Genomic DNA, 56,873 nt, shown 5'->3' with positions numbered 1-56,873 from the left:
CTGCGTAATACTCAAGCCAGTTATCTATATTTGCAGCTTTCCGCTGTTCAGCCATTGCTGGCGGTAGTGGTGGACTGTGTGCCGTCATGGCGTTAATTCTGTGCAGCATCCCTGCATATAAATATCCGTTTTCATACAGCCGTTCGTGTTCTTCTCCCCGCTTTGCACAATCAAAAGCCGAGAGGCATCCTGAAATTATTTCTGCATAATTTTCTTTTCTGATTGTCATGGGATTACCTGCGGGGAGTTGTTACATCAGAATGGAATATCGTCGTCAAAATCCATTGGCGGTTCGCTGCTTTGGTGCGCTGCCTGCTGCTGTCCCTGCGCGTGTTGCTGGCCCCATTGCTGCTGATTTTGCGGCGTTGAACTCTTCCCTGATTCTTGCTGCTGCGGCTTTCCCTGTTTATTGCCAGCTTCGATAAATCCTAATCTGGCGTTGTTCAACTCTAGAGTGATGGATTGTCCGTTTTGCCCATCGTAAACGTCGACCTTGATGCTTTCCCCGAACACCTCAACGATAGCGCCCTCCATGAGCACCTCCCTGTAAAACTCCGCTTGCTTGCCTTCCTTGGCAAAAATCACAGCCTGGTAGTTGGTGAATTCGTTTTTCTGCGACTTCCTGTCGTAGTAGCGAACCCCGCCACGTATTCCAAAGCCTATGGAATCACCAGCGGCAAACTCCCTTGCCGGTTTCTGTAGCTTGATAGTTATTGTGTGTCCCATTACGCCGCCTTTTTAAGTTCTGAGTTTCGATGCTTGAACACGTCAATGCATTTTGCTTGGTGATCGGATGATTCAGCCAGTGCGTTCCATGTCGCGGTATATATCGATTTCAGTTCTTCAGAGCTTTGGCAATCTGATGCTTGAGCCGTGAAGTCTGCGAGTATTTTGTCAAATCCTCTGTCTACATTTGGCCCTTTAACTTCTCTAACAACTGCATCATTTCTTTGCAGAGGCAGCGCCCAAGCAGGCAGTGTGGGAGGCGTCCAGTAGATTGTTTTCTTGTCTTTAGTGCTGGCTCGGTTCCAACCATTGCGCTTTTCCAGGCTAACTTCTGCGAACCCCTCTTCAAGCTGATATAGATATCGACCAATCCCCCACTGGACAGCGGCGCGTTTCATTGCCCCTGACATACCGCCTTTTACCGCCTCAACCTGCGTGTTCTCGGCTGCGTCCCATTTAGTGATCCACTCTTCTTCAACCTTGATGGATATGCCGCACATAACGCCGCTATCTGGAGCTGGCTGAAACTCATTGCGCCAGAATGCTTTTCCACAAACATCATCGAGGCGCTTCATAATTGCCCGGTTGGTAACATAAGCCAGCACCATAGCCCAAGGCTTGCCGTTGCTTGTCACTCCGCAAGACTGAACTCGCCATTCAATATCAGCGGTAGGGAACGGCTCATCTAATTTATTCAAATCCACGTTGCGCCTCCTGAATTCTTTGTTGCTGCTGACTTGTGCGCTGATCTGCATTGGCTTCTATCTGTGCCATTTCATCCGTGAATCGCGGATCAGCTATCAGTCGCGTCCATGCAACTGATTCGAGTGCTGCGTAAAATCGCTCGTCCTGCGTCATGCCGCCTCCATAAGCTCAATTGATACCGATACATCCATTTGGTAAATACGACGCTTGGCGGCTGCGCAGGATAGGTAATTAGCTGCTGAACGCCTACTACCTGCTTTGCGGCAAGACTTCGCGCAAACCAGCCAGTGGTTATGCCACCACTTAAGCTCCCTCATGGTCATAGCGGATTCCCCTTCGTGCGTAGAAACTCAACTATCTTGTCCAGCAAGCTTTTGCGTGGCGGGGGAGTGAAACTTGCTGATGTGAGGCGGTAGGCCGGTGAGTGCTGAATTTTTGTCAAATAGTTAGTAGAGCATCCCGATGCGGGATACCCTGCAATGGCGTATTGCATAGGGATACCTTTTGATTAGTAGTGAATGTTGAAGTGGTGTTGTTAGTTTGATTTTTGAGTGTTGACTGCGACGGCGACTAAATCAGAGAATGTGCTGCGCCAGATATGTCCGCCCTGAATCCCAAGGGCTTTCGCTAAATCAGCCATGGCTTCTAATTTGTTATCACCGAATCCAGCGGGTGATTCTTGTAAATCCACAAAGTCCTTTTTATGGGCGCACCATGAGTTGCCGTCTTTTACAATTTCCACGCCAACAACTTCGGCAAACTTATCTGCGTCTGTATCGTTGCAGTTCCATTTGCTAGCTAATTCGTTGATGCGAGATGCTTTGGCACCCAAGGCCATTGATTCAACCAGAAGCTCCCACGCGCTTTTTCTGTCATGCGGGTCAACTGCCCATGCACATCGAGCGAGGTCTGAATCTCGAATGTCTGCAATGGCTTCTGGGTCTGGTTTATAAATAAGGTCGCCATTTACGTGTAAGTAATACCAACCGACTATGCTCATGCTCATTTCCTTGTATTTAGCCCACAGCAAAACACCGACAGTTGTCAGGCTTACTCTGGGGATTGGTGGGGGTGGGGAGTTACTCGGTTACTTCTTCAAATTCACCATTTTCATTCAGCGAATACCAAACATCCGGCTTAATTCCGTTCTCGCCAACTTTGCTGGCACGGATATGAATTATCTCGCCGTCGTCATTTCGATAACACAGAACAATAGCCCCGTTTTCTGATGCCTTAGCTTTACCACTCTCGCCGAATGATGCGGCTACAGATTGCGATCCAGAGACTTCTGCCGCTGACCAGTTGCCAGTGTTGGTTGCCGCTGACCAGTTGCCAGTGTTGGTTGCCGCTGACCGGTTGCCAGTGTTGGTTGCCGCTGACCAGTTGCCAGTCATTATCTGCTGTTCAAGCGACTTATCAACTTTGCTCCAGATCCAATCAATGCCGCGCTGAATAAACTGAGGGAGAGTGAGTTCCGCTGTAATAGTTATGCTGGCGCTGGCTATTTTTGTATCGCCATCCTCTTCACGGTCAATAGTGCCAAACGACTCAGTTACCGCGTAACGACTATCAGCTGGTGAGTAATATCCGAAAACATCAAAAGGGGATTCACAAGCGTGGAAGCCAGAACCGCACGCCTCGACCTTTCCCTCATGCGTGAACGTTTTCCCGATTTCGAACTGGTAGCCACGGCATTGAAGATTTTGGTCAAAGCCTTTAAAGGTAATCACTGTTTCTTTGCTCATGCGGTCATCCTCAATTTTTAAGCATTAAAAAAGCCGCATAAGCAGCTCGTTGTTTGTTTCAGTGGTCTTATTGCTGCCACCGGTTAAGTGGCAGGGGTAAGGTCACTGGGGTTCCGAGATGAAATCTAATACTTCCTGCGAATCACCATCACACAGAGCTACATATCCATCCGCATGCATTCGTTGAAGCCATTCAATGCTTATGTTTCGATATTGACTCATCATTCATTCCTCATTTACCCGCCAATTTAGGCCGTTATGTTCTGCGCTAACTTCATGTCTTTAACTCGGTATCTTTTCACCACAGTCTCATCAATACCGCAGCATATGCATAAGCAAACAGCTTCCATGTGGTTATGCTGCTTCTCAGTAGCTGGACACTGAACCGGAACATCTACCCATGAGTTTGAGCTGAGATGGCTTACCACTTTGTGGACATAAATCTCATTTGGAGCGCCGTGGCGTTTTTGCTCAATCAGAGCGTAATCACCAAATTTAAACTGGTGCATTCTCTTACCCCTTAACTATGTGGTGGGCCTACTTAATAACGTGATAGCAATCTTCACGAATGTTACGGAAGCCTGCTGCAAACTTAGCTACCTCTGGCAAACATATATTGTCCGCGCTTGGCTGCTCTGTACTGCGAATGGGTATAGACATCGTTGCTTTACATATCCGAGATGTGCAGCCCTCAGAGAGCTTTGTGAACGCTGCTTCAATGCGGCTTGCCAACACTCGGTTGGCATCCTTCGCCGCGAAGAATTCACCTGTACGCTTAAATTTGCGTGTCTTTGAATTCTCTTTGGCTGGTTTGATTGTGATCGCTACCATGATTACCTCCGGTGATTGGCTTTGGTCTTGGTGTCCAGTGATGAATTTCTGGATTGAGCTAACATCTTTCGGCGGTGGAAATTGCATTTACCTCTTAGGCGGGGGATTTTCCGCTACTCGCCGTAACCGCATAGGCTGCACATCATCACTGTGCACTCACCAAGCCAAAGCCAACTTCTCTTTGGTCTCCCAGACTATCCGGGAGAAATCCGTCAATGTTAAAGAGCACTTCCTGTCGTACTGCGTCGGCGTCCTGCCGTGTTGATGGATTAAAATATACAGACAAAACTGTATTATCGTCAACAGATAAAACTGTATTTATATTTAGATTGAACATACACGCCTGTTTTTTAAGGTGATTTATTTTTAAAATAACTGTGAAAAAGTGATTTAACGGGATTTGGGCAATAAAAAACCCAGCACAGAGGCTGGGTTGGGTAAGAAGTTGGGTAAATTATCTTTTACGGCGGTAAATTCGGTGCTCTACCATCGTCCCAATTATTGTAACTGGAACCAAGTCTGATCTTATTGTTGGGTAATCTGGGTTTAGTGGCACCAATTCAAAAACCGGCTCCCCATCAATTCCAACGGCCTGTGGCCTGTATTTCTTAAAAGTGGCTTCGTAGTCGCCATTCTTGGCAACAACGAATTCACCAGGGCATGGCTCTATCTCTGGATCAACAACAATGACATCACCAGCCTTGAACTCAGGCTGCATTGAGTCGCCCTCAATCTTTAATGCAAAAGTATTCTCTGACCAATCCATGTCGGTCAATACATATTCGAATTCGCCCATCTCACTTAGTATCTGTGCGTTCTGCGCCAGCGCTCCCGCCTGCACGTAGCTTATCAACGGGATCTTCCTTGTTCCCACGTCTGCCATAGTTTTAAACACTCCGCCTTCCATGAGCCAAGCAGGGTCGCACTGTAAGGCCTTTGCAATGCCTACAATGTTGCGAGGCTTTTTTGTTGAGCCATCTTCGATAGCCCCCCATGACTGCTGTCTTATTTTCGCAAGCTCGGCAGCCTGATCCTGACTAAGACCAAGCTCCAATCGTCGAGATTTAACTCTATCTGCAAGGCTCATATCTCACCCTCTCCGTTTGGTGTGATTCTCACAGTAATTCCTGTAATTGACAAACATACAAAACTGTCGTTAAATACAGATAAAACTGTGGAGGCAAAAATGAAAACGGATTCGATTTCAGAACGTATTAAGAAAAAACGCGCCGAGTTAAATCTAACCCAAGTCGAATTGGCAGAGAAAACCGGCATTAAGCAGCAGTCGCTACAACAAATCGAAGCCGGTGTAACAAAGCGTCCTCGGTTCTTGCTTGAGATAGCAAAAGCACTTGGTTGTGATCCCCACTGGCTCATGTACGGCGATTCATCAGACAAAGCAGCTTAAGCACTACCGCTCTTTAACACTACTGACCTCACCCCGGAAAGTCTGGGGCTACCAAAGTGACAAGCTCACAGCTTTGTCACGTAACAACATCTAAACCACAAGGGAAGTATTACGCATGGAACGTGCAAGTACACGCAACAAGGCTCGAATCATTGAGAGCCAACTACTGAACAAGATTGCATTACGAGGCGTCACTGACATTGCTGACGCTGTAGGCGTGGATAAATCACAGATATCACGCTGGAAAGAAAGCTTCATTCCGAAGATATCAATGCTTCTGGCTGTTTTGGAATGGGGGGTAGTCGATGACGAGATGGCAAGGCTGGCTAAGTCAGTGGCGTTGTTGCTCGCAAAACAAAAATCCCCACGGCTAGGTGGGGACTCTGAACAATTCACTATGAACTTTTAACTGGATCAATTCACAGGAGTAATTATGACATTACCAACCGATGCTGTAAAGCCAGCGCCAAGCCTTGCAACGGGTGATCAGCTTACCGCTGAAACATGGGAAGATTTCCTTACCCGCCTTAAATATCACAGTGAAGGAGAGGGCGTTCACGATCATTGCACAGCTGATGCCCTTTTCATCGTCCAGAACAAGCGCCTTGTTAGCGGCATAGACCGTGATTATGCATCTGACCTGATGATCTTTCTTGATGATTACGAATGGTTTTCCCCGCTGGAGTTTTGGGCTGATCTGGATGAGGACTCACGCACCGATTTGAATAAAAAATCCCGCGATGAAACCAGTAAGTATTTCACCGACCTATCAACTTTCGAACAGTGGTTAGTTCTTGAGGATTTGGAAGATCACACCGTCACCGGTTACGCATGGGAATGGGAATACGTTAACAGCCATTTCACCAGAGAAGCAGCCGAAGCGTTCATTAAGCGCAAGTCCCACGACTATAGAGAATTGCGGGTATATGTGGAGTCACAGTATTTTGCGTGGGAATTCAAAGCGATTAAGAATGCGATTATGAATGGTCAGCTTGTTTTCAAAGGTGACCAAGGCATGGAGGCCAAATGAATACAGCGGAGATACTTCAATTTCCCTCTGAATCAGGGGGGCAGGAGCGACGTGTGGTGGATACCGAAAACGGTTATACCCGTATCGCTAACGAACTACTTGAGGCGGTCATAGGCTCTGGGTTAACTCAGAATCAACTCCTGATCACTCTGGCGGTCATTCGCAAGACATACGGCTATAACAAATCGGCTGACTGGGTGGGGAATTCCCAGTTGTCAGAACTAACTGGCCTACCTGAAACGCGGTGCAGCACGGAACGCAATAAGCTCGTCAAAATGAACATCCTGACGATGGCCGGCAGACAGGTGGGAATCAACAAGGAAATATCATCTTGGAAGACGAAGTTTAACGGTATCTGTAAACCCTTTACTGAAACTGTAAACTTTACAGAATCTGTAAAGAAAACCTTTACGGAATCAGTAAATCCGACTTTACAGAATCTGTTAAACACAAAAGACAATAATACAAAAGACAATAAAGACATTAAAAAGATATTACCCGAGACAAAGAAATCCCCTTCCGAAAAGACATCGAAATCCACTCAGCGACCAGCCGGGTTTTCACCATCAGAAGGCCATTTAAAAATGGCGGCTGAGATGGGCGTTAACCTGCAAAGCGAATTTGATGCTTTCTGCGATCACCATGAGGCAAAAGGTTCAACATTCAAAAACTGGGACGCAGCACTTCGCACATGGATTCGCAATTCCGCGAAATACAGTGGACGGACTAAGGCTTATCAAAACAAGCCTGTTACCACCCCGGCCCGCGCTACCGCCGATAATTTTTCAGCCAAGAACTACGGTGTGACTGACGCGCCGGGCTGGATGGAGGAATGATTATGCTTAGTTACGTAGAAGAGATTGCTAAGCTTGAAACCTCTCTGGAAAACATCAAGAAACCAGCGGCGGTTATCGAGGGAACGGTATTCGAATATCGCCAAGCCGTTTGTGATACCCATGGGGAATTTCAGCAACTTGTTCGCTCCATGAAAGCTTTAGGCAGCTTGCAGACAAAAACATCCTGCCCGTCCTGCCTGATGGAAAAGCTTCAGTCACTGAAAGAAAAACAGGCTGGTGAGGATGTCCGAGTTAAACAGGCAAACATCAAGCGACTGATGGCAGACCTACAACTGCCAGACCGGTTCGCTAGTGCCACGCTGGAAAACTATCACCCCCAGAACGACGAGGCGGCTCGCTGTCTGCATGTTTGCAAAGCCTATGCGTCCAAGTGGAGAGAGCGCCTGAAGCAGGGCGGAGGAATGGTTATGACCGGTAAGCCGGGCACTGGTAAGAATCACCTTGCTTTGGCAATTGCAAAGCACGTCATCACCGAACACCAAAGCTCAGCACTGTTCACTACAGCTCTGCGGGTAGCCCGAAAATTTAAGTCATCATGGGGCAAGAACGCTGAAGTTACTGAGCAGGAAGTTATCGAGGCGTACACCAGTCCTGATCTGCTGATCATCGATGAAGTTGGTGTTCAGTTTGGGTCTGAGTCTGAAAAGTTAATCCTGTTTGAAATCATCAATACCCGCTACGAAAAAATGCGGCCAACCATCCTGATAAGCAACCTTCCGAAAGACGAACTCAGCGCCTTTATCGGTGAGCGAGTGATTGATCGGATGAATGATGGTGGCGGTTGTACGCTGGCGTTTACGTGGGATAGCTACCGGTCGAGGGCTGCATGATGGACATAACTAAATCGCAGTCTGACTTTGAAGCTTGGCTTAAATCGGAATTTATCGTTCCCGCCAGTAGTCTCACACTTTCACCTGAAACATTTAAAAATGCAGTTCAAAAGGCATATCAAGCCGGGCGTGAAAGCATCGAGGTGGAGTTGCCGCCTCGAAAATCAGCAGATATAGAGTCAGAAAAATACCCCGACATGACTATGTACGAAGCGATGATGAGAGAGGGTATTTGGAACGATTGTATTTTTGAATGCGGGAAAATCCTCCGCACTGCCGGTATTCGAATCAAGGGTAATGAAAAGTCTTAAAGAGGAAATTATATGCATAGCGTAGACACTACAAAAATGACCGACTGCTATCAATGTAACGGTATTAAAAAGACGGTACACACAGATAGTGACATTGATAATGTTTTTTATGATGGTGATGCAGTTGTTTGTCATTCGTGCGGTGGATTTGGGGTTATCAGAATCAACTTTGATGATAATGCAGATATTGAATGGGATTATCAATGAATCAAGGGAGAGAGTGAATGATATTCGGGAAAAATGAAAAAATTGGTTGTGGTGTTCATCTCAACCCAAACGGTAGTGATTTACGGTGCGGGCAGAAATTAAATAATCGCAACTGGAATGAAGGGGAAGGAGTTATTCAGCTCTGCATTATTTGCGAACTAAAACAGCGTAACAACTCGTTGATGGATGCATTGCAATCTAAACATAAGGTAAAGCCATGAAAGAATTAGATAGTTTCACTGTAGAGAGACTAGAAGAGTTAGCGGTGTTAGACGAAAGTTTACTCATCCTCCCTGCATCACATAAGCAAGTAGCAGCCCTAGCCAGAATCGCGTTAGCTGCAAAGAGGGCTGAAGGTTTACCCGGTAATATATATCCTGATATTTCTGGAGAAATAACAGCATTAGAAAAAATATTGAAGTGGATTTTAAACCTTGAAGTTCCGACTACTGGCGCAACAAATAGGGCAATTTTGCTGGGTAACACGATTGAGCTTTTAAGAGATTGCCAAAAGCCAATAGTAGCCACCCCACAGTTGAACTCTCCGGAGATACCTGAAGGTTGGAAACTAACCCCCATCAATCCAACAGCGGAAATGATGGCAGCGGCAATGGAATGCGATGACGTGGTCTATGACTTGGACGACGATACTATTTTCTGCGTTCAATTCGATAATATTTATGCGGCCATGCTAGCCGCCGCGCCGGGGAAGGCAAATGGATAAACAGAAGTATTTACTTCTAAACGAAAGCATCAGACAAAACGCAATAGCAGCCATCAGAAACATACCGCTCGATTTCAAATCCCCCAAAGAAGTAATCATCCAGGAACCCAAGCGAAGCCTTCCACAGAATAACAAAATGTGGCCGCTGCTTACTGACATTGCCGAACAAGTTTTCTGGCATGGCGAGAAGTACAGCAAAGAGGACTGGAAGGACTTAATCACTGACCTTGTAGCAGAAACCAAGAATCAGGAACGCAGACAGGCACCGGGCATTACAGGTGGCTATGTTCGCTTTGGTCATCGTACAAGCCAGATGAGAAAGAGCGAGATGGTAGAAATTATTGAGGCAGCGTACTGGTTCGGCACTGAGCATAACGTGAAGTTTAGCGATGATGCCAAGCGAGAAGTGGAGTGGGCCAACCGGTTCGGTGACAAGGGGAAGGTGGCAGCATGATTACTCTGATATTAGTCGCAGCTTATTTCTGGATGGCTGGCGTTGTATCTGAATGGGCTCATGACATTTACGGTCGTGAAGAAACCTTCTCTGGATATGCAATGGCTATATGCATGGGACTTACATGGCCCTATTGGATTTTCCTGTATAAATCAGGAAGGCGGCATGAATGAAACGACAGTGTAGCCCTACACAGATAGCACTAGATAACCTGATATTCCGCAAGACCTCTCGAACCAAGCCTAAACCCCCAATCACCGCCAGCGAAATACCCACATATGACCACATATGCGTATTGCTGCGCGCAAAATTCGACAGAGTAAGGAGAACGCGATGAAAGACTATTCAGCAATGAGTAATTTTGAGATTAACAAGGCTGTCGGAGAGTTAACCGGCGAAGCGACGAATACCGAGCCTGTATTCGATATGGTAATCCGCAACGCCAACGGACGCAGATTTGACCCATGTAAAAACCCCACCGACGCATATCCCATAATGCTCGAGCATGGTATTGGCATTGATTATGACGGCATCTCATGGACTGCCAGTGATTGGCGTGAAAATAAACATAGCGACTGGCGCAATCATCCAGAGAGTCCGCTACGGCTGGCAATGATTGTATTCCTGATGATGAAAGAGAGGGGAAGCAGCCATGCCTGAACTCCCCCAATCAATATGTATCTTCTGCTTCCTGATGCTTAACAAGGGTGAAACCTACGCTCATCAGAAATGCATTGATAAAGCAGCGAAGGAGGAAGTCGATGATAACCGGCAAGCCAAAGAATAAACCACCCAAGCAAAAGAAGTGCAAAGTCTGCCCCACCAAGTTCACCCCTCGAAACTCCCTCCAAATAGTCTGCTGTGGTCACTGTGCCTACCTCTACCAAAAGCAGCAATCTGAAAAGAAAGCGGCTGATAAGGCATTGGAGGACAGAAAGGCATGGCGAGAGCGCAAGGCTAAGTTGAAGCCGATTAAGCACTGGGAGGACATGACGCAGCGAGCGATTAACGACTATATCACCAAAGGTCGTGACGTTGACGAACCGTGTATTAGCTGCGGCACATATCAAGCATATGAATGGCATGCAGGGCACTTCAGAACGATAGCCAAGGCATCACAGATTCGTTACGACGAGGACAATATAAATAAACAATGCAGTGCATGTAATACCCATCAATCAGGAAATATCACGCCGTACCGCATCAATCTTGTAAAGAAAATCGGCACTCAGCGCGTTGAGGCGCTCGAAAACAACAACACCCCTCACCGATACACCCGCGAAGAACTCGACGGCATCAGAGCGCTGTACAGAGCGAAATTACGTGAGCTTAAAAAACTTCAGGAGGCAGCGTGAACGCAGATATCAAAACCATTCCAGAGTTACTTATCGCCGCTTATGGCAACCAATCAACTGTGGCGGCCCAGCTAAATACTCAGCGCTCAACGGTAAAGAAGCATGCCAATGACTCAAAGGGTGAGCACCACGCCATTGTTAATGGTCGGCTGATGGTTGGGACAACTGGCAGGAAGAGGTCGGTATGAGTGACGATAAAAAGTTAATTGAGCTGGCTGGATTCGAGCGCAAAACTCAACTAAGGCGTGTGTGGGCCAAAGGTGCCAAGAAAATAACACCTCTCCAGCAGACATGGACTAGATACATGCTCATGAACTGGGGGGCAAAGTATCGTGGAAAGGAGGGGCCAACCAGTAGCGCTGGAAACATTATAGGAAGAATGATGTGGTGCAATGAGTGGAATTCAGAGCAGGGTGAGCGGATAAAGGTAATTTTCACAAACCTACTTAACCAAGGCTATATGGGTAATGATTTAATCCGAAAGGTTAAAGAAATATTTCTGCCAAACAGTTCAGGATCCAGCGCCATCTCTCTCGCCAAAGAACAAGATGACGCTGAATTTGTAGAAAAGATAATTAATAAAACATTATCAACTCGCAGCCCCCTGCGTGAAGTAGTAATTAGACATTATCTTGATTGCAAAGTACCGCAAGTTATCTCTGAGAAGCTAACAGAGCTAACGGGCATGGAGTTGGAATCATCACGCCGGAGAGTTAGGTGGGCAGAAAATGCAGCAGAAGACTTACTTTTTGCTGCGATGCAGATAGAAATGGAGAATGAAAAACTACAGATGGCAGCATAAATAGAAAATATTTTCACGAAATCTCTTGAACGCGACGCCGAACTGTGCAAAAGTAGCTATGCTCGGACGTCAAAGGCGAAGAGCGGTGGTGTAGTTAAGTCACCAAAACAAAGAAGCCTCGGTTAATCGCCGGGGCTTTTTTGTTAGCTATGGCTAGATAGGCCAATCGAAAAGCGGTATCGTCACTGCCTGCCATAGCGAACCATGACGAGAAACTAGACGAGGTTGTATATGGAGATAATGATTGTAGGCGGTCAGTACGACGGTGAATTGGTCACTGTGGGAAGCCATCCGATGCCATACATAAATATGCATCCTAAGCTTGAACCTTTAACCGCGCCGGTGGAAAGGGATGTAAACCCAAAGGCGACAGTCGACGTACTTATCTACAAGCTAGAGAAGGTTTGGTTATCGCCTCAAAAGTGGCAGTACGAATATCACTATCAAGGTCGCTAAGGCGGCCTTTTTGCTTTCTACATTCGCATGGGTACTGGATTGGTTAATCCAATCGTTGTGAAACAGTACCCAGCCGAATGTGCTAATCCGTTATCAATTTTATTATCCGTTATGAAATCATCACGGATAACCATATCGAGCCATTCCTCTGAATGGTTGCCAATCTTGGGCTGCGCTATTGCGTGGCCTTTTTTATTTCCGGAGCCAGAACAATGAAAACTTATATCGCTGGCCCCATGACTGGCTTGCCTAATTTCAATCGCTCTGCATTCAATGCGGTAGCCAAAGAGATATCGGCATCTGGTCACATCCCATTGAACCCAGCAATTCTCCCTGACGGATTATCTCAACCTGACTACATGTGCATTTGCATGGCAATGCTACAACGCGCCGATGCTATTTACATGCTGGATGGTTGGCAATCAAGCGCAGGTGCTCGGGCTGAATATGCTTTAGCTGAAAAGCTTGAGATTGAAATTTTGTTCCAAGACATGAGCATTGCGCAGATGTTGAAGCGTAAAGCCTCGCTTAAATAATTTAGCCCGCCGCCAGCGCCAATAACCCTCAAACAAACTCCGTGTCTGAATGGATCACGGCGGCAGGGCTATTCCCTACACAACAGCATATGAACCCGACATACGCCGGGGTTAATTTCCCCAATGGGGAGGCAGGATATGAAAATGCACAACTCCCCGGATGTATGGACGGTGATAGGACTATGGATTGCAGAACACAGGGGTGAGCTATTAAGCGCCTTGGTTGCTGCGATTATGGCTTTGCTGCGTGGATGGTACGCAGGTGGCGGCCGAACGCAGCGAATGCTCGATGCTGCGATGTGTTCAATCATTGCCTGGTTCCTGAAAGACATCTTTGTATTGCTCAGTATCGACCAAGGCTGGGCAATGGTATCGAGTGTATTTATCGGCTACCTCGGAACTGACTATATCGGTTCGGTGCTTAAGCGCATCGTTGGCAACAAGACAGGGGCGGGCAATGCAAACCAATAAATTTAGTCAGCGCAGTGAAAACAACTTGAAAGGCGTTAACCCGGCATTAGTGAAAGTAGTTCGCCGCGCTCTGGAGTTATCACCTGTTGATTTTGGTGTAACTGAGGGGCTTCGAACTGTTGCCCGACAAAAAGAACTGGTAGCCAATGGTGCCAGCCAAACCATGAATAGCCGACATATTACCGGTCACGCTATCGATGTGTTTGCTTACCCAACCGCAAGCGGATCATGGGAATGGAAATACTACGAGCAAATATCTGCCGCATTCAAACAGGCCGCCAAAGAAGTTGGCGTTCCTATTGAGTGGGGTGGTGATTGGAAGACACTGAAAGATGGGCCTCACTTCCAGCTACCACATAAAGAATATCCCGCATGAATCGTGTAACGGCAATGCTCGCCGCTGTCCTGATAGCCATCTTCACTGGATTGGCCTGGTTAGCTTTTCACTACTACGGGCAATCTGTTGAGAAGGATAAAACCATCACCACGGTAACCGGTGAAAGGAATGAAGCTCAATTCACGCTAGGAAATTACACCACGACAGTTCGTCTGTTCAACGATATCGCCAAGGCCAACGAGCATGAAAAAAACCGCATTAGCAATAATGGTGAGGTGCGAGCTGCTGCGATTAAAAAAGACATTGCGGGGGATGAGTGTGCTGTTCGGCCTGTTCCTGCTACCGCTGCTGACCTCCTGCGGAAGCACGCAAATCAAATACGTTCAGGTGCCACAGGTACCGATACCAGCAAGCTTACTTTCTGACTGCATCCCTCCAGAGATACCCGAGATATTAACTTGGGGTAACAGCCTATTGCTGAATGACACCTTGTTGACAGTGATAGAGCAGTGCAACGCAGATAAGGCAAGCATTCGGAAAATAGAATCAACCCGACAAGGTGATAACCAGATTGTGCAGCCCTAAAGAGGTGATCCACATCTTGCTGACGGGTAAGCCGTAAGTGGTGTAGCAACGCCGAGAGGAGTGGCACAGCCGCGAACAAAGAATAGCTGACATTACAGCAGGCATTTACGAGTGCCTGTGATAATGTTTTGGCATGTGAAGACAAGGTGGAAATGAAAGTGATAAATCAACTTATCAATGCGGCTTTATCTACTCAGTTGAATGGAGTTTCTAAGTTAAATTCAACGGCTACCCCTAAGGCTCAAAGAAAAGCTGTAGCATGTGACATGTGTGGTTCTCTTGGAATTATTGGCCTTGATGGATTTTCTATACCTAGCGGGGCAGGAATGATGTGGCTTCTAGCTAATTCTAAGCCGTGTCCTTACTGCAATTAACAACCTCAAGGTCGCTTAGGCGGCCTTTTTTATTGGCTGCAATCACGCCACCAAACGGAGACAATCATGTCTGAACAAACCGGACTTACCCAAATACAAACCAGTCGATTAGAAATTCTCCGCTTGGTAATGAAAGATACCGCAGCGGCACAGAAAGCTATCGACTTCATCAACGACGACCCGCTTAAGCAAGAGTTATTCAAAGACCAATACGCACTCGCTGCTAATGAATCTGGTCTTGTATCCAGAACAGAGAAAGCAATCAAAGAGTGCCAAGAGGCGCTATCACTATTCGACTAAATTCAATTGAGGTAATCATGAATAACAACTGGCCAGCTTATACGGGCAACAATGAGATTGTTAATGCCATTGATATCACCTCGGTTAAGCAGTTGGATACCGGTTACGGTGAAATCAAACCAACGAACAGCTTCCCGGTAGTGACTGTTACCGACGATTTCATGCAGCAATACCGGCCGGTGGCTACAGGTTACCTAGTGAGTCGTACCGGTGGCCCGATGTTCTACATGAGCAAGTCAGCGTTTGAAGCAGTGTACACCAAAAATGGCACCGGGGCGGCCTGGGCAGACATCACCGGAAAGCCTTCTACGTTTGCACCAGTGATTGGCACAACCGTAACTACAGCAATGGCCGGTAACAAGGTACCGACATCAACCGATCGCGGTGGCGTACTGCAGCAAACAGCTATTGTTGCCATCACTGACTCATCTGGTGGCACATCAGGCGGTAACACTGTAGCAGCAGTTCCGGCCGCTACCGCGGCAACAACTGACGCCACGGCCGCATCACTGACATCTACTAACGCAGCTATCACTGCCATCAAGAACGACTTCGCCACGTTATCGGCTAAGTACAACGCATTGCTGGCTGCTGTGAAGGCTTCAGGTGTTACTGCATAACCAATTACACAGCCTATTCGCTGAGTGGGCTGGATAATGAGTTAACGAGGATAGAGAGATGGCAGCACCAAAGGGTAACCGATTCTGGGAGGCCCGCAGTAGTCATGGGCGCAACCCGAAGTTTGAATCGGCTGATGCTCTCTGGGCGGCCTGTTGTGAATATTTCGAATGGGTGGAAGCTAACCCATTATGGGAGATGAAAGCGTTCGCATATCAGGGCGAGGTTACGCAAGAAAAAATTGCAAAGATGCGAGCTATGACTCTTGCCGGGCTATGCCTATTTCTTGATGTTAGTGATGATACATGGCGGAACTATCGAGCAAATAAAGATTTTTTAGGGGTCGTCACACAAGTGGAATCTGTTATTTATTCTCAGAAGTTTGCTGGGGCAGCCGCTGACTTGCTTAATGCAAATATTATTGCGCGCGATCTGGGTTTGGCGGACAAGAAAGAAGTCAGTCAGACAATCGTTGATAAAACTGACGAAGAACTTGACCGGCGCATCAGGGAGCTGACAAATGGAAAAGCTCTCATCAATGACTCGGGAGCAGAAGCTTGAGTTAATACGGTTAATTGAAGAGAAAAACAGACGATCAGAAGTTTATAGGTATCGAAATTACTACTCAACTCGATACGCATGGCAACGGAAGTTTATAGCCAACACTGCTGAATACTCTCAAGTCGCACTAATTGCAGCTAACCGAGTTGGCAAGACAGATACCGCAACATATATCGATGCTATTCATGCCATGGGCGACTACCCAGACGGCTGGGAAGGTTACAGGTTTGACCATGCCCCGCTTATCTGGGTGCTTGGATACTCCGGTGAGAAGTGTCGAGATTTACTACAAACGCCGCTGATTGGCAGAAAAACAGATAACGGATGGGAAGGCGGCTTAATACCCGGTAATCTTATTGTTGGTGTTGAGCCAATGGCTGGGACTCCCAACGCCATTCGATCGGTTTACATCAAGCACAAGTCAGGCGATTTATCTAAGATTCAGTTCTGGTCATATTCTCAGGGCCAACATGCATTGATGGGGGATAGCGTTGACTGGTTTCACGTCGATGAGGAACCTAAAGATCCTAATATTTACCCACAAGTATTAACCCGTACAGCTACCGGCGATAAGGGGCGTGGTGGGCGAGGAATACTAACGTTTACGCCAGAAAATGGGCGCACAGAACTTGTCATTCAATTCATGGACACACCTTCAAGCGCTCAAGTCTGTATGAATGTAGGTTGGGATGATGCGCCTCATCTTAATGAGAAAGTTAAAGCTGACTTACTTGCGTCATATCCGTCACATCAGCGAGATATGCGTACTAAAGGTATTCCTATGCTTGGACATGGGCGAATTTATGAAATGTCTGATGATTCCATTACCTGTCCTCCATTTGAGTGTCCAGACCACTTTTTTGTAATCAACGGTCAGGACTTTGGCTGGGATCACCCACAGGCACACATACAGCTTTGGGAGGACAGGGATACTGAAACTATCTACATATCTCATGTATGGAAGGCGAGAGGGAAGAAAGCCGATGAGGCTTGGAGAATAGTTAAGCCTTGGGCTCAGAATATTCCAGTAGCTTGGCCTCATGACGGAAATCAGCATGAGAAAGGTGGCGGTCAGCAGCTGAAGGTTCAGTATGCTGATGAAGGTTTCAAGATGCTCCCATCTCATGCAACGTGGCCCGATGGGGATAATAGAGTCGAACCCGGAATTCAGAAAATACGTGATTTAATGCTTGATGGGAAACTAAAAGTATTTAGCACATGTTCTGATTTCTTCGAAGAATTCCGCATGTATCACCGCAATGAAAACGGACAGATAGCAAAGACCAACGATGACGTCCTTGATGCTGTTCGGTATGCATACATGATGCGCCGCTTTGCTAAGCAGATGCGCGATATTAAAAAGCCCAAAGAGAAAAAACTCCCCGCACCGATTAAACCAATTCAACGAAGAGGCAGATGATGGCCGATGATAATAAATTGCTGGCGATCCTGACCTCCTTTGATCGGGATTGGACAGCAAGCGATGAGGCGCGGACTGAAGCGGCTAACGATTTATTCTTTAGTCGTGTGTCGCAATGGGATGACTGGTTATCTAATTACACAACGCTGCAGTATCGCGGACAGTTCGACATTGTGCGCCCTGTGGTTCGTAAGCTGGTTGCAGAGATGCGCCAGAATCCAATTGAAGTGATGTATAAGCCAAAGGATGGAGCCTCACCTGATGCCGCTGACATCCTTATGGGGATGTATCGCACTGATATGCGTCACAACTCAGCGAAGATTGCCGTTAACGTAGCAGTACGTGAGCAGCTTGAGTGTGGTGTCGCAGCGTGGCGGCTGGTTACCGACTACGAAGATCAAGACCCGACCAGTAATAACCAGGTGATCCGCCGCGTTCCGATTCATGAGGCATGTACCCATGTGATATGGGACTGCAACAGCAAGATGATGGACAAGTCCGACGCCCGCCACGTTACGCTAATTAACGCAATGAGCATTGAGGGGTGGGAGGCATTCGCTGAAGAGGAAGGGATTGACCCGGAAAACTACCCAGACTTTCAAAACCCCGACACTGATTGGGTATTCACCTGGACAAACAAAGATGTCGTTTATGTCGGTGAACACTATGAAGTAAAAGAAGAGAAAGAACGGGTGTTCATCTACGAGCAACCTATTACCGGGCAGATGGTCAGCTATTACAAGCGAGATATCAAAGACGTTATTGATGACCTAGCCGAAGCTGGTTATATCAAGGTTGGTGAGAAGAAGATAACGCGTCGCCGAGTATATAAATACCTGGTTACCAACTCAGCATTACTGAAAGGCCCGATTGATATCGCCGGTCAGCATCTTCCTATTGTTCCGGTATTCGGTGAGTGGTCATTCGTTGGCGATAAAGAAGTTTATGAGGGTGTTGTGCGCCTAGCTAAAGACGGTCAGCGCTTACGCAACATGATTATGAGCTTCAATGCTGACATAGTTGCCCGATCCCCACGCAAGAAACCTATCTTCTGGGCTGAGCAAATCGCTGGCTACGAGCACATGTACAACTCAGAAGATGAGTATCCGTATTACCTGATGAACCGCACTGATGAGAACAGCGGTGATTTACCAGCACAGCCTCTTGCTTATATCGATAATCCAGAAGTACCACAGGCTAATGCATACATGCTTGAGGCCGCTACCGCAGCAGTGAAAGAGGTAGCCAGTCTTGGTGTGGATACCGAGGCCGCAGGTAGTCAAGTAGCGTTCGACACAATAAATCAACTCAACGCACGCTCAGACATGGAGACTTATGTCTTCCTTGACAACTTATCTACAGCGATGAGACGTGATGGTGAGATTTACGCCTCAATGGTCAACGACATCTATGACGTTCCTCGTCAGGTGATGATGACCATGCCAGATGGCACTGAGAAGGATGTCGAAGTCCTCAATCAGGTTGTCGATTATCAAACAGGGCAAGTGGTGACGCTTAACGATGTTCGTGGGCGCTACGAAACTTACACCGACACTGGCCCATCATTCCAAAGCATGAAGAGTCAGAACCGGGCAGAAATTCTTGACCTGATGGGCAAGGTTCAGCCAGGTACTCCAGAGTATCAAATGTTGCTGCTTCAATACTTCACTCTGCTGGACGGCAAAGGTGTTGAGATGATGCGCGAGTACGCCAACAAGCAACTCGTCATGATGGGACTCAAGAAACCTGAAACCCCTGAAGAGGAGCAGATGGTTGCAGAGGCTCAGCAGCAACCGAAAGAACCAAGCCCGGAAGACAAGCTGGCACAGGGTGCATTGTTAACTGGTCAGGCAGATTTGCAGAAAGCCATGAATGATGAACAACGCATTCAGGTTGATGCAATGAAAGCTCAAGCAGATATTCAACTCTCTAATGCCAAGATCGCCGAGATAATCGCTTCAGTAGATCTAGATAAGCAGAAGGAGGTTAGAGAGATGTTGAAAGTGTTAGGACAATTCCAGCAACAGCAGGGTGATAACGCCAGAGCTGATGTTGAGTTGCTTCTTAAAGGAGCAAGCCAAACCCACTCCCGCCGCATGGACACAACCAAACTAATGCAGCAAAGCCACAAACCTTCCGGCAGAGCAGCCGAGATTCCTCAATAAGAGAGAGATAAACATGTCCGATACCAACGAAATTCAGGCTTCTGAAGAACAACTCCTGCCCGGCGTTCAAGCGTCGGCATCCGCTGAAGGCTTGCCAATCGATAATGCCATCGATGGCGAAGGGCAAGAAGAGGGCTTCGAGATTGTCCTGAAAGACGATGAGAAACCAAAACAAGACCCGGCAACTAACGCGCAATTTGCAGCTAAACGCCTAGAGCGCAAGCGTCAACGCGAGCTTGAGCAGCAGATGGAAGCCGTTAAGCGCGGCGAGGTGCCGGAGAACCTGCGGGTTACTCCTGATCTACCAAAACAGCCAGACGTTAATGACTTCCTGTCAGATGAAGCGCTGGCGAAGTACGACTATGACCAGTCTCGTGCACTTGCAGCGTTCAGTGCCGCGAACAGTGATTGGCAAGTTAAGGCTATGGATGCCCGCAGTAATGGCGTAGCTGAGCAAGGCCGCAAGATTCAGGAGTACACCCAGCAATCAGCGCAATACGCCGAGGCGGCCCGTAAGCACTACGACACAGCGGAAAAACTCAACCTTCCTGATTATCAGGATAAAGAAGATGCGTTCATGAGCCTAGTCCCACCTCAAGTGGCGGCGGACATCATGATGCTATTTCCTGAGAAATCCGCTGCCATGGCTTATCACCTGGGTGCTAACCCAGAGAAGGTGCGCCAACTTTTGGCAATGAACGGGCAGCAAGCGCTGATTGAACTCACTCGACTATCAGAACGTTTAACTCTCAAGCCACGCGGTAAACAACGCTCCGAAGCCCCAGAGGCTGACACCGGAATAAAAGGTTCGGTCACGGCCGCTAACGTCGATGCATTACAAAAGCAAATCAATAAGGCCGCATCAGCGGGCAATACGGAACTTTACCGCAAGCTAAAATCACAGCTTAAAGGAATCAAATAATGGCTCTTAATGAAGGTCAAGTAATCACGTACATGGTCGATGAAATTATCGAAACCGTGGAAAACCTCACGCCGATGGCACAGCGCGTTGAGAAATATCAACCACCAGGCAATGATATGCAGCGTTCTCAGAACACTGTATGGATGCCTCTTGAACAAGAAGCACCCACTCAGACCGGTTGGGATTTGACAGGGCAGGCGACAGGTATTCTGGAACTGTCTGTTAAGTGTAACCTTGGCGTGCCAGATAACGACTTCTTCTCGCTTCGTGCTGATGATCTGCGTGATGAGCGATCCCTGCGCCGTCGTATTCAGGCATCAGGTAAGAAATTAGCGAATAACGTAGAGACAGCAATTGCCCAGCAAGCTGTTGATATGGGTTCTCTGGTTGTTACCAGTTCTGACGCAATTGGCACCGGCACCACTGGCTGGGACTTTGTTGCAGATGCTGAAGAATTGGTATTCTCTCGAGAGCTGAACCGTAGCGCTGGACTGAGCTACTTCTTCAACCCGAAAGATTACAAAGGTGCAGGCCATGATCTGGCGAGCAAAGACTTCTTTGGTCGCATCCCTGAAGATGCCTATAAATCAGGCACTATTCAGAAACAGGTCGCTGGCTTCAATGATGTTCTTCGTTCACCAAAGCTGCCAACCCTAACCGCTTCCACAGCTACCGGCCTGACAGTTTCCGGTGCTCAGTCATTCAAACCGCTGGCATGGACAGCTGACGCAGATGGTAACCGTGAGAACGTGGATAACCGTACTGCTGTTGTTGTGCTAAGCGCTGGCACTGGTCTGAAACGTGGCGATAAAATTTCATTCACTGGCGTTAAGTTCTTGGCGCAGATGGCAAAAAACGTACTGACTCACGATGCAACGTTTACCGTTGTTGCTGTGAATGGTGCGAACGTGACCATTTCACCTAAGCCTATCGCATTGAGTGATGTGACTCTGACCCCAGAGCAGAAAGCTTATGCAAACGTGAACACCACGCTTGCCAACGCAATGACGGTGAACATTCTGAACACCACCACCACGGCGACTAACGTGTTCTGGGCCGATGACTCTATCCGCCTAGTATCCCAGCCTATTCCAATCAACCATGAGTTGTTCTCCGGCATGAAAACCCAGAGCTTCAGTGTCCCGAGCGTTGGCTTGAATGGGGTTGTTGCTTACCAGGGTGATATCAGCACGTTAACCGGTAAGTGTCGTATTGCTCTGTGGTATGCAGCATGTGCTGTACGACCTGAAGCAATCGGCGTTGGCCTGGCTAATCAGGCATAACAAATAGGGGCTTCGGCCCCTTTCTTATTTGGAGTAGAACATGACACAGATGGTATTTCGCTATGGCGACACTAAAAAATGGAAAGGCATTGGTTATGACTTTGAGATCATCAGTGCTGATGAAGTTGGTGAGTATCTCGATGCTGGATGGGTTGCACACCCGGATGAGTTGTTGAAATCATCCGCTGAGCCTGAGCCTGAGCCTGAGCCTGAGCCTGAGCCTGAGCCTGAGCCTGAGACCCCAAAGAAAACCCGCAAAAAGGCGGCAACTGATGAACCTAACGACTAAAGGTGATCTGGTAAATAACGCGTTGCGAAAAGGAACGATTGCTTCTGATGCAACGCTAACTGATGTAGAGCCACAATCCGTAGCTGATGGGTTGCTTGACTTAGAGATGATGATGGCAGAGTGGTTAATCACGCCTGATCTAGGTATCGATGTTGGGTATATCTTCAGTGATGACGGGGTGGAAGTCGCACCGGAAGATCCCCATGGACTACCTACCTATGCTTTGAATGCAGTCATCCTAAATCTTGCTCTGCGTATCCTTCCTGACTACGCGATCGAAGGCTCACCATCTCTTGTAACAAAGGCACGCTTTGGCAAGGAAACATTAGTCAAATCGATGTTCAAGCAACGCACACCAAAACTACGCTATCGAAACCGCGTTCCTATTGGTTCTGGCAACCGATATCCGAATTGGATAGGCGTCCATTTTTTCCATAACAAGGAAGAAGACAATGCCGACGACACAGCTTCCTCTGGCTAAAGGGCTGGGAAAAGACTTCCGCAACGCTGACTATGTTGACCTGTTGCCCGTTAATATGCTGGCCACTCCGAAAGAAGTATTGAATGCTGCTGGTTATATGCGCTCACTCCCCGGAATAGACAAGCGCTCTGACGTTGCTGGCATATCGCGTGGCGCTCAGTTTAATGCATCTCAAAACGTCTCCTATCGCGTCCTTGGCGGTAAGATTTATCGCGGAGATGTAGCCGTTGGTGATGTTGATGGGGTTGGTCGTGTTGGCATGGCATTCAGTGCGACAAGCCAAGCAGTAGCGGCAAACGGGAAGATGAGGCTTTATCGTTACGATGACACAGTCAAAACGCTAAGTAATTGGCCTGACGCCGGATTTGCACAATATGATATTGGCATAGTTCGTGATATCTGCCGATTGCGAGGCCGATATATATGGGTCAAGGATGGCAGTGGAACGTTTGGCGTTACTGATTTAGAGGACGAGTCACACCCTGACCGCTTCCGCCCTTTCTATTCAGCTGAGTCTCAGCCTGATGGTATTCAGGGCTGTGCTGTGTGGCGTGACTTCGTTGTCATATTCGGTACTGCAACTATCGAGTATTTCTCACTAACGGGCGCGACTGATTCATCATCAGCAATCTATGTGGCCCAGCCCTCTCTTATGGTTCAAAAGGGAATTGCTGGCACTTACTGCAAAACTATCTTTGGTGATTCATTTGCTTTCATAAGTCACCAGGCAACCGGTGCGCCATCTATTTACATGGTTAGCTCTGGACAGGCTGCTCCAATTGCATCCGCATCGATAGAAAAAATACTTCGCGAGTACACAGCAGAAGAATTATCTACGGGCGTAATGGAGTCTCTGCGCTTTGATGCTCATGATTTATTGATTGCTCACTTGCCACGTCATGTACTTTGCTATGACGCATCAGCAAGCCAGAACGGCCCGCAGTGGTGCATTCTAAAAACTGGCTTATCTGATACCACTTACCGTGGGATTGACTTCATATTTGAGGGGAACCAGATAACGGTTGGTGACAAAACAGAATCGGTGACTGGGGCGCTTAAATTCGACATTTCCAGCCAGTACGGAAATCAGTCGGAACATCTTCTCTATACCCCAATGTTTAAAGCTGATAACGCCAGGGTATTCGACTTTGAGTTGGAGGCCGCGACTGGTGTATCTCAATTTGCAGAACGGCTCTTCATCTCTGCAACTGCAGATGGGTCTAACTATGGGCGTGAGCAAATGATTTCTGCTAATGCACCATTCAAGTATGACAAACGTGTCCTGTGGCGGCGCGTGGGGCGTATTCGGAAGAACATCGGCTTTAAAGTTCGCGTTATCACCAGTTCGCCGGTGACATTGAGCGATTGTAGCGTGAGGGTTGAGTAATGGCAGAATCAGACTTAAACACGCCAGTAACCATATCTAATACCCGCATCGATGCTTCTATCCTGCCATCAAATTTCTCTCAGTCATATTTCCTTTATGTCATACAACAAAGCAATGACCTAGGTAATGTAGCTGGAAAGGCAAATGAAGCCGGGCAGGGGGCGTACGATGCGCAGCAGAAAAACGACGAGCAAGATATTGTTTTAGATAATCACGAAACAAGAATAACACTCAACGCGTCAGCCATTAATCAACTGACTATTCGTCTGATTGATGCTGAAGCGGCGATAGTTTCAATGCAGGCCAATGTAGCAACACTGACAACGCGAGTGACAACAGTTGAGGGCACTGTAACTACTCTTGGCGCGAGAGTTACGGCTATCGAGGGCGATTATGTATCGAAATCAGCAGCGACAGACCAAGTTGTACAATCAGCAGGTGGTGCGCTAATAGTTGGTACGATAGCAACCCCGACATCTGACAAAATACAGTCAGCAGACTCAGTTAACACTTTGGTTTCCTACAAAGTGGCGGGGCTTAAAGTTATTGGCCAACGTGAAACTGGATGGACTGCATCCACCGGTACCGCTCTTAAATCTGCATTCAACGCCAATCTATCTCAAACAATCAGCTCCGCATACACGCAAGCAGAAGTGCAAGCGCTAAATACCAACTTAGTGGCAGCACGCCAGCGAATAAAAGCCCTTGAAGATGCTATGCGCACTCACGGACTAATCAACTAATTTAGAGATCCCCTCATGGAATTACGAGCAATCCCCGACTTGTGGCGGCTTCGTGCATTCCTAAATAACCCAGATATCACAGGAAACATTGTCGATCACGACAGTGAATACCTCATTAAGCCAGATGCTTTGTATCTCGGAATATATGAGGGGCTGCTTCTGGTTGGAGTGCATGAGGTTAGAACTTTCTGGCATAGCGTCGTTGAGTGCCACGCAATATATGACCCCGGCTTTCGTGGGAAATACGCCCTTGATGGACACAAGTTATTTTGCCGCTGGCTACTTGAAAACTCCCCTTTCACAAACTCCATAACGATGGTTCCAGATTCAACGAAATATGGACGAGCACTTATTCGGCTGCTTGGGGCTGAGCGTATCGGTCATCTGGACGATGCATACATTAGTAACGGTAAGCCGGTTGGCGTGACGCTATATCAGCTTAAGCGAAGCCAATATGAGGAAATACTAAAATGATGGTATTAACTGAAGCTTGGAAAAATAAGCTACAGCCCATGCATGGGTATTGCAAGGGTGGTGGTGACAACGGCGCAGGTGCACAAGCTGACGCAATAAATAAACAGACTGATTTGCAGCGCCAGCAATGGCAAACAGTAATGAATAACCTAGCCCCATTCACCCCACTGGCCAATCAATACGTTAATCAGCTTCAGGGGTTATCGACGCTCGAAGGTCAAAACTCTGCACTGCAAGGATACTATGGGTCAGATCAATACAAGGGGCTAGCAGATCAGGCGCGTTATCAGCAATTGGCTGGCGCAGAAGCAACTGGCGGACTTGGGTCAACAGCAACAAGCAATGGGTTGGCGACTATTGCTCCGCAACTGGGGCAGAACTGGCTTGGCGGTCAGATGAATAATGCCCAGAACTTAGCAAATATTGGGCTTGGAGCTTTGCAGGGTCAGGCTAATGCTGGGCAATCCTACGCTAATAACATGGGTTCCATTTATCAGCAGCAGGCATCGTTATCAGCTGCAAATGCTAACAAGCCGTCAAGTATGCAGACTGGGCTAACAGGCGCTCTTGGTGGCGCGTCTGCAGGCATGGCTATTGGCGGCCCTTGGGGGGCGGCGATTGGTGGCGGTTTAGGTCTTCTCGGAGGTTTATTCTAATGGCTACATGGGATCAGGGTAATTCTGGCGGCCTGCTTGCAGGTATCGGTACAAATAATTCTAATGCCCCGCAAGGTAGTGACGTTAACGCCGCACTTTCTTTGATTCGCGATAATAACGAATTTACTCGCTCCGGGGGGAACAATATTGGACTCCAGTCTTTGCAGGGGCTGGCTGGTTTAAAGCAGCAGTACCAACAAGACCAACAGCAGCAGCGCCAGAAAGAGTTCCAGCAGGCTTATGCGGGGGCTTATTCATCTGGTGATAGAAACGCCATGCGGCAGCTTGCTACTCAATACCCCGATCAATTTGAAGCTGTACGCAATGGCATGGGGTTCATTGACGAAGATCAGCGCAACACTATTGGTAATCTTGCATCGACAGCCCGATTAGCTGCGCAAAGCCCTCAAGCAATGGGTGAGTGGCTAAAGTCTAGCGCGAGTGATTTAGCGCGAGTGGGAATTAATCCAGGCGATGTTGCAACCATGTACCAGCAGAATCCGCAAGGTTTCGGTGAGTTTGCTGATCACTTGGGTATGTCAGCTCTCGGCCCGGAAAAGTATTTCGACTTACAGGATAAGGCTGCTGGTCGCCAGATTGACCGGGATAAACTAGCCGAAACGGTGCGGAGTAACCAGGCTGGTGAGGGTTTGCAGGCTAGAGGCCAAGATATAACTCTGCGCGGGCAGAATATCACAGCCCAGAATGCAGCATTAGATCGTGAGATTAAACGCTCAGAAATACAGGATAAGGTTCTCGATCGTCAGATTTCACGTGAAACAAATCAGGCAAAATTAGGTGAGCTAAAGCTTAAACAACAAGAAGCCAGAAACAAATCTCTTGAAGCAAAGCAAGGGTTTATTGATACATATAATACTCAGCTTGATGGAATTGGTAACAGCATCACAACAGCTAAAGATTTGCTGTCAGATCCAAATTTTGAAGGTACGTTTGGTTTCTCAGGGAAGATAAACAGAAATATTCCAGGGGCTGCAGAGCAGGGTACATGGAGTAAGGTTCAAGCTGTTCAGGCGCAGGCAAGAATGCAGGGCATGCAAGGTTTGCGCGGCCTTGGCGCAGCTAGTGAGCAAGAAGGAAAGGCAGCAGCTAATGCATTGTTAAGTATTGATGAGAGTACGCCGCCAGCTCAGGCCAAAAAAGCTATAGAGAAGTGGGTTGGGATACTGGATAAGCAGCAGAAAAGACTTGCGACAAGTGGTGCTAAACGCGCATCCATGTATCAGCAAGAGATAGAGCAAAATCTTGGCCCGTCTTCTCCGCAGGAGGAATCAACGGGATCCGTCAACTGGAGTGATTTAAAATGAATGTAACGCTCCCCAACGGTCGAGTTATCCAGGGTGTCCCTGATGGCACAACTAAAGAGCAGGTGATGCAGAAAGCGATATCTTCCGGATTAGCCACCCCAGAAGATTTCATGCAGGCATCACAACCACTCCAGAAAACCAATCAACTACCAACGATAGCACAGCCAGTCGATGCATCTATTCCTATCCAGCCCAATAATGAAACACCTTCATTGGCTGATAACTCATTAGAGGCAGCAAAGGGCGTCGCTCAGGCTGGGGCTAATGTTCTGAATATTCCAATTGATATTGCCAATGCGATAAAAAGCGCCGCGGCTTGGGTTTCAGGTAATAACACATACATGCCAATACCTGCCGCGCAACTGCCTGAGTCAATGAGGCCGAAAGATGAGTATGCCAAGTTAGGCGCTGAAATTGGGCCTTATCTTATTCCGGGTGTTGGTGCGGAGAAAACAGCGGCCGCGCTTGGTTCAGTTGCTGGCTCTGGCAGAGCTGAACGCCTGGCAACTAAAGCCGCTGATATGGTTGCCGAGAATACCGTGGGGGCGCTGGCACAGAGCAGCAGCAATAATGACGCCGGATCACTGGCGGGAGATTTAGCTACAGGATTGACAGGTAGTTTGGTTGGGAGAGGAATAATTAAAGGTGCTGGTGTTGTTGCTGGAAAGGTTGGAGGGATGCAAGGCGTCCGTGATTTTGTTGGTTCAATACGACAACCTGCTAATGAAGTTTCTCCATCTGTAATTGCTCCTGTTGAAAAGGGTATGCAGGACGTAGCTGCAAGTGTTGGTGCAGCCGCTGATCGCAATACTGCGTCAAGAATGGCTGACGCAGCAAAAGAAGTGGCTCCAAGGAAAGAGGTTATAGATGCAGCTAAGGCACTTGGTATAAAGGAAGATGATTTACTTTTATCTCATGTATCTGGCAACCAAGCTTATCGTGAGTTTGAGCAAGCGCTGAAGTCAGTCCCAGGGTCTCAGCTTGCGGCACAGGAAAATGCTGTATTAAACAAGGTTGCAAAGCAGGCGGCTGATTTAACTGACGTAGCCGGAGCACTCCCAGATAAGATGGCAATGAATGATAAATTCTTAACGTCATTTCAGCGAGGTATATCGACAGTACAGAATAAGTCAGACCAGTTATATAACCAGATATCACAAGCAATTCCAAAAAATCAGCCGGTTAGCGCTGATAATATAATTAAGCACTTGGATCAGAAAGCTGATGAACTTGGTGGCGCTGATTTTCTATCAACTATGGAAAAGAAAGTTTATAACGCTGTTTCTCCAGTAGGGAAGGACGTATCTCCACCAACCTATGCACGACTGGATAATATTCGTAAGCAGATAGGGCAAGCTATTGGTAAAAACAGCGGGCCATTTCGCGACGAAGAGACCGGGGCGCTTAAACAGCTCTATGCAAATTTAACTGCTGATCAAGAGCAGGTGGTAAAAAGCGCGGGACTTGGTGAAAAATGGGGGGCAGCGAAAAAACTTATCGGTGTTCGCGCACAGATGGAGGACTCACTGACAGGATTGCTTGGAAAGGACTTGAGAGGTGATATTACTACAAAAGCAAGCTTGGCGGTAAGGGGGCTATCAAAAGGCGATGCTAAGGGATTTAGATCTCTACAGCAAGATATTCCATCACCACGAATTAGACGAGAAGTTATCGCCACCTCCCTACGTGATGCTTTTAGTATGGGAAGCCGAAAGGAAAACGATTTCCATTTACCGGGATTTGTCGACTGGTATCAAGGTGCTAAATCATCAGGAACGCTGCCAATGATTGAACGCGAACTTGGTAGACCAACAGCAGAAAGGATGAGTAATTTATTCACTCTGTCACAGTCCATCCGTAATGCTCAGTCTAGCAGCATCACTACTGGCAGACTTAATTCATTCATCAAACAGTTTGATGCAAAAGATGGTGCGTTAGATAAAATCTATCGACATGGTAAGGGGGCGTTAGCAACAAGCATAATCGGGCAAATCCCAATCGTAGGTCCAACCCTAAGCTACGGTGCTGTTGCAGGAATGGCAGCGAAAGAAGCAGGAAGACCCGCAAGGAGCATTGCCGCAGATAGGCTTCTCTCATCTCCTGAGTTTCGCGCGGTGGTCAGTCAAGCAAAAGGCAAGCTGTTACCTGCAAAGGGACAGCAGATTATCAACAAAAAAATGGAGGAAAAAATATCTAAATCCAAAGCATGGAAAGAGTTTTACCGAACTCTTAGCAAGGAAGAAAAGGAGTCAATAGCAAGAGTTGGTGTCATTGGCTGGCTTTCAGTAGAAGACGGTAAAGATTAATAGTTATTATTAACTGAGTTATCCGCACACTACCCCAACTCAACCCGCTTCGGCGGGTTTTTTATTGCCATAAATCCGAACCACGCAGATTAAACGCTGTGGGGATTATACACGTCTGGAGTAAACCTAATGCCTGACATCATCCCTAATGTTGTCGTCTCAATGCCATCTCAGTTGTTCACCATGCCGCGCAAATTTGCCGCGGTATTCGGCGGTAGAATTTACATTGGATTGATAGACACCGATCCCACTATTCCATCAAACCAGATTCAGGTTTATTTGGAGAATGAGGACGGTAGTTTAGTTCCAATGGCGCAGCCAATACTGATTAATGCTGGCGGTTACCCAGTTTATAACGGACAGGTTTCTAAGTTCGTAACTGTTCAAGGCCATTCAATGGCTGTGTATGATGCGCTTAATGTTCAGCAATTCTATTTCCCTAATGTTTTGAAGTACGACCCAGATCAGTTCCGGCAATACCTTGATTCTCAGGGTGGGGCTGTGACGGTAGATATGTTGGGTAGTTATGAGGATGGGAAGGGTGATGAGCTTGTCGGCGTTAAGCAGCCATTCACCGGAACTATTGGCCGGACGCAGCATGGCGTCAACTCAGAGCGCCGAAGTGTATTAGACTTCCCCGGCACATGGGATGGCGTGGCTGATGATACTGTGGGATTCCAAGCGGCTGTAAACTCATTTGGGCTAATTGGCGGCACTCTTCACATTCCAAATATTGCCAAGGTTTATCTGGCTGGGGCGGTTACTATTCCGGGGGGAGTGAGTATTGAAGGGGATATTAAATCTCCGGGGGCTCCGGGGGAAGGTTATCAGCTTGGCAACATCTTTAAACTTGGGAGCCAGATTAGAATTAACCCGGCAATAACAGTTAGTCTTAAAGGTGGTAATGCTATAAATAGTCTTGTTATTTTGCGCTCCACAATGACTGGACCAGAGGTAAATGCTGCATCATATTCTGGTACAGCTTTCACGCAAATAGGTGCAGATGTAAGGTTTGATAAGAATATAGTTATAGGATTCAATCATTTAATATCATGCATTGGATTTGCTCAAACATTTGTCACAAATTGTGGAATTGATACTATTGGCGGAGTATCCGTGACGAATGCTGGAGATCCTGCACATGTAATGGATAATCATTTCTGGCCTTATGGCACCGCGTCCGCAGCAGGGTTAATTACAACTCCAGATACCAACCACTTTATATACAGAAGTGGAACTGCAGTTAGGATAGAGGGTGGAGCATGGCCAATAGTCGTTGGTAACTTTATTCTTGGTCATGCTGATCAAGTAGCTATAAATGATTCATCAAATCCAAGGGTAATAGGAAACGGATTCTCTGGAATAAATTTGGGTGATGTCTCACCATATGTTATAGGAAATACAGGGCTTAGAATTGAAGGAACAACAAATAACTCAATAATTGATGGCAATGTGTGCGTGCATCTTGAGCATGGAGTGTACTTAACGCCAACATCAACTACTGGAAGAAATACCATAACAAACCAAACTTGCCGTAATGTAAAAACAACGGGTGTGGTTATTCTTAGTGGTAATGCATCGGTTCAAGCTAATGTCGAAGGTAGAATTGATTCATCAGCAGGCGTTAGAGTTATAGGTGCAACTAGTAAGGTATTAATTGATGGTTGCCAGTTATATAATAATCTCAATGCAATTCAGGCAGAAGGGACTGGTCATATTATTGGGAAAAATACATTTATAGGTAATGCTAATAATGTATTAGAGACTTCAGCACCATTTTCCATCCCTGCAACAGTAACAAACATGGCTATCACTCCGGATTTTGATTTCTATTATGTGTCTGGAGCCGTAAGTAACATATCTCATTTTAAAGATACTTTTAATGGGCATATTATAACCCTAACATTCGCCAGCGCCTGTACCCTAGTAAATACTGGCAATCTGAGATTATCATCATCACCACTAAATATTCCCGCCGCATCAACAATTCAATTTTTATGCTTTGGGCAATCTGGAAGTCGAACCTGGAGACAGCTTGCGCCACCGCTATAAAATTAGTCCCGGCTATCCGGGACTCTCTTTACATTTCCATTTTTAAATCATGCTTTATTGCTGGATTGATATTGTATAGCCAACTACATCCCTCTTGCACAAGAGTTAATCTAAGTGTGTAACTACCGCTTTTGGTTGGCGGGTTAACCAGAAAACTTACCTCTTCGCTTTCGCCATTCAGTAACGTTCTTGGAAGCGGAACTCTACCCCCGTCAAACATAAGGGTGCTAGCGTCACTAGAGAACCACTGATACCCAGCATTGGTGGTTCCTTTCCCTTTGAAAGGTGAAAGTGGATGATCTGACTTATTTGTTATTTTAACTGTAGCGATGTATCTCTTTGGCATGATCAATCTGTTTATCATTGTGTCTGAGTAAGCCAGGTTCAGGGATATCAATTCCACTGATGCATTAGCAGATTTCAGGCACATCGGTTCAGACTCTTCCCATTGAGTAGTAGCATTCGTCACGGTTACGCTAGATGCGGAAGATCTATCATATATTACGACAAACGAGTAAATTGACAATAATGCAGATGTGACCAAAATAATAGGTGATAATTTACCGCCTGCATTTGCTTGATATATTATATAAATAGCAATCAATACAGATATGGCTTTGACGAACCCGACAGGCTCCCACACTTGTATTTTCCCTAAGCAACTATAAATGACTGACAAAAACAATAATGAGACTATAAGCCCTGTAGACGCATAGTCATTTATCTCTCTTTTTTTAAATTCTGATATAGAGTTCTTAACAGAGAAAAATAAGAAATATATTATTGTTATAATGAACAATAACAAACCAAGGCCAAGGCGGTAGAGTGGGTGAACTCTTTTTAAGCTGTCGCCAATCGTGAGAACTGTTACCCCATTAAAGCTGCTAATCATATAATTTACAGCATCTACAAATGGAGCACCAAGCATACCCGCACCAGTAGTGTTCATGTACATTGATTTTGGTACGTGAATATACAGATATGCTTGCCATGCTATTGCTATCAGTACAGGCACAATGTGGGGTGAAACTAGTTTAGCGATCGATACAATACTGAATTTATACTTCTTATTTATGCATTCAATGATGAATAAAACGAATGAAATAAAGCCAAATATTACAGGTATTATTATGTACGATTCTTTTGAAAGAACAGCTAAACTTGCAACTATTATATATAACAATTGCTTTTTATTTAAATAAAGAATTATAGAAGTTATTAATAGAGCATCCGCACTACCATCTACAAATCCAAACGCAACAGTATAAAGCGCGGAACCACCGGCAGACCATAATAAAGCACTATATGGGGAGTATCCTTTAACCACCAGAAAATTACTCATTACTAAGGTAGCTATAAGCAGAAGAGAAACGCTAACGATAAAGTAAACAGAGGGAGAAACCCAATCCATGCCGAAAACTTTTGATGCAAAGAATGCGAGCATAGGCACGCCGACTCTTTGAGCGCGGTAGCTTGGCATGTCTAGGTGCTGTAGGGTATCTTTTAATAAAAGCGGGTCATCAGAATGATAATAGTAAAACTGTCCATCAAAGCCTCCAGATATCGGAGGAAGAACTTTATTAGTAAAACCATGTGATTCAATATTACTTGGCGCTGCGAATATTCCCCCTGGGAGAAGGTACTGATCAAAGTCCCCATTAAGCGAACCTCTCATACCCACAATCACAATTGCTGCATAAACGATTACAGTGACAGCCAGTACCATAGCAACTTGTATCTTTGATTTTACAGAAGTCATTCTTATTTCCATTTATCGGCATCCAACATAAATTGCCGGTTCTGTTGATGGCGCGAAGTTTAGCACCTGATCGGCAGTTGATCATCTTTGGTGGGGAGTTGTTGTGATGGAGGCATGAGAGCTTAGTGAATGGGGCAAAAATGGGGCAAAAAATTGCCGCAAGATAGCTCATTATCACCAAGTGTATTGAGTTCGCTTGCGGCAAGGCTTTGTTTTAATCACATCAACTCAGAATATCCCATTAAAACTAACTTCATTTCACCATAACACGATGTTAAGATTTGGCAATCAAGACGCTTAGATGTTTAAACGGCTAAATGACGAAATTGGCTAAGCATAGATAAAATTGTGCTAATGATTTTTTTGCGCTAACCAATGTCGTCATGCCGATTGCAGTGGCAACATGCCATAGCACATCAACACCACAACAGGGATATGCAATGACAGAAAATGTACAACTCGGCGCGCTGCTAGCCGCCTGCCACTGGATTGGCGAGAAGGGCTGGTGCCCAGCGACCGGCGGCAATATGTCCCTGCGACTGGATTCCGCTCAATGTCTGGTTACGGAGTCGGGCAAAGATAAAGGGAGTTTGACTGCGGATGATTTTTTGCTGGTGGAGACGGCCAATAACCATGTTCCCAGCGGGCGCATCCCGTCAGCGGAAACGGGCCTGCATACCCTGCTTTATCGGCTGTACCCTGAAATCAATGCGGTATTACATACTCACTCGGTGAATGCTACGGTGTTATCGCGCGTCGAGCGTAGCAATGAGTTGGTATTGCACGGCTACGAGATGCAGAAATCCCTCTCAGGGCAACGCAGTCATCTGGATAGCGTGGTGATCCCCATTTTCGATAATGATCAGGATATCCCGGCTTTGGCACAGCGAGTTGCCGCGCTGGCTGATAATCATCCATTACGTTATGGCTTTTTGGTCCGTGGGCATGGTTTGTATTGTTGGGGAAATAGTGTGTCTGAAGCCCGTCGTCATTTGGAAGGGCTGGAGTTTTTGTTCCAGTGTGAACTGCAACGCCGTCTGTTGGATGCCAATTTTAAAGTGGGGGCAAAATGATTCAGGCAATAGTGACCGATATTGAAGGCACCACTACCGACATCCGCTTTGTTCACCAAGTGTTGTTTCCCTATGCTCGTGAGCGGCTGACGCCTTTTTTACGTCAACATCAGCAGGATGAAGAGGTTGCGAACGCACTGCTCAGCTTGCGGCGTGAAATTGAACAACCGGATGCAGATATTGAAACTCTGATTACCACATTGCACAGTTTTATGGATGAAGACCGCAAATCTACTGCACTAAAAGCCATTCAGGGCATTATTTGGCGCAGCGGCTATCTGCAAGGTGATTTTCGTGGCCATCTGTACCCCGATGTTGCGCCGCAACTGGCTGATTGGCAGCAGCAAGGGCTGAAGTTGTATGTCTATTCATCCGGTTCGGTTGATGCTCAGAAATTATTGTTTGGTTACAGTGATGCAGGTGATTTACAGCCATTATTCAGTGGTTATTTTGATACCCATGTTGGGGCAAAGCGCGAAGTGAGCGCTTACCAAAATATTGCTAATCAGCTGGCTATTGCCCCGCAAGCATTGCTGTTTTTATCTGATATCCGCCAGGAATTGGATGCCGCACAGCTTGCCGGTTGGCAGACTTGTCAGTTGATTCGAGATCTTCCCGATAGCGAAAGCCGTCATCTCCAAGTCAGCCGTTTTGATGAAATAGACATAGAGGGTTTTACAGCATGAGCGGATTAACCATTTTTAGTGATGAGCAGCCAGAACAGCCGCTGTGGCAAAGCCGCGATGCTGAGGAAATTCAACAGCAATTGACCGCTATTGGCGTACGATTTGAGCGCTGGCAGGCGGATCGCGAACTGGGCGAGAACCCACAACCGGACGCTGTGATTGCAGCTTATCAGCATGAAATTGACCGGCTGGTAGCGGAAAAGGGCTATCAGAGCTGGGATGTGATCAGTATGCGTCCTGATAATGAGCAGCGTGAAGTATTGCGCGAGAAATTCTTATCAGAACATACCCACGGTGAAGATGAAGTGCGTTTCTTCGTCGAAGGAACCGGGTTATTTTGCTTGCATCTCAATGATAAGATTTACCAAATTCTTTGTGAAAAGAATGATTTACTGTCAGTTCCAGCGGATACACCACATTGGTTTGATATGGGTTCTAAACCGAATTTTACCGCTATTCGGGTATTTGATAATCCAGAGGGTTGGGTGGCGCGTTTTACCGGCGATAAGATAGCCGATGCCTACCCGCGCTTAGACTAATCCCCTTCGTCCTTAAAGCCGCAGGGGTGTTAGCTACGCTCGCTTACCCGAATCACTTACTTGAGTAAGCTCATCGGGGTGCGTTCGCTTGCTGCCTACCTGCGACTCCAATGACTTTGGGGATAATATTTCAGATACGGCTAATTCTTCGGCTGGAAGAATCCTGCGGCGACTTGTTCTGGCGTGATAACACCGCTATCTAGCACCCAGCCACTGATTAATGCGGCTGGGGTAACATCAAACGCCGGGTTATACACCGGCGCATTCGCAGGTGCCCATTGGCAATGGCCGAAACCGCCTGATACCCCTTTGACTTCGCTGGCATCCCGTTGCTCTATGGGGATGGCCGCGCCATTTGGGCAGTCAGGATCATGAGTGGTATGCGGGGCCGCTACGTAGAATGGAATGCGGTGATAATGCGCCAATACGGCCAAACTGTAGGTACCAATCTTATTCGCGACATCACCATTCGCCGCAATACGATCAGCGCCCACCCAGACAGCATCGACTCTGCCCTGAGCCATCAGGCTGGCAGCCATCGAATCACAAATTAATTGATAGGGAATCCCTAATTCGCCTAGTTCCCAAGCGGTTAAGCGACCACCTTGCAACAATGGGCGGGTTTCATCTACCCACACCTGCTTGATCTTACCTTGCTGATGCGCTTTCAGTAGCACACCGATAGCTGTACCAATGCCCGCAGTGGCGAGCCCGCCGGTGTTGCAATGGGTGAGTAAGTTGCTGTCAGGCTTAACCAATTGCACCCCATGCTGGGCAATCCGCTCACATAACTCGCGGTCTTCCTCTACCAGACGCAATGCTTCGTGAGTCATGGCTGCAACCCAATTAGCCTGCAATAACGCCTGCTGCATCCGTGCCAAATTATTCATTAAATTCACAGCGGTTGGGCGTGATTCCCGCAGCGCAATCAGTGCTTGTTCCAGTGGGGCTTGCGGCAAACCGCGCTGTGCCAACAAAGCCAACAGCAGGCTGGCTGATAAGCCAATCAATGGTGCGCCGCGTACGCGCAGCGCTTGAATATGCTCAATCAGCAATTCTACCGTATCAGCAGATAGCCATTCCCGGCGCTGTGGCAAGGCTTGTTGGTCAAGTATCCACAGTTTTCCATCAACAATCTTTAAGCTGGTCGTTTGTAAATCAAGCGTGTTAAGCGTCTGCATTGTCAGTTAAATCCATGTTGCGTTATTGCATCTGGTTTCTTATTCTGCCAACATATCTTACGGATGTGTAGACGTCTATATGGTTTTACGCCTAAATACGGATTTTTTTGCTCGAACAGGTAATAATTTCACGGCTAAGCAAATGGTTGGCGGTGAGTGAATCAGAATCAGATAAAGAATAATGAGGTTGAAGATGTCGCGCTACCATACATTTACTGCTGCGGATGCCGTTGAATATGCTCGCCAATTTGGTCAGGTAGCTGACCCACAATCTTTAGTGACTGCCGACGAAATTGGCGATGGGAATCTCAACCTGGTGTTTAAAATCCGTGATGCTGCCGGGATTAGCCGGGTGATTGTTAAACAAGCGCTGCCTTATGTGCGTTGTGTGGGAGAGTCCTGGCCGCTGACCTTAGATCGCGCCAGAATTGAAGCAGAAACGCTGTTAACACATAGTCAATTTTGTCCACAACATACGGTGAGTATTTTGCATCACGATGCCGAGCTGGCGGTGATGGTTCAGGAGGACTTATCTGATCACGAAATCTGGCGCAGTGAATTAGTTAAGGGAAAATACTATCCGCAAGCGGCGGGGCAATTAGCTGAGTATTTAGCGCAAACCTTATTCCATACTTCCGATTTTTATCAGTCGGCTCAAGCTAAAAAGGCTGCAGTCAGTCGCTATATCAATCCAGAATTATGCCAAATCACTGAAGATCTGTTCTTTACTGATCCCTACATTGATCATGAGCGTAATAATTTCGATCCGGATTTATTACCAGACGTGCTGGCATTACGTCAGGATGATGCGCTCAAGTTGGCTGTCGCTTCGCTAAAGCACCGTTTTTTGAGCAAAGCCGAAGCATTGCTGCACGGTGATATTCACAGCGGTTCCATTTTTGTTGCCGAGGGGCGGCTGAAAGCCATCGATGCCGAGTTTGGTTTCTATGGCCCGATAGGTTTTGATGTGGGCACTGCGCTGGGTAATTTACTGCTCAACTACTGTGGTTTGCCGGGATTAGCTGGCCCAAGGGACGCGGCAGCGGGTCGTGAACAGCGGTTGAAAGATATTCATCTTTTGTGGGAGACCTTCGCCCACCGTTTTCTGGCATTAAGCGAGGAAAAAACACAAGACTCAGCGCTGGCAATGGTGGGCTACGCCCAGCTATTTCTACAGCAGGTTTGGCAAGATGCAGTGGGATATTGTGGCAGTGAATTGATCCGACGCACCATTGGGTTGGCCCATGTGGCTGATCTGGATAGTATCGCTGATAATGAGATGCGCCGGGCATGCCAGCAGCATGCTTTGAGTTTGGGGCGAACTTTGATTTTGGCGGCATCAAGCATAGATAGTATTGATAATTTGATTGCACGCATTAGGCAAAATGGATAGCAATCATTATTTATAGCTAATATGAATGAAGATACAATAACCCCGTTAAATAATGCGGGGTTTTTTATTATGTGAATGACTATTGGATATAGTCTTTATAAAAACAAAAAAACACACCTTTAATATTTAAATAAATAATTTATTATTCAATTGGTTTGAAATGGTATTAATTTTTTTTGCTATCATGATTGTTTTTATCTATAACTTATAGTTTTCATGCTTTTAATTGCAATGAGTTTGCTTTTGACAGTTTGTTTTTATTTAGGCTATATATTTCATTTGCTTGCGTTATTACTCTGCTATCTATAATAAATTAAAATCCTCTAATAAGTTATTTGAATAAGATGTAATTATTATTTAATGTTGATTGTGATATATCTACCATAAATAACTATTTGTTATAAATATGAAGTAAACATTAGTCTGAAACGACAGAGAACCCTCTTTAGGATATTTATAACCATTACAGTTAACTCATACTGTTTAATTTTATTTTTTATAAAAACACAACTAAAAACAAACCCTAATGGGCCAGCATTAAATAACTGAGATTTTATTTAAACTGGCATTCTCATCATGCTAAGCAGGCGTATTTTATGCGATATCTTTATTATCCAGAAAAATCACGGCATCAGACTGATTTTAGCTTTACAGTAATAATATTAATCCTTTTTTTTTGCTCACAGGTAGTTGCTGCTCCTCAGGTAATAAATGTACCGAATGCTGGTGCGATTAGTAACGAGATACGGCAAACCACACAAGAACCATTACTTGCGCCACAGAAGGCTGAGGTTAAACTTCCGCTTTTGATTTCCCCTCTTTCGTCCGGAGGCTCTACAGCGACGGAAACAATCTATTTACGTGAGGTTAGATTCGAGGGGGATACCCAGTTATTACAGTCTGGTGACGGAAATAATAAAGCGCTACGTGCAGCTATTACTCCCTGGTTAGGGCAGCGATTAACCTTTAACGATTTGCAAGCCATGGCTTTGGCGGTCACTCGTTTTTATCGACAGCAAGGATTTGTTGCCGCTCAGGCAATATTACCTCCTCAAACTATTAGTCAAGATGTTGTCGTTGTTCGTATTATTTCTGGTCGATTAGATAGACCAGAAATTAATAATAAGAGCCGGTTAAATACTGACTTTACTACTGCCGTGATTGAAAGTAATAGTTGCAGCAAAGAGGTTGGGATCTTTGGTGATAAAGATTGTTCTGCTTCTCCGGCTGAATTATCTCATCTTGAAAGAACGGCTCTTATTCTTAATGAAATACCAGGAATTGATGCTGCTTTGACATTAAAACCAGGAACCCAATCGGGAATGACGAGAATTTATGCTGATATTAACCCAGGCCAGGCTGCGATGGAATATATCGGTGTAGATAATCAAGGTAATGATTACTCTGGACATAATCGGTTATTAATCGGAGGGGCCATCAATAATCTCACGGGATGGGGCGATCAATTACGAACCGATTTGATTTTATCCAGCTCAGCAGATGTATTCAATGGTATGTTGGACTACAACTTTCCCATTAATACCTATGGCACTCGTGCAGCGCTAAATTATAGCTATCTGGATTATACCCTGAAGGGGCCTTTCGAAATATTGGATGCACGAGGTCATTCTAACCGTTGGGGTATTAATCTACGCCATCCGTGGATACGCAATTCGGCGGTGCGGATTGATGCAAATGCGGGCTACTATCAGAACAGAATGCGCGATTCACTGATTTTGTTACCAGAACAAAAACGCAATCTGGATGCCGGTGAGTTTGGTTTTGATGGCACTTTCTCCGCAGTACCGCGCGGGCTAAGTCATTTTAATTTACTGGGTACAGCCGGTCATCTTTCATTGGATGACGAATTTAGTCGAAGCATGAACTCATTGACTGGCATTGGCGGTACTTTTGCTCGTTTTAATTATCACGCGGGTCATGATCAGGGTTTGGGTTCTTATTTCTCTTTTTTCAACCAATTTACCGGCCAAATGGCCAATAAGAATCTTGATAGCTCACAAAAACTGCTGTTGGGAGGCCCATTGGCGGTTCGGGCTTACGGTATTGGTGAAGGTGCAGTAGATAAAGGCACACTTTTTACCACCGAATTACGGATTCACTGGCAACCTCTACCTCCGGTCTGGGCTGGCACCGGCAATCAAATCACGGTTGCAGCATTTTTTGACCAAGGGTGGGGATCTTATTTTCGTCAGCCTATCGAGGGGGCAACGGGAAATAATATCAACCTGTCTGGTTTTGGTGCCTATATCACACTCTCTCGCCCGGCAGATTATTTCTTGAATCTGACTTGGGCACATCGAACTGGCCAAGCCGCCACTGCTCAACCGGATAACAACCAACTTTGGCTTAGCGCTTACAAGTTGTTTTAGCGCTTATTGGCATATTTGTCAGATTTAATGGACGTGAATAATGAACAGTAAATTATACAAACTTATTTTCTGCCGTCGGTTGGGATGCTTAATTGCTGTCGGAGAATTGACCCGAGTTTATGGTCGATCATTTTCGTCTTTCGGCAAAAAAATTATTAATGATAGCCATACGAAGGTTGGAAAATTAAGTTGCCTGGCTATTCTGACGGGATTAGCACTCGGTACATTACCCCTTTTGGTATTTGCCCACCCTTCATTGCCAGTCAATGGAAATATTGTGGTCGGTCAAGGGAGGATGGATGTTAATAACACCACTCTTACTGTGACTCAGCAAAGTGATAAGTTGGCGATCAATTGGGGTAGTTTTGATATCGCGCAGGGAAACAGCGTTATTTATAACCAGCCAGGGCAGCAGAGCATTGCACTAAATAGAGTGCTTGGTCGTGATGTATCCCAAATATATGGCAACCTGAAAGCAAATGGTCAGGTTTTTTTACTTAATCCAAATGGCATTCTGTTTGGTAAAAATGCACAAGTTGATGTCGGTGGTTTAGTCGCCAGCACTAAATCAATGTCTGATCATGATTTTATTAGTGGATGCTATACGCTGACTAGCCAAAAACAGGAAGGCAAGTTGGTTAATCAGGCAAATTTGCGCACCACCGAAGGTGGCTATATCGCATTGATTGGCCAGCAGGTTGATAATCAGGCGTCCGGTGCAATCAATACACCGCAAGGGAAAGTGGCATTAGCGAGTGGGAGTCGCGTTACTCTTAGTCTGGATCACGGGAACTTACTTGGAGTACAAGTTCAGGGTGAGCAGATCAACACGTTGTTGCAAAACGGTGGGTTAATTCAGGCTGATGGTGGCGTTATTCAACTGACCACCCATGGTAAAGAGATGCTAATGAATACGGTGATTGATAATACCGGTATTTTGCAGGCGCGTGGTTTATCTGAAAAGAACGGTGTTATTTACCTCAATGGTGGCAATGAGGGGGTGGTGAGCCAGCAGGGAACCATCAATGTGAGTAGTCAGAAGGGGAATGGCGGAAATGTTATTCTAATCGGTGAGAATATTCATTTGGTTGCTGCGAGCAAAATTGATGCGCGTGGCGCTACGGGTAGCGGCAAAGTACTGGTTGGCGGCGACTGGCAGGGCAAAAATAAACTGATAAAAAATGCTCGTTCGGTCGTGATGGATAGCGGTGCGAATATTGATGTTTCCTCCACACATCAAGGGGCAGGCGGCACCACAGTCTTATGGTCTGAACATTACACTGGTTTTTATGGTGATATTCATGCCCGTGGCGGGCTACAGTCAGGTGATGGCGGGCAAGTAGAAACATCCAGTAAGCGTAATTTGCAGTCTTTTGGGCAGGTTGATGTCAGCGCGATGCTGGGTAACAGTGGTAGTTGGTTACTCGATCCGGCAGAGGTAAATATTGTTGGTAGTGGGGCTGAAAATGGGGTGTCGGTTCAGGTTGGTGATATCCCTGTTGGATATGCGAAGAATGCACAAATTTTCGCGCCAATGGCCAATATTACGCAAATCTTAAATACCAGTATCAATGCACAACTTGATAAAGGCACCAATGTCACGATTACCACCAGTAATGGCAGTTTAACGAGTTGTCGCTGGTGTAATATTACGCTGCAAGCTGATATCAATAAAACCGCTGGTGGCGATGCAATGCTGACGTTACAGGCTGACGGAAATATTGTTATTAGTAGTCATAATATTACGGCTACGGCAGGAAAACTGAATCTTAACTTATTGGCAGGAAATTCTATATTAGATTCGAAAATAACATTAAATAATAGTGATGTGATATTAAATGGTGGGGACTTATTGGTAAAACACGCCAATATAAATAATACAGCGCGCATCAGTATTATGGGGGGGCGATATCAGGTTGGCAATCTGACACTGGAAGGTAATACCAGTGTGGCATCCCAGGTTGGTGTCAATATTAGTAATTCCGCTAATATTATAGTGGCAGGTAAAACACGTATAACCGGTGAAAGTAGTAATGCTAATCGGCAAGGGTGGCGTGGTATTGATATATCCGGTGGCTCTGTTCTGACTGGAGCGGGTGATATGTTATTTACTATGATATCTAATTCTAAAAGTTCGTGGATGGGGACATTCACGAATGCAACCGTTATTAGCGATAAAAATATCACCTTCCAGGCCAATACCAATGGTAGTGCATCAGGAGGGATCGATTTTACTAATGGGAATGTTGTTGCTAAGTCTGGTAGTGTTTTATTGGATGTAAATGGGGGGGTTATCACTCAGACTAATTATGGATTGCGAGTTCAAAATTCACAGATTAGTGGAGATAATATCAATGTTGGAGTAAATGTAACAGGGGCTAATGGTTTTCTACTAAAGGATAGTAATATTACAGCAGTCGCAGGTAATATTAGTACAAATGCGACGACGAATAATAAAGGGATTTTTATTTCAGGTAATACTAATCTCAATGCCAGTAGCAATATAAAATTGCAAGGTATTACCACTAACTCAACGGTTGCAGGTGCTGATGCAATAAGAATAAAAGGTAACACAAGTAGTATTCAGGTCAATATGACGGCCGGTGGCAATGTATCTATGACGGCAGTAAATAGCGGAACAGCAGTTGGCAGTACTGTCGCAGTAGATTACGCTAATATAAAATCCCATAACGGTGATTTTAATTTAAATATTAGCGGGGTCAAAGGTAGTCATTTTAGTAATGCCAGTATTAGTGCTGATAATATTATATTGAATGGTAATGTCAGCGATAATGATGTGGTAGTGATGACTAACACTTTTCTTACGGCTAAAGGTGATATTAACGCCAATTTAAGCTCGCCAAACCATAAGGCATTATATTTTAAAGGCAATGGTGGGATAAATGCTGGGCAGAATATATCTGTAGCTGTTAATACCTCAGGTGAGAGTGTTGAAGCGGTGACAATCACTGGAACTACATCTAATAGAATGAATGTTAAGGTAGGAAAAGATATATCAATAATAGCCAATAATCATGGGAGCATGACAGGGGCTGGTATTGGTATTGATCATGTCAATCTTGAGTCAAAAAATGGAAAATTAACAGTAAATAACAATGGATCAAAAAGTCTCGGTCTCGCCAATGCAAACATTACAGCAAATGAAGTTAATTTGATATCTAACACTAGTCGCGCTGATGGATTAATAATCCGGGAAGTAAATATTACGGCATTAGCGGGGAATATTAATGCCCGTGCTACCTCGAGTAATAGAGGTATTGTTATCAAGCAAAATACAACATTAAATGCTCAAAAGGATCTTATGTTAGCGGCTACAAGCAGTACCGCGAGCGAAGCCATTATAGTGCAAGGATTATCAGATGAGTCACGTAGCACTTTAATTGCACAAGGGAATGTCAGCTTAAAAGGTAACAATACTCAGGGGGCTAACCCGCGCTCATCAGTTAATCTGGCAAATGTTAGTTTGACCTCAGTTGGAAGGAATATTGATATTAATAGCTCGTCAACCGGTAATGGAGATGTTTATTTTAATAATGTTGACCTTAATACCGCAGTAGGTAATGTTGCGGTTTATGGTGAAGCACTATCAGCGTTATCCACTGCCACAAATTCTGTATTAAGTCTGGGGGGGAATAACAGCATCAAAGCGCTAAATGGCTTACTTATTGGCAAAGCGATTAATACTACCCAAGGTGCAGGTACCCTATTTAGAGCCAATGGCAGCTTATCTGTTGACGGAAATATTGCGATCCAGGGTGAGACCGATGGTAGCGGTGCAACACGCAATGGTATGGCGTTTTATGGTGCCAATACACTTAATATTGCTAAAGGTAGTCAATTATCTCTTCTCGGTGAAAATACAGGTTCACAAATTACTGCTGACGGAAATGGCATTAGCTATCTAAGCCCTAAAGATTTAACTATTAATAATAATGGTTCTCTAAAAATGGAAGGGCATTCAACCAGCGGAACCGGCATTAACTTCCCTGTCAGTAATAATACAGTTGTATTAAATGGCGAAGGTGAGACGCTAATTCAAGGTAGCAGCGTTGTTGGTAGCGGGGTGGCTATTTCCGGTGTAATCAATAATGGAAGCGGCCCTGTCACGATTGAAGGAACCAGTACCTATGGTTCTGGGGTTCACTTATTCAGTGCCGAGCATCAAATTAATCGTATTAATGTGGCTGGAAGTTCAATTCAAGCTGAAGGCTTACATATTAGTGGTAATGCCACCATTACCGATACTGCTCTAACCGGAAAATCAATTAATGGTAGTGGCATGAAAGTCGATTCATTACCTGGTTCTGGTGTTATCTCCCATACAGTACTTGATAATGCGACACTGAATGGTCGCAGTGCTCATGGCATAGGGATTGAGACCAGCAGTGATATAAACGGTATTCATCAGAGTATGATTAATGGTACTACTGATGGATTTGGTTATGGTATTGATATTGCTGAAAATTTACATGTTACGGGCACCAGTGAAACGGATTTACTCACTTTGCAAGGGGTTGCGACGACAGGAAGTGGTATTGGGATAAAACTCAATGGTAATAATGATTTAAGCAACACCAGTTTAAATGGTTCAGCTATTGATGGTATTGCTTTAGATATTTCCGGCTCATTGACCAACAGTGGCAATACCCAACTAAACGGCATCGCTTTAGGTGACGGCGTGGGGGTGCAGATTAACGGAACACTCAGTAAGGGTACTGTCAATGGAACTTCAGACCGCGGGGTCGGTGTGCAGATCAGCGGCTCACTAGATGATAGCCGTATTAATGGTATTTCGGCCAGTGGCAATGGGGTAAGAGCCGACGCTGAAACTGTTCTTAACAACACAATGCTTAAAGGTGCTAGCCCTGATGGCAAGGGCATCGAAATCACTAGCAATTTGTCAGGTAATTATGGCAGCTCAGTACACGGCGAGACTACCAACGGCATAGGAGTGGATATTCATCAAAATGCCACGCTCATTGGCAGCGGGGCTGACGATCTGTTGGGGGTTACCGGTGATGTCATCGGCGGTATAGGCACCGGTGTACAACTCAATGGCAATAACACACTGGATAACACCACATTGGCCGGTAATGCTACCGATGGTACAGGTATTGATATCGGCGGCTCACTGATCAGTAAAGGTCATAGTACGGTTGACGGCAAAGCCACGGATGGCGGTTATGGCGTGCAACTGAATGGGGCCATTGCAGGTGGTACGGTCAACGGGACTTCAGATATTGGCTCCGGCATCAAGGTCGATGGCGACAGTGAACTTGATAATGCCACGCTGAATGGCAACAGCCCGGAGGGTAAGGGCATCGAAATCGCCGCTAATCTGACCGGAAATCATGGTAGCGCGGTGCACGGTGAGACCGCCGAGGGTAGCGGGGTGGATATTGGCCCGAATGCCATGCTCACTGGCGGCGGAGCTGACGACCTGCTGGGGGTCACCGGCAACGCCATCGGCGATGTCGGCACTGGTGTGCAACTCAACGGCAATAACACGTTGGATAACACCACATTAGCCGGTAATACCACCGATGGTGCAGGTATTGATATCGACGGCCCGTTGACCAATAAAGGCAATAGCACGATTGACGGTAAAGCCACGGACGGCGGTTACGGCGTGCAACTGAACGGGGCCATTTCGGGTGGTACGGTCAACGGGACTTCAGATACCGCCTCAGGTATCAAGGTTGATGGTGACAGTGAACTTGATAATGCGACGCTGAACGGTAACAGCCCGAATGGCAAGGCTATTGAAATCGTTGCTAATCTAACCGGCAATCATGGTAGCGCGGTGCACGGCGAGACCGCCGAGGGTATCGGGGTGGATATTGGACAGAATGCTACGCTCACTGGCGGTGGAACTGACGATCTGCTGGCGGTTACCGGCAATGCCAGCGGCGATATCGGCACCGGTGTGCAGCTCGACGGTAATAACACACTGGATAACACCACATTGGCTGGTAATGCCACCGATGGCCATGGCGTAGAGATAACCGGCCCAGTGTCCAACACCGGTAATACGACGATTAATGGTAATGCCACTGGTGATGGTCATGGTGTTCATATTGATGGCTCAATGAGTGGTGGTTTGGTGAATGGTCATTCAGCTAATAACCACGGCATTTTTCTCAATAATAAGGCTGTGATAACTGAGATGGCGCTTGGGGGAAATACTGGTTCAGATAAGCCACCTATGTTTATAGCTTTGCCGGAAAATATTGGTAGCAATATCACTATTAATGGCAAACCAGTTGATAAGCATAGTTCTGATGGCAGAACTAAACCTGACCCAGCATCAGCACAAACACCAATATCAACTCCAGCCCTAACACCAATATCAACTCCAGCCCTAACACAAATATCAACCCCAACCCCGACTTCAACCCTGCTCTCTGAGAGAAAAACAATATCAAAGCAGATAGCACCGCCTCAGGAGGAAAGTAAATTTGGCTCCTTACTCATAAAGCGAAACCAGATCCTCAGCTCGCTTGACGAACAAATCTTGCCGCCGCCTGTCGTGACTGAATCAGAGCGTGATATCGCGGCCAATATCAGTATCGCAGTTTGTATCCCTAAGGGGGTAGCCACTGAGCGCGGGTCTTGCGATACGCATATTTTAGGAAAGTGGAAGCCCCTGACCAAGATCTCAGGTCAGGAGTAGCAGGCTTGTTAACTCGCTAAATTTACTCGGAAAGTCGTGATATCGAAGTGACAAGGAGAGCTAACCATGGTGGATAAAACGGTTGAGTTATCACAAGAGGTAGAGGATTCGACAGCTTTTTCATTGCCTTATTTCGAATTTTTAGTGTGTGTACGGCGTTATGAGGATGCGGGGCGATTACTGATATTAATGCTGGAGCAACTGGACACTCAATATGGTCGCTGGGATGTTTTTTCGCTTAAGCAGCAATCGATACAACAACAGGAACATTATTGTAATCGGCTCGCGGCAGCTATTGGCAACTTATTCTCTGATCCTGGATTTGTGTTATCTGAAAAAGGATTCTTACAACTTATTAATTTCCATCGTTGGATTGCATTAATTTTCGCAGCGTCCCCATTTGGTCATGCCGATCACGTCATTACTAATCTTAATCAGGTCGGTGAGGGATGTGCTCATCCTCTTCGCTTTGAGCAAAATAATTTTCTTAAATTCTGTGTCATGTATTTACCTGAATCGGGTATTCCTCTACAGCCCGATATATTATGGCAATTTAATCCCAATGCAGCGGCAGCCTTATTTCTGGCTTTATTGTCCCCGCGAATTTTACCCAGCGTCGTGGGGCACGCAAAGCGTGAGCTTTTATTGAGATGGTTACCGGAACGATTATTGACACTCGATAGCCTTGAACATCTACCAGAACGTATCTTGCATGATGTTTATATGCATTGCAGTTATGCTGATATTGCTGAAAAACATGCCATCAAACGCAGTATTAATTCGCACTTACGCAATACACTATTACACAATGGCCTGGCTGATAATCACTTATCACCGCCATCACGGGATAAGCCCTTGATGTTGGTTATTCTTGAATGGTTTAACAGCGGGCATTCTATCTACCGCACTCATTCCAGTACCTTACGGGCGGCGCGCGAGCAGTTTTCTACTCATGGTGTCACCATTATTGATGCAACCGACGCAATAACCCAGGCTGTGTTTGATGACTTTACTGAGGTTAATCGAGCGGGGGCGGTCGAGGCCATTGTGGCATTAACGCAACAGTTGCTTCCCGATGTTATCTATTTCCCCAGTGTTGGGATGTTCCCGCTCACCATTGCACTAACTAATCTGCGCCTGGCCCCTTTGCAAGTAATGGCCTTGGGGCACCCTGCGACCACTCATTCTGATTATATTGATGCAGTTTTAGTGGAGGAGGATTATCTAGGTGATATTGCGTGTTTCTCAGAAAAAGTTGTCTCATTACCTAAAGATTGCCTGCCCTACGTGCCGCCCGCCAATATTAGTCAGCCGGAACCTATATTACATTTTGCTGAGCGGCCAGCTGTACATATTGCCGTTTGTGCTTCTGCTATGAAAATTAACCCTCGCTTTTTAGCCACTTGTGCTGAAATTGCTCTGCAAACATCAACACCGGTGGTATTTCATTTTCTGGTGGGGTTCTGTTGGGGAATTACCCATCGGGTGATGGAAAAAGCCGTTAATGATATTCTTCCTCAAGCCCGAGTTTATGAGCATTTGGGGTATCTGGATTACTTACAGGTTATTAATCAGTGTGACCTCTTTATCAATCCATTTCCCTTTGGTAATACCAATGGGATTGTTGATACCGTGCGCCAGGGGTTACCCGGTGTGTGCCTAAGTGGAACCGAAGTTCATGAGCATATCGATGAGGGGTTATTTCGTCGTTTGGGCTTAGATGAAGAGTTAATTGCGCATGATTTGGCCGAATATATTGCGGTAACAGTCCGGCTGATTTCGGATAAAGAGTGGCGTCAAAGTTTACGCCAACGCTTGTTACAGATTCAGCCTGATAATGTGTTATTTGCCGGAAAGCCTGAGCAGTTTGGACTGATTGTTCGTGACTTGCTGGCAGATAAAAAAGCCTCCGGTAAAGGAGGCTTTGGATAGAGAGTTAGACACTCACATCAATGAGATTATACCGTTATGCCGCTTCAATTTGCCGTGGTTTCGCTGGCTGTTTTGCCACTGGTTTGGTCGCCAGTGCATCCGCTTCGAATTCATCGACATTAATAGAGCGCAGGCGGCTATGCTCTGCTTTGGTCAGTATTGCGGCTTCCTCGGCATCGATTTTCCCTTCAGCCAGCGCGCGTTTAGCGAGCTTATCGAGTCGGGTAAATGGCAAGCTCTTGCCCGCTTCTTTACTCAGGCGCTTATGAATCGGCTCTGCTGCAATCACATCCTGCAATGCCGCTTCCAGTAAACCAACCGGGTTAAATTCGCTCGGTGTCAGATATTGACCACGACCAATACGGCTGCGGGTGGCTGACGGTATTTGCAACAGTTGCGCCAACTGGTGGTCCAGGCGGTCTGATGGGGCCTGATGAGCGCGTCCAAATGGGAAGACAACAAACCGCATTAACCCGGCAATAAAGCCATTCGGGAAGTTACGCAGTAAATCATCCAGCGCTTGTTCTGCCTGATTCAGCGCGTCTTGTACCCCCCAATGTACCAGTGGCAGATCTTCTTTTTGACGGCCCTCATCTTCAAAGCGTTTCAACGTGGCTGAGGCCAGATACATTTGGCTCAGAATATCCCCCAAACGGGCAGAAATTCGTTCACGACGTTTCAGACTACCCCCTAGCACACCCATCGAGACATCAGACAACAAGGCCAGGTTGGCGCTCAAGCGGTTCAGATGCTGGTAATATCGACGAGTGCTGTCTTTGGTCGGCGTGGCACTGGTGCGGCCATTGGTCAGCCCCAGCCAGAAACTGCGGACTTTGTTGCTACCGACATGGCCCAAGTGGCCAAATAGCGCTTTATCAAAAGCGGCAACATCATTCGATTGCGCCGCCGCCATTTCATCCAGTACAAACGGATGGCAGCGGATCGCACCCTGACCGAAGATAATCATACTGCGGGTCAGGATATTCGCGCCTTCCACGGTGATACCAATGGGGGCACCTTGATAACCACGGGCGACAAAGTTGGCCGGGCCAAGGCAGATACCTTTACCCCCGGCGATATCCATCGCATCCATGACCGCGCGTTGACCACGATGTGTACAGTGATACTTAACAATGGCAGATAACACCGCCGGCTTCTCACCCAGCATAATGCCGCTGGTAATCAGGGTGGCTGCGGCATCCATCACATAGGCGTTACCGGCAATGCGTGCCAACGGCTCTTCAATCCCTTCCATTTTACCGATTGAGATTTTGAACTGGCGGCGAATATAAGCATAAGCGCCGATACCCATCGCCACGCTTTTCAAGCTACCAGTGGCATTGGAGGGCAAGGTAATACCACGCCCTACAGACAGGCATTCCACCAGCATCCGCCAGCCCTGACCGGCCATTTTTGGCCCGCCAATAATGTAATCGATCGGTACAAAGATATCGTTACCGCGGGTTGGGCCATTTTGGAACGGTACGTTCAGCGGGAAGTGACGATGGCCGATCTCCACCCCCGGGGTGTTGGTTGGGATAAGCGCACAGGTAATCCCTAAATCAACCGTCTCGCCCAGCAGATGTTCAGGGTCAGACAGTTTGAATGCCAGTCCAAGCACTGTGGCGATGGGGGCGAGGGTAATATAGCGCTTGTTCCAGGTCAGGCGCATGCCCAGCACCTGTTTGCCTTGCCATTCACCCATACAGACTGTGCCGGTATCCGGAATGGCACCGGCATCTGAACCGGCTTCCGGACTGGTTAGGGCGAAACAAGGAATCTCGTCACCGCGCGCTAAGCCCGGCAAATAATGATTTTTTTGCTCTTCAGTTCCGTAGTGCTGCAGTAATTCTCCGGGGCCGAGGGAGTTGGGTACGCCGACGGTGATAGCCAATATGCCAGACACACCGGAGAGTTTCTGCAGTACCCGCGCCTGAGCATAGGCTGAGAACTCAAGGCCGCCGTACTCTTTCTTAATGATCATCGCGAAGAAGCGATTCTCTTTCAGATAGGCCCACAGCTCTGGCGGCAGGTCAGCCAGCTCATGGGTAATTTGGAAATCATTAGCCATACGACAGGCTTCTTCAACCGGCCCATCAATAAATGCTTGTTCTTCTGCAGTTAATTGCGGTTTTGGATAGTTGTGCAATTTTTTCCAGTCTGGTTGGCCCTGGAATAAATCGCCTTCCCACCAGGTGGTTCCCGCATCAATTGCTTCTTTTTCAGTACGCGACATGGCCGGCATAACTTTACGGAACATGCGCAGTGCTGGTGCTGAAAACAGGGATTGGCGCAGTGGTGTGAGTGTCAGAGGCAGCAGAACAATCACCAGTGGCAGTAATGCCCAGTATGACCATAACTGTGCCGCACCCATCGCTGCGGTATAAACCACAAGAATCAAACTACTGAGGTACAGGTTCACCCGGTGATAGAACAGCACACCAATAAGAACCAGCAAGGCAACAATGCTTAGAACCATCATAATGAAGCTCCTGAGATGTAGGAGGTCTGACCTGTTGAGTGATACATTTGTTGTAGTTCATCTCATTATTTTTATCAATACCATTACATGTTATTTACAACTCATCTCACAAATTGGCAGCACTAAGCGCTAAAACTGTTTTGGCCAATTCAAAACCGTACTGGCTAATTCATCACAGTGCTTCTCGCAGTTTATGCTATCCGGTACACTGATGGAGGAAGAATAATGATGCCATAGGACTATAAAGAGGCTCCCATGTACCACGATTTAATCCGCAGTGAACTGAATGAAGCAGCAGACACACTGGCAAACTTTTTGAAAGATGATGACAACATCAATGCTATTCAGCGCGCAGCTGTATTACTGGCTGATTCTTTTAAAGCGGGTGGAAAAGTATTGTCATGCGGTAATGGCGGTTCCCATTGTGATGCGATGCATTTCGCAGAAGAATTGACTGGCCGCTACCGCGAAAACCGCCCAGGTTATCCGGCAATTGCTATTTCAGATGTCAGCCATATCTCTTGTGTCAGTAATGATTTTGGTTATGACTATGTTTTCTCACGCTATGTTGAAGCTGTCGGTCGTGAAGGGGATGTATTGTTAGGTATTTCCACTTCAGGCAATTCAGGTAATATTATTAAAGCCATTGAAGCCGCGCGTGCCAAAGGCATGAAAGTCATCACTCTGACAGGTAAAGATGGTGGCAAAATGGCGGGTTCTGCGGATATCGAAATTCGGGTTCCTCATTTCGGCTATGCAGATCGTATTCAGGAAATTCATATTAAAGTGATTCACATCTTGATTCAGTTGATTGAAAAAGAGATGGTTAAAGATTGATGTGCTGGGGTGATCAACGATAGTCGTTATCTCGTTGGTCACCTTAAGATTGAGTGAAGGGTTCGGCTATTGCAGCCATATTTAGGTGCTCGGAGGAATATATGTGCGAACTGCTCGGGATGAGCGCAAATGTTCCGACGGATATTTGCTTTAGCTTTACTGGCCTGGTGCAACGAGGCGGGGGAACCGGCCCACATAAAGATGGTTGGGGAATTACCTTTTATGAAGGTAATGGCTGCCGCACGTTTAAAGATCCTCAACCTAGCTTTAATTCACCTATTGCCCGATTGGTACAAGATTATCCGATTAAATCCTGTGCGGTGGTTTCTCATATCCGTCAGGCAAATCGCGGTGAAGTCGCATTAGAAAATACCCATCCTTTTACCCGAGAAATGTGGGGCCGAAACTGGACTTATGCTCATAACGGTCAGCTTAAAGGCTATCGGCAATTGGATACCGGAACGTTCCGGCCTATAGGTCAAACAGACAGTGAATATGCTTTCTGCTGGCTATTGAATCAACTGGCAAAACGCTACCCGCGCACACCGAGTAATTGGCCCGCCGTATTTCGTTATATTGGTACTCTATGTGAGCAATTGCGCGCCAAAGGGGTGTTTAATATGCTGCTATCGGATGGGCGTTTTGTGATGGCGTTCTGTTCGACCAATTTATATTGGATAACGCGCCGTGCACCTTTCGGTAAAGCGACTTTGCTGGATCAAGATGTTGAAATCGATTTTCAACGCCAGACCACACCTAAAGATGTGGTCACGGTAATTGCCACTCAGCCTCTAACCGGTAATGAAACCTGGCACAAAATTGCACCAGGTGAGTTTGCATTATTCTGTTTTGGTGAGCGTATTTGATTTTGTCAGCGCATCTGATTTTGTCATCGCATACTGCGATGTTGGTGTACTGGAGGTTGGCGGGCGGCTAAGCACATACTGCCCGTTGATGACAGAAACTGATGGCGGCATCCGGTTCTTGGCAAAATACTCGTAGCCCGGCTGCAATTGACGCCAGAAGTTATAATCCGAAGAGTTACGGTGGCGCTGCATATTTTGTTCAGTCATGCGGAACGGATAGATACTGATGTCCACTTTTTCCTGACCAAAAATAAATGCCGTTTGCACGTAGTTAAATATCTCGTCCATATAGGCATCAGTCATTGCATAACAGCCGATTGATTTGCAAGCGCCGTGGATCATCAGATATTTCCCTGAATAACCTTGCGACTTATCATAATCATTTGGGAAGCCAATATTGATAGCCCGATAAAACTTACTGTCGGGTTTTAAATGGCGCATATCAATAGTGTAAAAACCTTCCGGGCTTTTGAAATCCCCTTCTCGGCGTTTGGGGCCAAGCCCGCCCGAGAATTCACAGATACGATAGCTTTGTACCAAACGATACTCACCTTGTAACCTGGCATATAATTCCAGAGTACGTTCTTCTTTGAAGATTTGAATATAGACCGATGACCCTAGTAATTGCTGTTTTAGCTCTTTGGATACCGCCACAGGCTCACTGGCTGAGCTGGTGAAGGAGACCGCAGGCAAACAAATTATCATCGCAAACATTATCGTCACGAATGACGGTGCGATTTTGCCCATTCTTATTCCTACTTATATTTATAGATGCCACTGACTTTTCTGATTTATAGGCGCAGATTATCAGTCAGAAATTTTTTAGCAATATATGTTTTGTATAAAATAAATACAAAGTCGTTAAAGATGAATTGACGATACGATTTTACCGAATATATACAAAATTTAGCAGTAAATTATTTGTGTTTGCTTGACTCAAATCACGGCATTTGTCAGACAGTGCTGGGTGGAAATGCTAACATTGCCCACGGCTCTAGACTTGCTCAATTAATGACTACTTTCGTTATTATGGCTTCGATACATTCAATATCGATATTTGCAATAATTTCTGAGACTCATTCAGTTAGTATTTATGTTTGTCTAATTGACTCGGTATTAAAGCGCCGTTTAACTGAACCATGAAAGCAACTTCTCTTTGTGTCGCTGTACTCGGAGCCAGGTACGGCATTTGATATAACTAATAAAGTAGTTCAACTCTATGATTAAAATAAAGAAAGGACTAGACCTCCCCATCGCTGGAGCACCTGCGCAGGTAATAGAAGAGGGGCCAGCCATTCATCAAGTGGCTTTGCTCGGTGAAGAGTATGTGGGCATGCGCCCATCAATGTTGGTTCAAGAAGGTGATTGGGTTAAGAAAGGCCAGGCGCTATTTGAAGACAAAAAAAATCCCGGCGTGATGTTCACCGCTCCTGCTAGTGGCAAAGTCAGCGCCATCAATCGTGGCGAGCGGCGGGTTCTGCAGTCGGTGGTGATTGAAATTGACGGAGATGAGCAAATTCCGTTTGAGTCTTATGATGAAACCTCGCTCAAGCAACTGAGTTATGAGCAAGTGCAACGTCATTTATTGGCATCCGGTTTATGGACTGCATTGCGAACCCGCCCTTTCAGTAAAACCCCCGTGCCAGGTAGCCGCCCGCGAGCTATTTTTGTCAGCGCCATGGATACCCAACCGCTGGCTGCCGACCCGAAAGTGATTATTGCTACCGAGCCTGATGCCTTCAATCAAGGTTTAACGGTATTGTCCCGTCTAACCGAGGGGAAAGTACATGTTTGCCATGCACCGGGGCAGGTGGCCGCCAGCCATCCGAATGCGCAGGTCACTTACAATGAGTTCTCTGGCCCGCATCCTGCTGGTTTGGTAGGAACTCATATCCATTTCCTTGAACCGGTCAGCCTGAACAAGACGGTATGGCATGTGGGCTATCAGGATGTCATTGCCATCGGCAAATTATTGACTCGTGGTGAGCTGTGGACAGATCGTATCGTTGCACTGGCTGGGCCGCAGGTGGAACAGCCAGTTTTGCTGCGAACTCGCCTTGGGGCCAGTTTATCTGAACTGACTGCCGGTCGACTGAAAGAGGGGGATAACCGCATTATCTCCGGTTCCGTGCTCAGTGGCACAGCTTTCTCTGCTACTCATGGTTATCTGGGGCGCTTCCATCAACAAGTGTCCGTCATCCGCGAAGGGCGAGAAAAAGAGCTATTCGGTTGGGTGATGCCTGGGCGTGATAAATATTCGATTACTCGCACCACATTGGGCCATTTCTTCAAGCACAAGTTGTTTGCTTTCTCCACTGATATGCAGGGTGGGGAGCGCGCGATGGTGCCGATTGGTAATTATGAGCGCGTTATGCCACTGGATATTTTGGCCACTCATTTGCTGCGTGATCTGTTATCTGGCGATACTGACAGCGCCGCTGCGCTCGGATGCCTGGAATTGGATGAAGAAGATTTGGCTCTGTGTACATTTGTCTGCCCCGGTAAGTATGAATATGGGCCGGTATTACGCGACATACTGACCAAGATTGAGCAGGAAGGATAACCGATGGGCCTGAAAAGTTTTCTTGAGAAAATAGAGCACCACTTTGAAGCTGGTGGAAAGTTTGAGAAGTATTACCCGCTGTATGAAGCTGCGGCCACCATTTTTTATACTCAAGGTAAAGTGACACAGGGTGCCTCTCACGTCCGCGATGCTATTGATCTAAAACGGATGATGATTCTGGTGTGGCTGGCGGTATTTCCGGCGATGTTCTGGGGAATGTATAACGTTGGCGGACAGGCGATCCCGGCGTTAAACCAACTCTACAGCGGCGCGGAACTACAACAGATCATTGCCAGTGACTGGCATTACCGACTGGCTCAACTACTGGGTGCATCATTAGCACCAGATGCCGGTTGGGTGAGTAAAATGGTGCTAGGCGCTGTTTATTTTCTGCCGATTTATGCCGTTGTATTTATTGTGGGTGGTTTTTGGGAAGTGGTATTTTCCATTATCCGTAAACATGAAATCAATGAAGGCTTCTTTGTTACCTCGATTCTGTTTTCGCTGATAGTCCCCCCGACCTTACCATTATGGCAGGCGGCGCTGGGGATCTCTTTTGGGGTAGTGATCGGTAAAGAGATCTTCGGCGGTACTGGGCGCAACTTCCTTAACCCGGCACTGGCGGGGCGTGCTTTCTTGTTCTTTGCTTATCCGGCACAAATATCGGGTGATCTGGTTTGGACTGCGGCAGATGGTTTCTCGGGGGCAACACCTTTATCACAATGGAGTGTTAACGGTAGCCACAGTTTGGT

The 56,873-nt window shown here is 46.5% G+C and carries 62 protein-coding genes (2 of these 62 running past the window's edge); 48 read left to right on the top strand and 14 right to left on the bottom strand.

Annotation, left to right across the window (positions count from 1 at the left end; genetic code table 11):
* The 9 genes from FTB31_RS15885 to FTB31_RS15845 form a co-directional block, all read right to left on the bottom strand.
* A protein-coding gene (locus FTB31_RS15885; RefSeq protein WP_227731568.1) for a hypothetical protein crosses the window boundary here: on the bottom strand, positions 1 to 229 show its 5' portion. The gene continues 68 nt to the left of window position 1, outside the view; 229 of the gene's 297 nt are visible here — the first part of the coding sequence; its start codon is at positions 227 to 229; its stop codon lies beyond the left edge, outside the window.
* Positions 230 to 255: 26 nt separating this feature from the next.
* Positions 256 to 726: a single stranded DNA-binding domain-containing protein gene (locus tag FTB31_RS15880; RefSeq protein WP_050077668.1), complete on the bottom strand. Its 471-nt coding sequence runs from the start codon at positions 724 to 726 to the stop codon at positions 256 to 258.
* On the bottom strand, positions 726 to 1,430 hold the full coding sequence (locus FTB31_RS15875) for a Rad52/Rad22 family DNA repair protein (RefSeq protein ID WP_227731567.1): 705 nt from the start codon (positions 1,428 to 1,430) through the stop codon (positions 726 to 728). The genes FTB31_RS15880 and FTB31_RS15875 overlap by 1 nt, the downstream gene beginning before the upstream one ends.
* On the bottom strand, positions 1,417 to 1,584 hold the full coding sequence (locus tag FTB31_RS15870; RefSeq protein WP_186371821.1) for a hypothetical protein: 168 nt from the start codon (positions 1,582 to 1,584) through the stop codon (positions 1,417 to 1,419). The genes FTB31_RS15875 and FTB31_RS15870 overlap by 14 nt, the downstream gene beginning before the upstream one ends.
* A gap of 382 nt (positions 1,585 to 1,966) precedes the next feature.
* Positions 1,967 to 2,431 (bottom strand): hypothetical protein, encoded by a 465-nt coding sequence (locus FTB31_RS15865; protein WP_227731566.1) that lies wholly within the window; start codon positions 2,429 to 2,431, stop codon positions 1,967 to 1,969.
* Between the two features lie 79 nt (positions 2,432 to 2,510).
* Entirely contained in the window at positions 2,511 to 3,176 is a 666-nt protein-coding gene (locus FTB31_RS15860; protein WP_227731565.1) for a DUF7666 domain-containing protein, read from the bottom strand.
* Positions 3,177 to 3,424: 248 nt separating this feature from the next.
* Complete coding sequence (locus FTB31_RS15855; protein WP_050287282.1) at positions 3,425 to 3,685, bottom strand: hypothetical protein; 261 nt, start codon at positions 3,683 to 3,685, stop codon at positions 3,425 to 3,427.
* Between the two features lie 28 nt (positions 3,686 to 3,713).
* Complete coding sequence (locus tag FTB31_RS15850; protein WP_227731564.1) at positions 3,714 to 4,007, bottom strand: transcriptional antitermination N peptide; 294 nt, start codon at positions 4,005 to 4,007, stop codon at positions 3,714 to 3,716.
* Between the two features lie 454 nt (positions 4,008 to 4,461).
* Positions 4,462 to 5,094 (bottom strand): LexA family protein, encoded by a 633-nt coding sequence (locus tag FTB31_RS15845; RefSeq protein WP_049525567.1) that lies wholly within the window; start codon positions 5,092 to 5,094, stop codon positions 4,462 to 4,464.
* A gap of 99 nt (positions 5,095 to 5,193) precedes the next feature.
* Between FTB31_RS15845 and FTB31_RS15840 the strand changes: the two genes are divergently transcribed.
* From FTB31_RS15840 to lysC, 21 genes are all read left to right on the top strand, one after another.
* Positions 5,194 to 5,415 carry a helix-turn-helix domain-containing protein gene (locus tag FTB31_RS15840; protein ID WP_049525568.1) on the top strand — a complete coding sequence of 74 codons (222 nt, stop codon included), beginning with the start codon at positions 5,194 to 5,196 and terminating at the stop codon, positions 5,413 to 5,415.
* Between the two features lie 115 nt (positions 5,416 to 5,530).
* The gene (locus tag FTB31_RS15835) at positions 5,531 to 5,824 is read left to right on the top strand and encodes a CII family transcriptional regulator (RefSeq protein WP_227731563.1); all 294 of its coding nucleotides are present in this window, start codon (positions 5,531 to 5,533) and stop codon (positions 5,822 to 5,824) included.
* Positions 5,825 to 5,848: 24 nt separating this feature from the next.
* Positions 5,849 to 6,445 carry a hypothetical protein gene (locus tag FTB31_RS15830; RefSeq protein WP_227731562.1) on the top strand — a complete coding sequence of 199 codons (597 nt, stop codon included), beginning with the start codon at positions 5,849 to 5,851 and terminating at the stop codon, positions 6,443 to 6,445.
* A complete protein-coding gene (locus tag FTB31_RS15825) occupies positions 6,442 to 7,281 on the top strand; it encodes a replication protein (protein WP_227731561.1) in 840 nt (279 codons plus the stop codon). Before FTB31_RS15830 ends, FTB31_RS15825 begins: the two co-directional genes overlap by 4 nt.
* Positions 7,278 to 8,132, top strand: a complete 855-nt coding sequence (locus FTB31_RS15820; RefSeq protein ID WP_050158267.1) for an ATP-binding protein — start codon at positions 7,278 to 7,280, stop codon at positions 8,130 to 8,132. The genes FTB31_RS15825 and FTB31_RS15820 overlap by 4 nt, the downstream gene beginning before the upstream one ends.
* Positions 8,132 to 8,443 carry a hypothetical protein gene (locus FTB31_RS15815; RefSeq protein WP_227731560.1) on the top strand — a complete coding sequence of 104 codons (312 nt, stop codon included), beginning with the start codon at positions 8,132 to 8,134 and terminating at the stop codon, positions 8,441 to 8,443. The genes FTB31_RS15820 and FTB31_RS15815 overlap by 1 nt, the downstream gene beginning before the upstream one ends.
* A gap of 12 nt (positions 8,444 to 8,455) precedes the next feature.
* Positions 8,456 to 8,650 (top strand): hypothetical protein, encoded by a 195-nt coding sequence (locus FTB31_RS15810; RefSeq protein WP_145531831.1) that lies wholly within the window; start codon positions 8,456 to 8,458, stop codon positions 8,648 to 8,650.
* A gap of 17 nt (positions 8,651 to 8,667) precedes the next feature.
* On the top strand, positions 8,668 to 8,871 hold the full coding sequence (locus tag FTB31_RS15805) for a hypothetical protein (protein ID WP_050077687.1): 204 nt from the start codon (positions 8,668 to 8,670) through the stop codon (positions 8,869 to 8,871).
* Positions 8,868 to 9,374: a hypothetical protein gene (locus FTB31_RS15800; protein WP_227731559.1), complete on the top strand. Its 507-nt coding sequence runs from the start codon at positions 8,868 to 8,870 to the stop codon at positions 9,372 to 9,374. Before FTB31_RS15805 ends, FTB31_RS15800 begins: the two co-directional genes overlap by 4 nt.
* Positions 9,367 to 9,828, top strand: a complete 462-nt coding sequence (locus FTB31_RS15795) for a recombination protein NinB (protein WP_227731558.1) — start codon at positions 9,367 to 9,369, stop codon at positions 9,826 to 9,828. The genes FTB31_RS15800 and FTB31_RS15795 overlap by 8 nt, the downstream gene beginning before the upstream one ends.
* Positions 9,829 to 9,888: 60 nt before the next feature.
* Positions 9,889 to 10,014 carry a hypothetical protein gene (locus FTB31_RS21500; protein ID WP_265102187.1) on the top strand — a complete coding sequence of 42 codons (126 nt, stop codon included), beginning with the start codon at positions 9,889 to 9,891 and terminating at the stop codon, positions 10,012 to 10,014.
* Positions 10,015 to 10,161: 147 nt separating this feature from the next.
* Positions 10,162 to 10,488: a phage protein NinX family protein gene (locus tag FTB31_RS15790; RefSeq protein ID WP_227731557.1), complete on the top strand. Its 327-nt coding sequence runs from the start codon at positions 10,162 to 10,164 to the stop codon at positions 10,486 to 10,488.
* Entirely contained in the window at positions 10,481 to 10,615 is a 135-nt protein-coding gene (locus FTB31_RS21495) for a hypothetical protein (RefSeq protein WP_265102186.1), read from the top strand. The genes FTB31_RS15790 and FTB31_RS21495 overlap by 8 nt, the downstream gene beginning before the upstream one ends.
* Entirely contained in the window at positions 10,590 to 11,183 is a 594-nt protein-coding gene (locus tag FTB31_RS15785) for a recombination protein NinG (RefSeq protein WP_227731556.1), read from the top strand. Before FTB31_RS21495 ends, FTB31_RS15785 begins: the two co-directional genes overlap by 26 nt.
* Positions 11,180 to 11,371, top strand: coding sequence for a phage NinH family protein (locus tag FTB31_RS15780; RefSeq protein ID WP_227731555.1), 192 nt, complete (start codon positions 11,180 to 11,182; stop codon positions 11,369 to 11,371). Before FTB31_RS15785 ends, FTB31_RS15780 begins: the two co-directional genes overlap by 4 nt.
* Complete coding sequence (locus FTB31_RS15775; protein ID WP_227731554.1) at positions 11,368 to 11,985, top strand: hypothetical protein; 618 nt, start codon at positions 11,368 to 11,370, stop codon at positions 11,983 to 11,985. The genes FTB31_RS15780 and FTB31_RS15775 overlap by 4 nt, the downstream gene beginning before the upstream one ends.
* Positions 11,986 to 12,653: 668 nt before the next feature.
* Positions 12,654 to 12,977, top strand: coding sequence for a DUF4406 domain-containing protein (locus FTB31_RS15770; protein WP_227731553.1), 324 nt, complete (start codon positions 12,654 to 12,656; stop codon positions 12,975 to 12,977).
* Between the two features lie 138 nt (positions 12,978 to 13,115).
* Positions 13,116 to 13,448: a phage holin, lambda family gene (locus FTB31_RS15765; RefSeq protein WP_057643656.1), complete on the top strand. Its 333-nt coding sequence runs from the start codon at positions 13,116 to 13,118 to the stop codon at positions 13,446 to 13,448.
* Positions 13,435 to 13,824, top strand: coding sequence for a M15 family metallopeptidase (locus FTB31_RS15760; protein ID WP_227731552.1), 390 nt, complete (start codon positions 13,435 to 13,437; stop codon positions 13,822 to 13,824). Before FTB31_RS15765 ends, FTB31_RS15760 begins: the two co-directional genes overlap by 14 nt.
* The gene (locus tag FTB31_RS15755) at positions 13,821 to 14,210 is read left to right on the top strand and encodes an exotoxin (protein ID WP_227731551.1); all 390 of its coding nucleotides are present in this window, start codon (positions 13,821 to 13,823) and stop codon (positions 14,208 to 14,210) included. Before FTB31_RS15760 ends, FTB31_RS15755 begins: the two co-directional genes overlap by 4 nt.
* A complete protein-coding gene (lysC, locus tag FTB31_RS21645; protein WP_227731550.1) occupies positions 14,098 to 14,370 on the top strand; it encodes an Rz1-like lysis system protein LysC in 273 nt (90 codons plus the stop codon). The genes FTB31_RS15755 and lysC overlap by 113 nt, the downstream gene beginning before the upstream one ends.
* Here the strand turns inward: lysC and FTB31_RS15745 are convergent.
* On the bottom strand, positions 14,332 to 14,475 hold the full coding sequence (locus FTB31_RS15745; protein ID WP_227731589.1) for a hypothetical protein: 144 nt from the start codon (positions 14,473 to 14,475) through the stop codon (positions 14,332 to 14,334). The genes lysC and FTB31_RS15745 overlap by 39 nt on opposite strands.
* 335 nt (positions 14,476 to 14,810) lie before the next feature.
* Between FTB31_RS15745 and FTB31_RS15740 the strand changes: the two genes are divergently transcribed.
* From FTB31_RS15740 to FTB31_RS15665, 16 genes are all read left to right on the top strand, one after another.
* The gene (locus FTB31_RS15740; protein ID WP_227731549.1) at positions 14,811 to 15,044 is read left to right on the top strand and encodes a DUF2560 family protein; all 234 of its coding nucleotides are present in this window, start codon (positions 14,811 to 14,813) and stop codon (positions 15,042 to 15,044) included.
* 17 nt (positions 15,045 to 15,061) lie between these two features.
* The gene (locus tag FTB31_RS15735; RefSeq protein WP_049606326.1) at positions 15,062 to 15,664 is read left to right on the top strand and encodes a hypothetical protein; all 603 of its coding nucleotides are present in this window, start codon (positions 15,062 to 15,064) and stop codon (positions 15,662 to 15,664) included.
* Between the two features lie 58 nt (positions 15,665 to 15,722).
* A complete protein-coding gene (locus tag FTB31_RS15730) occupies positions 15,723 to 16,223 on the top strand; it encodes a DNA-packaging protein (RefSeq protein ID WP_227731548.1) in 501 nt (166 codons plus the stop codon).
* Positions 16,183 to 17,643: a phage terminase large subunit family protein gene (locus FTB31_RS15725; protein ID WP_123767276.1), complete on the top strand. Its 1,461-nt coding sequence runs from the start codon at positions 16,183 to 16,185 to the stop codon at positions 17,641 to 17,643. Before FTB31_RS15730 ends, FTB31_RS15725 begins: the two co-directional genes overlap by 41 nt.
* Positions 17,643 to 19,808 (top strand): portal protein, encoded by a 2,166-nt coding sequence (locus FTB31_RS15720; protein WP_227731547.1) that lies wholly within the window; start codon positions 17,643 to 17,645, stop codon positions 19,806 to 19,808. The genes FTB31_RS15725 and FTB31_RS15720 overlap by 1 nt, the downstream gene beginning before the upstream one ends.
* 13 nt (positions 19,809 to 19,821) lie before the next feature.
* Positions 19,822 to 20,730, top strand: a complete 909-nt coding sequence (locus tag FTB31_RS15715) for a scaffolding protein (protein WP_227731546.1) — start codon at positions 19,822 to 19,824, stop codon at positions 20,728 to 20,730.
* On the top strand, positions 20,730 to 22,013 hold the full coding sequence (locus FTB31_RS15710) for a P22 phage major capsid protein family protein (protein WP_138775524.1): 1,284 nt from the start codon (positions 20,730 to 20,732) through the stop codon (positions 22,011 to 22,013). The genes FTB31_RS15715 and FTB31_RS15710 overlap by 1 nt, the downstream gene beginning before the upstream one ends.
* Positions 22,014 to 22,053: 40 nt before the next feature.
* The gene (locus tag FTB31_RS15705) at positions 22,054 to 22,302 is read left to right on the top strand and encodes a hypothetical protein (RefSeq protein ID WP_227731545.1); all 249 of its coding nucleotides are present in this window, start codon (positions 22,054 to 22,056) and stop codon (positions 22,300 to 22,302) included.
* A complete protein-coding gene (locus FTB31_RS15700) occupies positions 22,286 to 22,783 on the top strand; it encodes a packaged DNA stabilization gp4 family protein (protein ID WP_227731544.1) in 498 nt (165 codons plus the stop codon). The genes FTB31_RS15705 and FTB31_RS15700 overlap by 17 nt, the downstream gene beginning before the upstream one ends.
* Entirely contained in the window at positions 22,755 to 24,170 is a 1,416-nt protein-coding gene (locus tag FTB31_RS15695; protein WP_227731543.1) for a packaged DNA stabilization protein, read from the top strand. The genes FTB31_RS15700 and FTB31_RS15695 overlap by 29 nt, the downstream gene beginning before the upstream one ends.
* On the top strand, positions 24,170 to 24,913 hold the full coding sequence (locus FTB31_RS15690; protein WP_227731542.1) for a phage tail protein: 744 nt from the start codon (positions 24,170 to 24,172) through the stop codon (positions 24,911 to 24,913). The genes FTB31_RS15695 and FTB31_RS15690 overlap by 1 nt, the downstream gene beginning before the upstream one ends.
* 15 nt (positions 24,914 to 24,928) lie before the next feature.
* Complete coding sequence (locus tag FTB31_RS15685; protein ID WP_227731541.1) at positions 24,929 to 25,387, top strand: DUF2824 family protein; 459 nt, start codon at positions 24,929 to 24,931, stop codon at positions 25,385 to 25,387.
* The gene (locus FTB31_RS15680) at positions 25,384 to 26,043 is read left to right on the top strand and encodes a DNA transfer protein (RefSeq protein ID WP_227731540.1); all 660 of its coding nucleotides are present in this window, start codon (positions 25,384 to 25,386) and stop codon (positions 26,041 to 26,043) included. Before FTB31_RS15685 ends, FTB31_RS15680 begins: the two co-directional genes overlap by 4 nt.
* Entirely contained in the window at positions 26,043 to 27,368 is a 1,326-nt protein-coding gene (locus FTB31_RS15675) for a phage DNA ejection protein (RefSeq protein WP_227731539.1), read from the top strand. Before FTB31_RS15680 ends, FTB31_RS15675 begins: the two co-directional genes overlap by 1 nt.
* Positions 27,365 to 29,674, top strand: a complete 2,310-nt coding sequence (locus FTB31_RS15670; protein ID WP_227731538.1) for a lytic transglycosylase domain-containing protein — start codon at positions 27,365 to 27,367, stop codon at positions 29,672 to 29,674. Before FTB31_RS15675 ends, FTB31_RS15670 begins: the two co-directional genes overlap by 4 nt.
* A gap of 129 nt (positions 29,675 to 29,803) precedes the next feature.
* Positions 29,804 to 31,726 (top strand): phage tailspike protein, encoded by a 1,923-nt coding sequence (locus FTB31_RS15665; RefSeq protein WP_227731537.1) that lies wholly within the window; start codon positions 29,804 to 29,806, stop codon positions 31,724 to 31,726.
* A 28-nt stretch (positions 31,727 to 31,754) separates the two neighbouring features.
* On the opposite strand, the gene FTB31_RS15660 is transcribed toward FTB31_RS15665, so the two are convergent.
* The gene (locus tag FTB31_RS15660; RefSeq protein ID WP_227731536.1) at positions 31,755 to 33,485 is read right to left on the bottom strand and encodes a hypothetical protein; all 1,731 of its coding nucleotides are present in this window, start codon (positions 33,483 to 33,485) and stop codon (positions 31,755 to 31,757) included.
* Between the two features lie 440 nt (positions 33,486 to 33,925).
* Here FTB31_RS15660 and FTB31_RS15655 point away from each other — a divergent pair, with 440 nt between their 5' ends.
* Genes FTB31_RS15655 through FTB31_RS15645 form a run of 3 tightly spaced genes read left to right on the top strand, consistent with a single transcriptional unit; the run spans position 33,926 to position 35,783 of the window.
* Complete coding sequence (locus tag FTB31_RS15655) at positions 33,926 to 34,558, top strand: methylthioribulose 1-phosphate dehydratase (protein WP_175628041.1); 633 nt, start codon at positions 33,926 to 33,928, stop codon at positions 34,556 to 34,558.
* Positions 34,555 to 35,244, top strand: a complete 690-nt coding sequence (gene mtnC, locus FTB31_RS15650; protein WP_077174575.1) for an acireductone synthase — start codon at positions 34,555 to 34,557, stop codon at positions 35,242 to 35,244. The genes FTB31_RS15655 and mtnC overlap by 4 nt, the downstream gene beginning before the upstream one ends.
* Entirely contained in the window at positions 35,241 to 35,783 is a 543-nt protein-coding gene (locus FTB31_RS15645) for a 1,2-dihydroxy-3-keto-5-methylthiopentene dioxygenase (protein ID WP_019082498.1), read from the top strand. Before mtnC ends, FTB31_RS15645 begins: the two co-directional genes overlap by 4 nt.
* Before the next feature lie 140 nt (positions 35,784 to 35,923).
* Here the strand turns inward: FTB31_RS15645 and mtnA are convergent, their stop codons facing one another.
* Positions 35,924 to 36,964: an S-methyl-5-thioribose-1-phosphate isomerase gene (gene mtnA / locus FTB31_RS15640; protein ID WP_077293625.1), complete on the bottom strand. Its 1,041-nt coding sequence runs from the start codon at positions 36,962 to 36,964 to the stop codon at positions 35,924 to 35,926.
* A gap of 193 nt (positions 36,965 to 37,157) precedes the next feature.
* Here mtnA and mtnK point away from each other — a divergent pair, with 193 nt between their 5' ends.
* The 4 genes from mtnK to FTB31_RS15620 all read left to right on the top strand — a co-directional run bounded on the left by mtnK (position 37,158) and on the right by FTB31_RS15620 (position 49,373).
* Positions 37,158 to 38,357, top strand: a complete 1,200-nt coding sequence (gene mtnK, locus FTB31_RS15635) for an S-methyl-5-thioribose kinase (RefSeq protein WP_227731535.1) — start codon at positions 37,158 to 37,160, stop codon at positions 38,355 to 38,357.
* Between the two features lie 596 nt (positions 38,358 to 38,953).
* Complete coding sequence (locus FTB31_RS15630) at positions 38,954 to 40,747, top strand: ShlB/FhaC/HecB family hemolysin secretion/activation protein (RefSeq protein WP_227731534.1); 1,794 nt, start codon at positions 38,954 to 38,956, stop codon at positions 40,745 to 40,747.
* A 40-nt stretch (positions 40,748 to 40,787) separates the two neighbouring features.
* Positions 40,788 to 47,441, top strand: a complete 6,654-nt coding sequence (locus FTB31_RS15625; RefSeq protein WP_227731533.1) for a two-partner secretion domain-containing protein — start codon at positions 40,788 to 40,790, stop codon at positions 47,439 to 47,441.
* A 66-nt stretch (positions 47,442 to 47,507) separates the two neighbouring features.
* Positions 47,508 to 49,373 (top strand): glycosyltransferase, encoded by a 1,866-nt coding sequence (locus FTB31_RS15620; RefSeq protein ID WP_227724113.1) that lies wholly within the window; start codon positions 47,508 to 47,510, stop codon positions 49,371 to 49,373.
* A gap of 34 nt (positions 49,374 to 49,407) precedes the next feature.
* On the opposite strand, the gene fadE is transcribed toward FTB31_RS15620, so the two are convergent.
* Positions 49,408 to 51,855: an acyl-CoA dehydrogenase FadE gene (fadE, locus tag FTB31_RS15615; RefSeq protein WP_227731532.1), complete on the bottom strand. Its 2,448-nt coding sequence runs from the start codon at positions 51,853 to 51,855 to the stop codon at positions 49,408 to 49,410.
* 255 nt (positions 51,856 to 52,110) lie between these two features.
* Between fadE and lpcA the strand changes: the two genes are divergently transcribed.
* Positions 52,111 to 52,692 carry a D-sedoheptulose 7-phosphate isomerase gene (gene lpcA / locus FTB31_RS15610; RefSeq protein WP_050077279.1) on the top strand — a complete coding sequence of 194 codons (582 nt, stop codon included), beginning with the start codon at positions 52,111 to 52,113 and terminating at the stop codon, positions 52,690 to 52,692.
* A 101-nt stretch (positions 52,693 to 52,793) separates the two neighbouring features.
* Positions 52,794 to 53,558: a class II glutamine amidotransferase gene (locus FTB31_RS15605; protein WP_032910639.1), complete on the top strand. Its 765-nt coding sequence runs from the start codon at positions 52,794 to 52,796 to the stop codon at positions 53,556 to 53,558.
* On the opposite strand, the gene dpaA is transcribed toward FTB31_RS15605, so the two are convergent.
* A complete protein-coding gene (gene dpaA / locus FTB31_RS15600; RefSeq protein ID WP_050077280.1) occupies positions 53,532 to 54,305 on the bottom strand; it encodes a peptidoglycan meso-diaminopimelic acid protein amidase in 774 nt (257 codons plus the stop codon). The genes FTB31_RS15605 and dpaA overlap by 27 nt on opposite strands.
* A gap of 472 nt (positions 54,306 to 54,777) precedes the next feature.
* Here dpaA and FTB31_RS15595 point away from each other — a divergent pair, with 472 nt between their 5' ends.
* A complete protein-coding gene (locus tag FTB31_RS15595) occupies positions 54,778 to 56,121 on the top strand; it encodes a Na(+)-translocating NADH-quinone reductase subunit A (RefSeq protein WP_077174569.1) in 1,344 nt (447 codons plus the stop codon).
* Positions 56,122 to 56,124: 3 nt separating this feature from the next.
* Positions 56,125 to 56,873 carry the 5' portion of an NADH:ubiquinone reductase (Na(+)-transporting) subunit B gene (locus FTB31_RS15590; RefSeq protein WP_050077282.1) on the top strand. 493 nt of this gene lie beyond the right edge of the window, so the window shows 749 of its 1,242 coding nt (coding positions 1-749); it begins with the start codon at positions 56,125 to 56,127; its stop codon lies off the right edge, out of view.

Source organism: Yersinia proxima, from assembly GCF_902170785.1.
Taxonomy (GTDB): Bacteria; Pseudomonadota; Gammaproteobacteria; order Enterobacterales; family Enterobacteriaceae; genus Yersinia; species Yersinia proxima.
This window is presented reverse-complemented; position numbering and strand designations above follow the sequence as displayed.

Coding starts and splice junctions, on each gene's coding strand:
- FTB31_RS15880 (WP_050077668.1), bottom strand. CDS start 726: ATGGGACACACAATAACTATCAAGCTACAGAAACCGGCAAGGGAGTTT.
- FTB31_RS15870 (WP_186371821.1), bottom strand. CDS start 1,584: ATGACGCAGGACGAGCGATTTTACGCAGCACTCGAATCAGTTGCATGG.
- FTB31_RS15865 (WP_227731566.1), bottom strand. CDS start 2,431: ATGAGCATAGTCGGTTGGTATTACTTACACGTAAATGGCGACCTTATT.
- FTB31_RS15860 (WP_227731565.1), bottom strand. CDS start 3,176: ATGAGCAAAGAAACAGTGATTACCTTTAAAGGCTTTGACCAAAATCTT.
- FTB31_RS15855 (WP_050287282.1), bottom strand. CDS start 3,685: ATGCACCAGTTTAAATTTGGTGATTACGCTCTGATTGAGCAAAAACGC.
- FTB31_RS15850 (WP_227731564.1), bottom strand. CDS start 4,007: ATGGTAGCGATCACAATCAAACCAGCCAAAGAGAATTCAAAGACACGC.
- FTB31_RS15845 (WP_049525567.1), bottom strand. CDS start 5,094: ATGAGCCTTGCAGATAGAGTTAAATCTCGACGATTGGAGCTTGGTCTT.
- FTB31_RS15840 (WP_049525568.1), top strand. CDS start 5,194: ATGAAAACGGATTCGATTTCAGAACGTATTAAGAAAAAACGCGCCGAG.
- FTB31_RS15835 (WP_227731563.1), top strand. CDS start 5,531: ATGGAACGTGCAAGTACACGCAACAAGGCTCGAATCATTGAGAGCCAA.
- FTB31_RS15830 (WP_227731562.1), top strand. CDS start 5,849: ATGACATTACCAACCGATGCTGTAAAGCCAGCGCCAAGCCTTGCAACG.
- FTB31_RS15825 (WP_227731561.1), top strand. CDS start 6,442: ATGAATACAGCGGAGATACTTCAATTTCCCTCTGAATCAGGGGGGCAG.
- FTB31_RS15820 (WP_050158267.1), top strand. CDS start 7,278: ATGATTATGCTTAGTTACGTAGAAGAGATTGCTAAGCTTGAAACCTCT.
- FTB31_RS15815 (WP_227731560.1), top strand. CDS start 8,132: ATGGACATAACTAAATCGCAGTCTGACTTTGAAGCTTGGCTTAAATCG.
- FTB31_RS15810 (WP_145531831.1), top strand. CDS start 8,456: ATGCATAGCGTAGACACTACAAAAATGACCGACTGCTATCAATGTAAC.
- FTB31_RS15805 (WP_050077687.1), top strand. CDS start 8,668: ATGATATTCGGGAAAAATGAAAAAATTGGTTGTGGTGTTCATCTCAAC.
- FTB31_RS15800 (WP_227731559.1), top strand. CDS start 8,868: ATGAAAGAATTAGATAGTTTCACTGTAGAGAGACTAGAAGAGTTAGCG.
- FTB31_RS15795 (WP_227731558.1), top strand. CDS start 9,367: ATGGATAAACAGAAGTATTTACTTCTAAACGAAAGCATCAGACAAAAC.
- FTB31_RS21500 (WP_265102187.1), top strand. CDS start 9,889: ATGACATTTACGGTCGTGAAGAAACCTTCTCTGGATATGCAATGGCTA.
- FTB31_RS15790 (WP_227731557.1), top strand. CDS start 10,162: ATGAAAGACTATTCAGCAATGAGTAATTTTGAGATTAACAAGGCTGTC.
- FTB31_RS21495 (WP_265102186.1), top strand. CDS start 10,481: ATGCCTGAACTCCCCCAATCAATATGTATCTTCTGCTTCCTGATGCTT.
- FTB31_RS15785 (WP_227731556.1), top strand. CDS start 10,590: ATGATAACCGGCAAGCCAAAGAATAAACCACCCAAGCAAAAGAAGTGC.
- FTB31_RS15775 (WP_227731554.1), top strand. CDS start 11,368: ATGAGTGACGATAAAAAGTTAATTGAGCTGGCTGGATTCGAGCGCAAA.
- FTB31_RS15770 (WP_227731553.1), top strand. CDS start 12,654: ATGAAAACTTATATCGCTGGCCCCATGACTGGCTTGCCTAATTTCAAT.
- FTB31_RS15765 (WP_057643656.1), top strand. CDS start 13,116: ATGAAAATGCACAACTCCCCGGATGTATGGACGGTGATAGGACTATGG.
- FTB31_RS15760 (WP_227731552.1), top strand. CDS start 13,435: ATGCAAACCAATAAATTTAGTCAGCGCAGTGAAAACAACTTGAAAGGC.
- FTB31_RS15755 (WP_227731551.1), top strand. CDS start 13,821: ATGAATCGTGTAACGGCAATGCTCGCCGCTGTCCTGATAGCCATCTTC.
- lysC (WP_227731550.1), top strand. CDS start 14,098: ATGAGTGTGCTGTTCGGCCTGTTCCTGCTACCGCTGCTGACCTCCTGC.
- FTB31_RS15745 (WP_227731589.1), bottom strand. CDS start 14,475: ATGCCTGCTGTAATGTCAGCTATTCTTTGTTCGCGGCTGTGCCACTCC.
- FTB31_RS15740 (WP_227731549.1), top strand. CDS start 14,811: ATGTCTGAACAAACCGGACTTACCCAAATACAAACCAGTCGATTAGAA.
- FTB31_RS15735 (WP_049606326.1), top strand. CDS start 15,062: ATGAATAACAACTGGCCAGCTTATACGGGCAACAATGAGATTGTTAAT.
- FTB31_RS15730 (WP_227731548.1), top strand. CDS start 15,723: ATGGCAGCACCAAAGGGTAACCGATTCTGGGAGGCCCGCAGTAGTCAT.
- FTB31_RS15725 (WP_123767276.1), top strand. CDS start 16,183: ATGGAAAAGCTCTCATCAATGACTCGGGAGCAGAAGCTTGAGTTAATA.
- FTB31_RS15720 (WP_227731547.1), top strand. CDS start 17,643: ATGGCCGATGATAATAAATTGCTGGCGATCCTGACCTCCTTTGATCGG.
- FTB31_RS15715 (WP_227731546.1), top strand. CDS start 19,822: ATGTCCGATACCAACGAAATTCAGGCTTCTGAAGAACAACTCCTGCCC.
- FTB31_RS15710 (WP_138775524.1), top strand. CDS start 20,730: ATGGCTCTTAATGAAGGTCAAGTAATCACGTACATGGTCGATGAAATT.
- FTB31_RS15705 (WP_227731545.1), top strand. CDS start 22,054: ATGACACAGATGGTATTTCGCTATGGCGACACTAAAAAATGGAAAGGC.
- FTB31_RS15700 (WP_227731544.1), top strand. CDS start 22,286: ATGAACCTAACGACTAAAGGTGATCTGGTAAATAACGCGTTGCGAAAA.
- FTB31_RS15695 (WP_227731543.1), top strand. CDS start 22,755: ATGCCGACGACACAGCTTCCTCTGGCTAAAGGGCTGGGAAAAGACTTC.
- FTB31_RS15690 (WP_227731542.1), top strand. CDS start 24,170: ATGGCAGAATCAGACTTAAACACGCCAGTAACCATATCTAATACCCGC.
- FTB31_RS15685 (WP_227731541.1), top strand. CDS start 24,929: ATGGAATTACGAGCAATCCCCGACTTGTGGCGGCTTCGTGCATTCCTA.
- FTB31_RS15680 (WP_227731540.1), top strand. CDS start 25,384: ATGATGGTATTAACTGAAGCTTGGAAAAATAAGCTACAGCCCATGCAT.
- FTB31_RS15675 (WP_227731539.1), top strand. CDS start 26,043: ATGGCTACATGGGATCAGGGTAATTCTGGCGGCCTGCTTGCAGGTATC.
- FTB31_RS15670 (WP_227731538.1), top strand. CDS start 27,365: ATGAATGTAACGCTCCCCAACGGTCGAGTTATCCAGGGTGTCCCTGAT.
- FTB31_RS15665 (WP_227731537.1), top strand. CDS start 29,804: ATGCCTGACATCATCCCTAATGTTGTCGTCTCAATGCCATCTCAGTTG.
- FTB31_RS15660 (WP_227731536.1), bottom strand. CDS start 33,485: ATGACTTCTGTAAAATCAAAGATACAAGTTGCTATGGTACTGGCTGTC.
- FTB31_RS15655 (WP_175628041.1), top strand. CDS start 33,926: ATGACAGAAAATGTACAACTCGGCGCGCTGCTAGCCGCCTGCCACTGG.
- mtnC (WP_077174575.1), top strand. CDS start 34,555: ATGATTCAGGCAATAGTGACCGATATTGAAGGCACCACTACCGACATC.
- FTB31_RS15645 (WP_019082498.1), top strand. CDS start 35,241: ATGAGCGGATTAACCATTTTTAGTGATGAGCAGCCAGAACAGCCGCTG.
- mtnA (WP_077293625.1), bottom strand. CDS start 36,964: ATGCAGACGCTTAACACGCTTGATTTACAAACGACCAGCTTAAAGATT.
- mtnK (WP_227731535.1), top strand. CDS start 37,158: ATGTCGCGCTACCATACATTTACTGCTGCGGATGCCGTTGAATATGCT.
- FTB31_RS15630 (WP_227731534.1), top strand. CDS start 38,954: ATGCGATATCTTTATTATCCAGAAAAATCACGGCATCAGACTGATTTT.
- FTB31_RS15625 (WP_227731533.1), top strand. CDS start 40,788: ATGAACAGTAAATTATACAAACTTATTTTCTGCCGTCGGTTGGGATGC.
- FTB31_RS15620 (WP_227724113.1), top strand. CDS start 47,508: ATGGTGGATAAAACGGTTGAGTTATCACAAGAGGTAGAGGATTCGACA.
- fadE (WP_227731532.1), bottom strand. CDS start 51,855: ATGATGGTTCTAAGCATTGTTGCCTTGCTGGTTCTTATTGGTGTGCTG.
- lpcA (WP_050077279.1), top strand. CDS start 52,111: ATGTACCACGATTTAATCCGCAGTGAACTGAATGAAGCAGCAGACACA.
- FTB31_RS15605 (WP_032910639.1), top strand. CDS start 52,794: ATGTGCGAACTGCTCGGGATGAGCGCAAATGTTCCGACGGATATTTGC.
- dpaA (WP_050077280.1), bottom strand. CDS start 54,305: ATGGGCAAAATCGCACCGTCATTCGTGACGATAATGTTTGCGATGATA.
- FTB31_RS15595 (WP_077174569.1), top strand. CDS start 54,778: ATGATTAAAATAAAGAAAGGACTAGACCTCCCCATCGCTGGAGCACCT.